The organism is Streptomyces sp. bgisy130 (genome assembly GCF_057708345.1).
Genome location: NZ_JBYISA010000002.1, coordinates 452,688 through 510,358, shown reverse-complemented (window position 1 = coordinate 510,358; position 57,671 = coordinate 452,688). Strand labels below are relative to the sequence as shown.

The 57,671-nt window shown below is 71.8% G+C and carries 33 protein-coding genes (2 of these 33 cut by a window edge); 20 read left to right on the top strand and 13 right to left on the bottom strand.

Annotation, left to right across the window (positions count from 1 at the left end):
- The 4 genes in view from paaD to paaA are tightly spaced (each overlapping or abutting the next) and all read right to left on the bottom strand, a layout consistent with a single transcriptional unit that may run on beyond the window.
- On the bottom strand, positions 1 to 334 hold the 5' portion of the coding sequence (gene paaD / locus AC3EUV_RS04935; protein ID WP_432142206.1) for a 1,2-phenylacetyl-CoA epoxidase subunit PaaD. Its footprint begins 167 nt before the window's first position; the window shows 334 of its 501 coding nt (coding positions 1-334); the start codon lies at positions 332 to 334; its stop codon lies beyond the left edge, outside the window.
- Positions 328 to 1,092: a 1,2-phenylacetyl-CoA epoxidase subunit PaaC gene (gene paaC / locus AC3EUV_RS04930; protein ID WP_432142205.1), complete on the bottom strand. Its 765-nt coding sequence runs from the start codon at positions 1,090 to 1,092 to the stop codon at positions 328 to 330. The genes paaD and paaC overlap by 7 nt, the downstream gene beginning before the upstream one ends.
- A complete protein-coding gene (gene paaB / locus AC3EUV_RS04925) occupies positions 1,082 to 1,384 on the bottom strand; it encodes a 1,2-phenylacetyl-CoA epoxidase subunit PaaB (RefSeq protein WP_432142204.1) in 303 nt (100 codons plus the stop codon). Before paaB ends, paaC begins: the two co-directional genes overlap by 11 nt.
- A complete protein-coding gene (paaA, locus tag AC3EUV_RS04920; protein WP_432142203.1) occupies positions 1,381 to 2,379 on the bottom strand; it encodes a 1,2-phenylacetyl-CoA epoxidase subunit PaaA in 999 nt (332 codons plus the stop codon). The genes paaB and paaA overlap by 4 nt, the downstream gene beginning before the upstream one ends.
- Before the next feature lie 247 nt (positions 2,380 to 2,626).
- Between paaA and AC3EUV_RS04915 the strand changes: the two genes are divergently transcribed.
- Genes AC3EUV_RS04915 through AC3EUV_RS04905 form a run of 3 tightly spaced genes read left to right on the top strand, consistent with a single transcriptional unit; the run spans position 2,627 to position 5,062 of the window.
- On the top strand, positions 2,627 to 2,872 hold the full coding sequence (locus AC3EUV_RS04915) for an acyl carrier protein (RefSeq protein ID WP_432142202.1): 246 nt from the start codon (positions 2,627 to 2,629) through the stop codon (positions 2,870 to 2,872).
- The gene (locus AC3EUV_RS04910) at positions 2,872 to 4,347 is read left to right on the top strand and encodes a class I adenylate-forming enzyme family protein (protein WP_435602244.1); all 1,476 of its coding nucleotides are present in this window, start codon (positions 2,872 to 2,874) and stop codon (positions 4,345 to 4,347) included. The genes AC3EUV_RS04915 and AC3EUV_RS04910 overlap by 1 nt, the downstream gene beginning before the upstream one ends.
- Positions 4,348 to 4,357: 10 nt before the next feature.
- A complete protein-coding gene (locus AC3EUV_RS04905) occupies positions 4,358 to 5,062 on the top strand; it encodes a 4'-phosphopantetheinyl transferase superfamily protein (protein ID WP_435602243.1) in 705 nt (234 codons plus the stop codon).
- Positions 5,063 to 5,105: 43 nt separating this feature from the next.
- Here AC3EUV_RS04905 and AC3EUV_RS04900 read toward each other — a convergent pair whose 3' ends face one another.
- Genes AC3EUV_RS04900 through AC3EUV_RS04890 form a run of 3 tightly spaced genes read right to left on the bottom strand, consistent with a single transcriptional unit; the run spans position 5,106 to position 22,001 of the window.
- The gene (locus tag AC3EUV_RS04900) at positions 5,106 to 5,903 is read right to left on the bottom strand and encodes a thioesterase II family protein (protein WP_435602242.1); all 798 of its coding nucleotides are present in this window, start codon (positions 5,901 to 5,903) and stop codon (positions 5,106 to 5,108) included.
- Positions 5,900 to 9,763, bottom strand: coding sequence for a type I polyketide synthase (locus tag AC3EUV_RS04895; protein ID WP_435602241.1), 3,864 nt, complete (start codon positions 9,761 to 9,763; stop codon positions 5,900 to 5,902). Before AC3EUV_RS04895 ends, AC3EUV_RS04900 begins: the two co-directional genes overlap by 4 nt.
- Positions 9,756 to 22,001, bottom strand: a complete 12,246-nt coding sequence (locus tag AC3EUV_RS04890) for an amino acid adenylation domain-containing protein (protein ID WP_435602240.1) — start codon at positions 21,999 to 22,001, stop codon at positions 9,756 to 9,758. Before AC3EUV_RS04890 ends, AC3EUV_RS04895 begins: the two co-directional genes overlap by 8 nt.
- 526 nt (positions 22,002 to 22,527) lie before the next feature.
- On the opposite strand from AC3EUV_RS04890, the gene AC3EUV_RS04885 reads away from it, so the two are divergent.
- Positions 22,528 to 23,055, top strand: coding sequence for an RNA polymerase sigma factor (locus AC3EUV_RS04885; protein ID WP_432142196.1), 528 nt, complete (start codon positions 22,528 to 22,530; stop codon positions 23,053 to 23,055).
- A 318-nt stretch (positions 23,056 to 23,373) separates the two neighbouring features.
- Here AC3EUV_RS04885 and AC3EUV_RS04880 read toward each other — a convergent pair whose 3' ends face one another.
- Complete coding sequence (locus AC3EUV_RS04880; protein ID WP_432142195.1) at positions 23,374 to 25,044, bottom strand: carbamoyltransferase N-terminal domain-containing protein; 1,671 nt, start codon at positions 25,042 to 25,044, stop codon at positions 23,374 to 23,376.
- Between the two features lie 527 nt (positions 25,045 to 25,571).
- Entirely contained in the window at positions 25,572 to 28,946 is a 3,375-nt protein-coding gene (locus AC3EUV_RS04875; protein ID WP_435602239.1) for a pyruvate carboxylase, read from the bottom strand.
- 226 nt (positions 28,947 to 29,172) lie between these two features.
- Between AC3EUV_RS04875 and AC3EUV_RS04870 the strand changes: the two genes are divergently transcribed.
- Together AC3EUV_RS04870 and AC3EUV_RS04865 are read left to right on the top strand one after the other, a co-directional pair.
- A complete protein-coding gene (locus tag AC3EUV_RS04870) occupies positions 29,173 to 29,343 on the top strand; it encodes a low molecular weight phosphatase family protein (protein WP_432142193.1) in 171 nt (56 codons plus the stop codon).
- Positions 29,340 to 29,723 carry a VOC family protein gene (locus tag AC3EUV_RS04865; protein ID WP_432142192.1) on the top strand — a complete coding sequence of 128 codons (384 nt, stop codon included), beginning with the start codon at positions 29,340 to 29,342 and terminating at the stop codon, positions 29,721 to 29,723. The genes AC3EUV_RS04870 and AC3EUV_RS04865 overlap by 4 nt, the downstream gene beginning before the upstream one ends.
- Before the next feature lie 31 nt (positions 29,724 to 29,754).
- Here the strand turns inward: AC3EUV_RS04865 and AC3EUV_RS04860 are convergent, their stop codons facing one another.
- On the bottom strand, positions 29,755 to 29,895 hold the full coding sequence (locus tag AC3EUV_RS04860) for a hypothetical protein (RefSeq protein WP_435602238.1): 141 nt from the start codon (positions 29,893 to 29,895) through the stop codon (positions 29,755 to 29,757).
- Between AC3EUV_RS04860 and AC3EUV_RS04855 the strand changes: the two genes are divergently transcribed.
- From AC3EUV_RS04855 to AC3EUV_RS04830, 6 genes are all read left to right on the top strand, one after another.
- Entirely contained in the window at positions 29,888 to 31,183 is a 1,296-nt protein-coding gene (locus tag AC3EUV_RS04855) for a sugar ABC transporter substrate-binding protein (protein ID WP_435602237.1), read from the top strand. The two genes, AC3EUV_RS04860 and AC3EUV_RS04855, sit on opposite strands and share 8 nt — an antisense overlap.
- A gap of 97 nt (positions 31,184 to 31,280) precedes the next feature.
- A complete protein-coding gene (locus AC3EUV_RS04850; RefSeq protein ID WP_435602278.1) occupies positions 31,281 to 32,213 on the top strand; it encodes a carbohydrate ABC transporter permease in 933 nt (310 codons plus the stop codon).
- The gene (locus tag AC3EUV_RS04845; RefSeq protein ID WP_435602236.1) at positions 32,210 to 33,094 is read left to right on the top strand and encodes a carbohydrate ABC transporter permease; all 885 of its coding nucleotides are present in this window, start codon (positions 32,210 to 32,212) and stop codon (positions 33,092 to 33,094) included. The genes AC3EUV_RS04850 and AC3EUV_RS04845 overlap by 4 nt, the downstream gene beginning before the upstream one ends.
- 74 nt (positions 33,095 to 33,168) lie before the next feature.
- Positions 33,169 to 35,241 carry a glycoside hydrolase family 31 protein gene (locus AC3EUV_RS04840; RefSeq protein ID WP_435602235.1) on the top strand — a complete coding sequence of 691 codons (2,073 nt, stop codon included), beginning with the start codon at positions 33,169 to 33,171 and terminating at the stop codon, positions 35,239 to 35,241.
- Positions 35,242 to 35,400: 159 nt separating this feature from the next.
- Positions 35,401 to 37,764, top strand: a complete 2,364-nt coding sequence (locus AC3EUV_RS04835) for an ATP-binding SpoIIE family protein phosphatase (RefSeq protein ID WP_435602234.1) — start codon at positions 35,401 to 35,403, stop codon at positions 37,762 to 37,764.
- The gene (locus tag AC3EUV_RS04830; RefSeq protein WP_435602233.1) at positions 37,761 to 38,738 is read left to right on the top strand and encodes a LacI family DNA-binding transcriptional regulator; all 978 of its coding nucleotides are present in this window, start codon (positions 37,761 to 37,763) and stop codon (positions 38,736 to 38,738) included. The genes AC3EUV_RS04835 and AC3EUV_RS04830 overlap by 4 nt, the downstream gene beginning before the upstream one ends.
- 27 nt (positions 38,739 to 38,765) lie before the next feature.
- Here AC3EUV_RS04830 and AC3EUV_RS04825 read toward each other — a convergent pair whose 3' ends face one another.
- Positions 38,766 to 42,050 carry a DEAD/DEAH box helicase gene (locus tag AC3EUV_RS04825; RefSeq protein ID WP_435602232.1) on the bottom strand — a complete coding sequence of 1,095 codons (3,285 nt, stop codon included), beginning with the start codon at positions 42,048 to 42,050 and terminating at the stop codon, positions 38,766 to 38,768.
- Between the two features lie 164 nt (positions 42,051 to 42,214).
- Between AC3EUV_RS04825 and AC3EUV_RS04820 the strand changes: the two genes are divergently transcribed.
- The 3 genes from AC3EUV_RS04820 to AC3EUV_RS04810 are packed head-to-tail and all read left to right on the top strand — an operon-like array spanning position 42,215 to position 47,028.
- Positions 42,215 to 42,703: a hypothetical protein gene (locus AC3EUV_RS04820; protein ID WP_432142184.1), complete on the top strand. Its 489-nt coding sequence runs from the start codon at positions 42,215 to 42,217 to the stop codon at positions 42,701 to 42,703.
- The gene (locus AC3EUV_RS04815) at positions 42,700 to 45,822 is read left to right on the top strand and encodes a tetratricopeptide repeat protein (protein ID WP_435602231.1); all 3,123 of its coding nucleotides are present in this window, start codon (positions 42,700 to 42,702) and stop codon (positions 45,820 to 45,822) included. The genes AC3EUV_RS04820 and AC3EUV_RS04815 overlap by 4 nt, the downstream gene beginning before the upstream one ends.
- A gap of 24 nt (positions 45,823 to 45,846) precedes the next feature.
- Positions 45,847 to 47,028: an acyl-CoA dehydrogenase family protein gene (locus AC3EUV_RS04810; protein WP_432142182.1), complete on the top strand. Its 1,182-nt coding sequence runs from the start codon at positions 45,847 to 45,849 to the stop codon at positions 47,026 to 47,028.
- Positions 47,029 to 47,099: 71 nt separating this feature from the next.
- On the opposite strand, the gene AC3EUV_RS04805 is transcribed toward AC3EUV_RS04810, so the two are convergent.
- Positions 47,100 to 48,080 (bottom strand): AraC family transcriptional regulator, encoded by a 981-nt coding sequence (locus tag AC3EUV_RS04805; protein WP_432142181.1) that lies wholly within the window; start codon positions 48,078 to 48,080, stop codon positions 47,100 to 47,102.
- A gap of 544 nt (positions 48,081 to 48,624) precedes the next feature.
- Between AC3EUV_RS04805 and AC3EUV_RS04800 the strand changes: the two genes are divergently transcribed.
- Together AC3EUV_RS04800 and AC3EUV_RS04795 are read left to right on the top strand one after the other, a co-directional pair.
- Positions 48,625 to 49,845 (top strand): styrene monooxygenase/indole monooxygenase family protein, encoded by a 1,221-nt coding sequence (locus AC3EUV_RS04800; protein WP_432142180.1) that lies wholly within the window; start codon positions 48,625 to 48,627, stop codon positions 49,843 to 49,845.
- A 78-nt stretch (positions 49,846 to 49,923) separates the two neighbouring features.
- Entirely contained in the window at positions 49,924 to 51,648 is a 1,725-nt protein-coding gene (locus AC3EUV_RS04795) for a flavin reductase (protein ID WP_432142179.1), read from the top strand.
- Positions 51,649 to 51,775: 127 nt separating this feature from the next.
- Here the strand turns inward: AC3EUV_RS04795 and AC3EUV_RS04790 are convergent, their stop codons facing one another.
- Positions 51,776 to 52,084, bottom strand: a complete 309-nt coding sequence (locus AC3EUV_RS04790; protein ID WP_435602230.1) for a hypothetical protein — start codon at positions 52,082 to 52,084, stop codon at positions 51,776 to 51,778.
- Positions 52,085 to 52,278: 194 nt separating this feature from the next.
- Here AC3EUV_RS04790 and AC3EUV_RS04785 point away from each other — a divergent pair, with 194 nt between their 5' ends.
- The 3 genes from AC3EUV_RS04785 to AC3EUV_RS04775 all read left to right on the top strand — a co-directional run.
- The gene (locus tag AC3EUV_RS04785; RefSeq protein WP_432142177.1) at positions 52,279 to 52,404 is read left to right on the top strand and encodes a hypothetical protein; all 126 of its coding nucleotides are present in this window, start codon (positions 52,279 to 52,281) and stop codon (positions 52,402 to 52,404) included.
- A gap of 97 nt (positions 52,405 to 52,501) precedes the next feature.
- Positions 52,502 to 56,323 (top strand): Pls/PosA family non-ribosomal peptide synthetase, encoded by a 3,822-nt coding sequence (locus AC3EUV_RS04780; RefSeq protein WP_435602277.1) that lies wholly within the window; start codon positions 52,502 to 52,504, stop codon positions 56,321 to 56,323.
- A gap of 55 nt (positions 56,324 to 56,378) precedes the next feature.
- Positions 56,379 to 57,671, top strand: partial view of a M1 family metallopeptidase gene (locus AC3EUV_RS04775; RefSeq protein WP_432142176.1) — the 5' portion only. The gene runs 105 nt beyond the window's last position; 1,293 of the gene's 1,398 nt are visible here — the first part of the coding sequence; it begins with the start codon at positions 56,379 to 56,381; its stop codon lies beyond the right edge, outside the window.

Here is a 57,671-nt window from a genome sequence, read left to right as displayed (position 1 = left end):
CCGGTGGCGCGATGCCGTGCTCGGCGAGCTTGCGCCGGCCTTCGGCACTGATCCAGTCCGTGGTCCAGGCCGGCGAGAGCACCTGCCGCACCCGTCCTCCGGGGTGGCCGCACTCGGCCAGCACGTCCTGGATGCCCGCCACGATGGCCGGCATGGCCGGACAGCCCAGGTACGTCGGCGTCACGATGACCTCCACCGCGCCGTCCGTGGCCGTCTCCACCGCGCGGACGACCCCGAGATCGGCAAGGGTGACCATGGGCAGCTCGGGATCGGGCACGGCGCCCACCCGTGCACGGATCTCCTCGGTGTCCGACACCGGGGCCGCGCTCACCACGTGCCCCCGGGGTACTGGTGGTAGACCGACCGGAACTCGGCGAGCAACGGACCGAGTGCCTCGGTGTGCAGCCCGGACCGGCCGCCGGTCGCCCGCCAGGACGGGGACGGCAGGTCCAGACCCGCCTCGGTCAGGACGGCCGCCATGTCCTTCTCCCACGGCTCCCGCAGCCGCGCCGGGTCGACGCCCAGCCCGTTGGCCGCCAGTCGTCGCGTCAGCTCGTCCGGCTCGAACAGCTCGGCTGCGTACGGTCGGACGAGCGCGACACCTGCCTGTATGCGCCGGCGGCTCTCCGCCGTGCCGCGGCCCAGCAGCACCGTCCACCGGGCGGCGTGCAGGCGGTGGTACTCGACCTCCTTGGCGGCCCGTGCGGCGAATCCCGCCAGCTCCGTGTCGTGGGAGTGCGTCAGCTCGGCGTAGAGCAGTCCGGTGTAGACCGCGTACACCAGTTGCCGGGCGATGGTCATCCCGAAGTCGCCGTTGGGCAGCTCCAGCAGGAGTGCGTTGCGGAACGCCCGCTCGGGTCTGCGGTAGGCGAGGTCGTCGTCGCTGCGCCCGCTGCCGTCGAGCCGGCCGCTGTGGGCGAGCAGGACCCGGGCGTGGCCGAGCAGGTCCAGGGCGATGTTGGACAGCGCCAGGTCCTCCTCGATGGTCGGCGCGTGCGTCACCCAGGCACACAGCCGCTGGCACAGGACCAGCGCGTCGTCCCCCAGCCGCAGCGCGTACGCGGCGACATCCGCGTCGAGGTCAACCGTCATGGTCCTCCCCCTCGTTGAGCGGCACGTAGTACTCGGGGTAGCGGTACGGCTTGCCGGACGCGCCCGCGAAGAGCGGGTCCTTCTCGTCCGGCGAGGAGGCGCGCACCGCGTCGGAGCGCACCACCCAGAGGGACACCGGCTCGCCCCGGCGGGTGTACAGGTCCCGGGCATTGGCCAGTGCCATGTCGGCGTCGGCGCCGTGCACCGATCCGACGTGCTGGTGGGCCAGTCCGCGCCGGGGCCGGAGGAACACCTCCCACGGGGTCCGCAGGTGTGCGGGCCGCTCGCTCATGACGTCTCCTCCTCTTCACGGTGGGCCGCGGAGTACGCCGCATAGGCGTCGACGGCCTCGCGCACCCATGCGCCGTTCTCGTGCGCCGCCACGCGATGGGCCAGCCGTTGCCGGGCGCAGGCCGAATCGTCGGCGAGCACGTCCCGGAACTGCTGCCAGTCGACCGGGCTGAAGTCGTGGTGGCCGCGTTCCTCGTTCCAGCGGATCGCCGGGTCGGGCAGCGTCACCCCGAGCCGCTCGGCCTGCGGCACACAGTTGTCGACGAAGCGCTGCCGCAGCTCGTCGTTGGTGTGCTGCTTGATGCCCCAGGCCATCGAGCGGCGGCTGACGGCCGCGCCCATGGCGGCGGTGCGGGCATCCGCTCCGCCCGCGACGGTGTCGGGCGGGCCGAACATCAGCGCCACCGCCGGCAGCCACCAGCGGTTGACCGCGTCCTGGGCCATCTCCTTCTGCTCCGGTGTCCCTCGGCACAGCGACCACAACACGTCGTAGCCCTGCCGGACGTGGAACGCCTCCTCCTGGCACACCCGTCGCATGGCCCGCGCGTACGGGCCGTAGGAGGTATGGCACAGCGGGGCCTGGTTGACCACCGCGGCGCCGTCCGTCAGCCATGCGATGGCTCCGGTGTCCGCCCAGGTCAGGGCGGGGTGGTTGAAGGTGGCCGCGTAGCGCTGGTGACCGCGGTGCAGGGCGTCCAGGAGGTCCGCCCGGTCGGCGCCCAGCGTCTCGGCGGCCGCGTAGAGGTACAGCCCGTGGCCGGCTTCGTCCTGCACCTTCGCCAGGAGGCTCGCCTTGCGGTGCAGCGAGGGCGCGCGGGTGAGCCAGGCGCCCTCCGGCTGCATGCCGATGATCTCGGAGTGGGAGTGCTGGGCGATCTGGCGCAGCAGCATGCGGCGGTAGCCGTCGGGCATCCAGTCGCGTGGCTCGATCTGCCGGCCGGCGGCCAGGAGCGCTTCGAAGTGCGCATGGAGGTCGTCCTCACCCGTCCCGTGCACCCTGCCTCCTTCGTCGGTGGTGACGGGTCTTCCCCGCCCTTCCGTCCGATGGCCCAGCACGTCGGCGACGAGGTTCCGGGGGGATGGACGGGGGTGGGGGAAGACCTGCTTCACCTGCTCAGGAGTGCGGAGCCCGGGTCATCTATCCCTGGGCGGTGGGTGACGAAGGCCACGTGGGCCGGACGGAGTGCCGGCCGGCCGCCACGCCTCTTCTCACGGCAAGGAACCCGCCAAAGAAGGGCAACGCATGCATACCGTACGGGAGATGCTGGTCGAGCTGACCGGCACTCGGGAGTTCGCCGACGCCCTCGGCGAGGACACCGACCTCAGTGCCAGCGGCATCGACTCGGGAGACCTGGTGCGCCTGGTCCTGCTCATCGAGCAGCACACCGGGGTGGAGGTCACGGGTGCGGACATGGAGGGGCTGACCACCCTCGGCGACTACGAGCGCTTCGTCGCCGAGCGCGGCGGCGCCTCCCCCGGCGGCTCGTGATGTGGCTCACCCAGCTCCTGGAGCGCAACGGGCAGTGCTTCCCGCAGCGCACGGCGCTGGTGGACGAGCACCGCTCGGTCACCTGGGCCGGGTTGCGGGACCGGACCGTGGACCTGGCGCACGGTCTGGCCGCGCGCGGCATCGGACGCGGCGACCGGGTGGCGGTGCTCTCGCTGGACCGCATCGAGGTCTTGGAGACGTACTTCGCGCTGGCTCGCCTGGGGGCGCTCTTCGTGCCCCTGAACCACAGCCTGACCGCCGCCGAGGTGACGGGCATCGTGGAGCGCACCGGTCCGGTCGCGGTGATCGGTGAGGCGGCGCTGCTGGACCGCCACCCCGATCTGCCGGTGCGCCTCCGTCTCGCCCTGGACGGCGCCGAGTTCGCCGCCCTCGGCGCGGAGTGCGCGGGCACCGAAGCGCTGCCGGACGTCCCGGACGACGCGCTCGCGGCGATCCTGCACACCTCGGCGACCACCGGCCGGGCCAAGGGCGTCACCGTCGACCACGCCTCGTTCCGGGCCATCGCCCTCGGCTGGCTCGCCGTGGCCCGGCCCGACGACGCGATGGTGCTGGTCAACTGCTGTCCGCTCTACCACGGCAGCATGGTGGTGTCGCTGACCTATATGGCCGCGGGCGCCACCGTGGTGTTGCTGCCGGGGTTCACGCCGCAGAGCGCGTGCGCGGCGATCGAGGCCCACCGGGCCACCCACATCTGGCTCGTACCGCAGATGCTGCGCTTCCTCCTCCGTACGAAGGGCTTCGAGCGCGCTGATCTGTCCTCCCTGCGCGAGGTCCTCTACGGGGCCTCGCCGATGCCCGTCGATGTCTACGCCGAGGCCGCCCGCCGGCTCGGCTGCGGTTTCCGCCAGGTCTACGGCATGACCGAGGTCGGCGGCCCGTTCGTCACCCTCGGGCCGGAGGAACACCCGGCACCGGAGGGCATGGCCGAGCGGCTCCCGAGCGGACGCGTCATCCCCGGGATGTCCGTCCGCGCCCTCGACCGGCACGGCCGGGAGGTGGAACCGGGCGCCATCGGCGAGATCTGTGTCCGCGGGCCCGGTGTGATGCGCGGCTACTGGGACGACGAGGCGGCCACCGCCGAGATCACGGTCGACGGCTGGACCCGCACCGGCGACCTCGGCTTCCTCGACCCCGGCGGCCGGATTCACCTCGTCGACCGCAGCAAGGATCTGATCATCCGCGCCGGGCAGAACGTCTACCCGACCGAGATCGAACGGGCCCTCACCACCCACCCCGCGGTGCACGACGCCGCCGTCATCGGCCTCCCCGACGACGACTACGGCCAGGTTCCGCTCGCCTTCGTCGTGGCCGACGAAGGCGTCGGCACCGCGGAGTTGATGCGGTACGCCGCCGAGCGGCTCGCCCCCTACAAGCGGCCCCGGCGCATCACCTTCATCGACCGGGTGCCGAGGAACGGGGCCGGGAAAGTGCTCAAGAAGCTGCTCCGGGAGTAGGGCACCGGAGATGACCGTCGTGTCCGCCGAGGACCGGGCGCGGGCCGGGCGCCAGCTGCGCGCGCTCGGCCCGCTCCTCGCCGCGTCCGGACTCGCCCTGGGCACCGCCCTCGCCGGGGAGAGCGCGGCCCGGCCGGCGGGGCCCGGGGAGGCCCGGCTCGCGGCCGCGATGCCGCCCGTGCGCCGGCGCGACTTCCTCGCCGGGCGGTGTGCCGCGCGTCGTGCACTCGCCGCCGCCGGGCTGCCCGTTGGGGAGATCCCGCGCGACGGCCGCCGGCCGGTGCTGCCTGACGGCCACCCCGGGTCGATCAGTCACTCCGGTGGCCTGGCGGTGGCCGTCGTCGCCGCCCGGCAGCACTCTCACGCGCTCGGCTGCGACCTGGAACTGCGTGGTCTGCCACCGGAAGCCGCCCGTCTGGTGCTGAGGCCGGACGAACGCCGCCGGGTGATGGACGGCGCCGCCTCCGCGGAGGGGGCCGCGTACCGCGTACTGGCGGCGTTCTCGGCCAAGGAGGCGGCGTTCAAGGCATGTGCCGTGCTGCTGCCCGCGTCTGACGCACCCGCCTCCCTGCTCGACCTCACCGTCCGGCGGGTGCCGGGCGGCTTCCTCGCCCGGCCGGCCGGCGTGCCCGGCTGTCCGCCGCTGGAGGTGCGGGTGCATCCGGTCGGCCCCGGGGTCTTCAGCTGGGCAGCCGTGCGGGCCCGCCCCACGTAGGAGCGGTGCTTGTGGGGGGCGGGGCCCGACAACCGGTCGGCGGCTACACGGGACGGGCGTCCGCGAGGTCCGTGACGATCTGCCGGACCACCTCCGTCACCGCCTTCTGGAAGTAGAAGTGGCCGCCGGGGAAGAGCCGCGGCCCGAGCCAGCGCGTCGTCCACCGCTCCCAGCCGGCCAGCAACTTCACACTCACGGCCGGGTCGCCCGCCCCGCCGTACACCGAGAGCGGCACCGGAAGCGGCGGCAGCCCGGTGTCCGGCTGCCAGTGCTCGGCGGCCGCGAAGTCGTTCCGCAGCAGCGGCTCGGCCATCCCCCACATCGACGGCTCGTCCAGCACCTCGCGCGGTGTCCCGCCGATCCGCGCCAGCTCCTCCTTGAGCGCGTCGTCGGGCAGATGGCTGCGGTGCTGGACGGCCTCCGGGCCGGCGTGCGGCGGCCGCACCGCGGAGATGCCCAGCCAGCGCGGGAGGGCCCGCCCCTCCACCTGGAGCAGGCGGGTCAGCTCGTAGGCGGCCATCGCGCCCAGACTGTGCCCGAAGATGCCGAACGGCCGGTCCGACAAGGGCTCGACGGCGTCCGCCGCCCACCGCACCAGACCGCCGACGTCCGGGTGCGGCGGCAGCCGGTGGAGCCGGCCGCGCCCCGGCGCCTCGATCAGGCACAGCTCCCAGTCGGCCGGGAGATGCCCGGCCCACTCGCGGTAGGCGAGGTGGGAGCCCCCGGCGTGGTGGAGCAGGAACAGCCGCATCGCCGGCGCCTCCACCGGCCGCGGCCGGACGACGGCGCCGTCCGGCCGTATGGCGGACACGGGCGCGCCGGGCGAGTGGGATGGGGTCATGGATCGACGTCCTTCGCTGGTGTCAGGCCCGGTTCGGTCATCTCCCGCAGCCGGGCGTCGAGTTCGGCAGCCACGGTCGAGAGTGCCTCGCCGCTGAGCACACCGTTGTGGTCACAGGGCAGGGCGTGGTCCTCCACCGTGCCCCGGACGAACGGCTTCCACCGCGTGGCGGGCGCCGCTTCCCCGGGGGCGTGGCTCTCGACGGCGGTGAAGGACAGCAGATCGCCCCCGACCGTACCCGGCGCATGGCCGGACAGCAGCCCGACGTTGTGCAGCATGACGTCCGCTATCCGGCTCACGGCCGCCTCGTCGAGCCCGGAGAGCACGCTGCCCGAGCCGCGCAGCGCGCGCAGCACCGAAGCCCGGTCCCCGGGGGGCTCCTCCGGTCCGGCCGTCACGCCGGCGTCGGCCAGCAGTGCCCGCAGGAGGAACGCGTCGGCCTCCTCGGCGGTGGGCAGTTCGACGCTCTCGTCCGGGGCGAGCGGGAAGGCGTCCAGCGTGGCCAGCAGCCCGACCTGTTCCCCGTCCCGTTCCAGCCGCTCGGCCGCGGCGTGTGCGACCAGTCCGCCGAACGACCAGCCGAGCAGTGCGTACGGCCCGGACGGCTGGACGGTGCGGATCATCCGGACGTAGTCGTCGGCCATCTCCCCGACCGTCCCCGGCATGGCGTCCGGCTCGGTGAGCCCCCGGCTCTGGATGCCGTAGACCGGGAAGCGTGCGCCGATGCCCGGGAGAAGCTTGGCGTAGGGCCAGGCGATGCCGCCCGCGGGGTGGATGCAGAACAGCGGGATGCCGCCCTGTTCCCCGCTCGGGGCCGGGCGCAGCGGCACCACGACGTCGAGTGCGTTCGAGGGTGCGCCGCTGTCGAGGTGCTCGGCCAGTCCGGCGATCGTGGGGTGCTCGACGAGGAGGGCGACGCCCACGGGGGTGCCCCGTGCGGCGCCGATGCGACTGACCAGCTGGAGCGCCAGCAGTGAATCGCCCCGCAGGTCGAAGAAGTTGTCGTGGACGCCGATGTCCCCGATGCCCAGCACGTGCTGCCAGTGGTGGAGGATGTCCCGTTCGAGGTCGGTGCGGGGTGGCTCGTACGGGGTGTCCAGGGCGGGGCGCCGGGCGCGCGGTGCGGCCGCGGAGGGCTGCGCCGAGGCGGTCTCCCCGTCGGGGCCGAGCGGGGATGCGGCGGCCTCCGGGGCGTCCGTGACCGGTCGGGTGGTCCGGCCCACCGCCCGCTCGATCCAGTGCCGGGTCCGCTCGAAGGGGTACCCCGGCAGCGGAACCCGGCGCCGGCCGGCCGGCTGCTGCGTCGTGACGGGCACGCCGGCCGCCCACAACTGTCCGATCCCGTCCAGCAGGGTGCCGACTTCCGAGCGGGTGGCACGGGCGTGCCGCATCATCGGGACGACGGTCGCCCGCTCCCCCAGCTCGGCCCGCGCGTGCCGGGTCAGGCCGTGGCCGGGGCCGGCCTCGGCGAAGGTGCGGTGGCCGGCGCGGGCCAGCTCGCTCAGCCCGTCCGCGAACCGGGCCGTGTGCCGCATGTGCGTGACCCAGTACCCGGGGTCGGTGGCCTGCTCCGCCGTGATCCACGTGCCGGTGACATTGGAGAGGTAGGGGATGCGGGGCGGGTGCAGGCTCACCCGGGCGACCGCCGCCGCGAATTCCGGCAGCACCGGGTCGAGCAGCCGCGAGTGGGCGGCAAGGCTCAGCCGGATCCGGGAGCACCCCACACCGTCCGCCGTCAGCCGCCGCTCCAGTGCGTCGATGGCCTCCTCGGGGCCGGAAACCGTGCATGACGTACGGGAGTTGACGGTGGCGAGATCCACGCCGGTGCCGTCCAGGTACGGCAGCAGTTCCGCTTCCGCCTGCCACACCCCGAGCGTCGCCCCGCCGGCCCGCCGGGCCAGCTGCTCCCGCCGGTGCACCAGGCGCAGCATGTCGTCGAACGACATCACGCCCGCCAGGTACGCGGCGGTGTACTCGCCGAGCGAGTGGCCCAGCAGCGCGGCCGGCGTGACCCCGTGGGAGGCCAGCAGCCGCACCACCGCGCACTCGACGGCCACCAGCGAGGCGAACTCCGCCGGCTCGGGCGGCCGCAGCCCGCCATAGAGCGCCTCGGTCAGCGGATGGCCGAGGACCGGGCGCAGCGCGTCCGCGGCACGGTCCATCTCGGCGCGGAAGACGGGCCGGGTCCGGTAGAGCTCGGCGCCCATCTCCGGGTATTGGGCGCCGCCGCCGGGCAGCAGGAACACCGGCTGATGCGCGTCGCGGGCCGCCGCGGCGGGGGTGCCGGTCGCCTCCCGCAGCTGCCGGGCCGCGTCCTCGGCGGTGCGGCCGGCCACCGCCCGGCGGTGGGCGAACACCCGGCGGCCGGTGTCGAGGGTGTGCGCGACGTCCCCGAGCGGCAGTGCCGGGTGGGTATCGAGGTGATCGGCCAACTGCACGCAGATGGCGTCGAGTTGGGATGGGGTGCGGGCGGATACGCGCAGCAGCTCGTGATCGCTGGGCACGGCATCCTGCGTTGCGTCGGCCGGCTCGGGCCGGGGCGGCTCCTCGACGATCAGATGCGCGTTGGTACCGCCCACGCCGAAGGAGCTCACGCCCGCCCGCAGCGGGGAACCGTCCGACGACCGCCACGGCATCGCCGCGCCGCTCACCCGGAAGGGGGTGGCGGCGAAGTCGATGGCCGGGTTGGGCCGGGTGAACCCCACGGTCGCGGGAACCACACCGTGCTCCATGGCGAGCAGCACCTTGATCAGGCCGGTGACACCGGCCGCCGCGTCCGTGTGCCCGACGTTGGACTTCACCGACCCCAGCAGACAGAACCCCGTGCGGTCCGTGCTCTCCCGGAAGGCCCGGGTCAGGGCGGCGACCTCGATCGGGTCGCCGACCGGGGTGCCGGTGCCGTGCGCCTCGACATAGCTGATGCTGTCGGCCGGCACCTCGGCCGCGAGCTGGGCGGCGAGGATGGCCTCGGTCTGTCCCTCCGGGCTCGGGGCGGTGAAACCCGGCTTGCGCCGGCCGTCGTTGTTGATCGCCGACCCCTTGATCACGCCCCAGATGCGGTCGCCGTCCTCCAGCGCGTCCTCCAGCCGGCGCAGCACGACCGCGGCCACACCGTCGCCGCGGATGGTGCCGCGCGCCTCCGCGGCGAAGGCCCGGGTGCGGCCGTCGGGCGACAGCACCCCCTGCTCCACGTACCGGTAGCCCCGCGCGGCCGACGGATTGAGCGCCGAGCCGCCCGCAAGCGCCGTGTCACAGCGGTAGTTGAGCAGGTCCTGGCAGGCGAGGTGCACGGCGACCAGCGAACTGGAGCAGGCCGTCTGCACCGACAGGCTGGGCCCGGTCAGATCCAGCTCGTACGAGACGCGGGTGGCGAACGAGTCCGGCAGGTTGGCCGACTTGGCGGCCAGCAGGTGCAGCGAGCCCGGCTCGCCCGCGTACCGGGGGTGGATGTGGCTCAGGTAGTACTCGCTCTGGCTCGTGCCCGCGTACACCCCGATCTGGCCGCCGGAGCGCGCCGGGTCGTATCCCGCGTGCTCCAGCGCGTGGTGGCAGACCTCCAGGAAGAGCCGCTGCTGCGGATCGAGCAGCTGGGACTCCGCCGGGGAGTAGCCGAAGAACTCCCCGTCGAAGCGGTCGATACCGTCGATAGTGGAGGCCATCTTGACCAGGCTCGGATCGTCGAGGTCCGCGGCGGTACCGCCGGCGGCCAGCATGTCCGTGGCGGGAATGGGCTTGGCCGACTCGTGCCCGTCCAGCAGGTTCTGCCAGAACTGGCCGATGTCCGCGGCGTCCGCCCACCGCCCGGTCATGCCGACCACGGCGATGCCGAGGTCGTCGCTGTCGTCCTGGTACTCATCCATTGTGTCGGTCCTTTCGGGCGGCGGCCCGGCTGCGCGCACGGGCCTGCCGCTGGCGGCGGGCCCGCTCGGCACCCGCGGCGGAGTCGGGCGCCGGGCCGGCTCCCCTGCTGAGGTGACGGGCCATGGCGGCCGGCGTCGGGTGGGTGAACAGGTCCGCGAGCTGGAGGTCGATCCCGAGCCGCTGCCGGGCCACGGAACGGACGGTGACCAGCAGGATCGAGTGGCCGCCGAGGTCGAAGAAGCTGTCGTCCGGGCCGGCGTCCGGGCGCTCCAGCACCTCGGCCCAGATCGCGGTCAGATCCTTCGTCAGCCGGGCTTCCGCTCCAGTGGTCACCGAGGAGGCCGCCGGTGCGGCGTGCTCCTCGGGCGAGACGGTGGTGACCACACACGGCACCGGTGTGCCGAAGGCGTCCGGCAGGGTGGTGCCGGCCGGTGCGCCGTCCGGGGCGGTCGCGCCGCCGGTGACGGTCACCGTGGCGGTGAGCCGTTCCAGGGGCAGCGCCAATCCCGTCGTGTGGGCACGCACCCACGGGGCGGTGGAATCCAGCCCGATGAGTACGGACGGCAGATCGTGGCCGAGCGCCGGGCCGAGGGAGGCGAGGGCGTCCCCGGACGGCAGTACGCGGTAGCCGCGGGCCTCGGTCAGCTCCCGCAGGGCGAAGCCGCGGCTCATGCCCGTCTCCTGCCACATGCTCCACGCCAGGCTGACGCCGCGCAGGCCCAGCGCGCGCTGCCGTACGGCCAGTGTGTCCAGCGCGGCGTTGGCCGCCGCGTAGGCGCCCATCGCGGCGCCGCCGAAGAAACCGTTGACGGAGGAGAAGGAGACGAACGGCAGGCCCTGCCGGTGCCGCAGCGCGTGCGTCAGGTGATGGGCGCCGGTCACCTTGGCGTGCCAGACGCTCCGCCAGCGCTCCGGTGCCGCCTCGGCGGCGGGGAACTCGGCGCTCTCCCCGGCCAGATGCCACACCGCGTCCGGCTCCCCGGACTCCCACAGCAGGCGGCTCACCTCGTCCGCGTCGCCGATGTCGGCCGCCACGTACCGCACATCGCCCAGGGCCTCCAGGGCGCGCAGGGCCTCGGCACGGGGGTGGTCCCCGGCCCGGGAGCGGCCCACCAGCGTGAGCCGGACGCCGTGCCGGGTGAGGAGGTGGCGGGCGAGCTCGACACCGATCCCGCCGAGGCCGCCGGTGATCAGATGGTGACCGTCCGGGATCTCCGCCGACCCGTCGGGAGCGGGCTGCGCGGGGAGCTCGGTGAGCCGCAGGACGAGGCGGTGTCCCGCCTCGGTGAGGGCCACGTGCGGCTCGGCGCAGGGGGCGAGCAGTTCGGTGTGGAGCCGCTCGGCCAGGGCCTCTTCGGCGCCGGCCGGGTCGCCGTGCACCTCGACGAAGCGGCCGGTGAGGTCCGGAGTCTCCTGGAGCGCGCTCTTGAGCAGCGCTGCCGCGGCGGCGCTCTCCGGGCCCGTGGTGCCGACGACGGTGAGGGCGGCGCACCGGCCGCCGGGGGTGGCCAGGGCGCCGAGCAACCCGGCGAGGGCGATCAGCCGTCCGGGCGCCGGAGGCTCGCTGCCGGTGGCGTCGTCATACGCGGCGAGCGCGGTCAGATCGACGACATGGGCGGGTGCGTCCGGATGCGGGAGCGACCCGGCGGGCTCCGCGTCGACGACGGTGCTGTGGCCACCGTGCGCGTCGACCAGCCGGGCCAGGGCGTCGGCCAGTGTCCGCCGTCCCCCCGCCAGCACGACCACCCGCGCACTGCACCAGTCCGTGGCGGCCGGCGGCGCCTGGGCGGGCTGCCAGTCAGGGCGGTGGAACCAGTGGGGCACGGTCCGCTCGGTGGCCGGCGGCAGATCCGTCTCGCGCGCCGTGGGGGCGGCCGGAGCGGTGACGGCGGTGCGCACGAGGGCGGGCCGCGGGGCCGGGGCCGGTTCGGCGGTCACCGTGGCCGTGCCGACGGACGGGTCGTCGAGCAGGTGGTCGCGCCAGGCGGCCCGCACCCCGTCGTCGAGCACGGGCAGGGCGCCGAGCAGCTCGGTGTCCACCGCGCCGTCCGCGGTGCGCGGCAGCGCGGAGACCAGCACCACGTGCAGCGGCAACTGCCGGTCGGGCAGCGCACGTTGTGCGACCTCGGCCACCCGGGCAGCCTCCAGGGGGCGTTCCGGCACCGCGTGGACGACCAGACGGGGCAGCCCCGCCGCGTCATCACGCCGGGTCACGACGCACTCGCGCACGCCCGGCACGGCGAGGACGGCCGCGGGCACGGCGGTGACGTCGGCGGCGTCCGAGGCGTCGTGGCTCGCGGCCGCCGGACCGCCGGGGCCGCCGTCGAGCGCCGACAGCCGGCGTGCGGGGTCCTGGGCCGCCGCGTCCAGCACCCGGTGGACCGACTCGGCGAGCCGCTCGGCGGTGCCGGTGTCGAAGAGGTCGGTGCTGTACTCCACGGCGAGTTCCAGGCCGTCGGGGGAGCCGTCCGCCGCCCGGCGCTCGGAGACGTTGAACGCGAGGTCGAACTTGGCCACGTCCACATGCATCCGCTCCCACTCGGAGACCGTGCCGCCCAGCTCGACGTCGGTGGACGCGGCGTCGTGCAGCCCCAGGGACACCTGGAAGAGGGGGTGCCGGGCCAGGTGCCGGGGCGGGTTGATCCGCTCGACGAGCTGCTCGAACGGCAGGTCCTGATGGGCGTGGGCGGCCGAGGTGGCCTCCCGCACCCGGTGCAGCAGCTCGGTGAAGGCCGGATCGCCGGAGGTGTCGGTGCGCAGCACGAGGGTGTTGACGAAGAATCCGACCAGGGGGTCCAGCTCGGGAACCGGCCGGCCGGCCATGACGGTGCCGAGCGGTATGTCCTCGCCGGCCCCGGAGCGGGTCAGTGCGGCGGCCAGTGCGGCTTGGACGACCATGAACAGCGTGGCGTGGTGGCGCTGGGCCAGCTCGGCCAGCCGGCGGTGCAGCTCCGCGTCGCAGGTGCGGTGGACCAGCCGCCCCTGACGGCTCGGCGTCGTGGGACGGGGCCGGTCGTAGGGTAGGGACAGTTCGTCCGGCAGGCCGGCGAGCCGCCCTTCCCAGTAGGCGAGTTGCCCGGCCGCCCGGCTCCCGGGGTCGTCCGCGTCGCCCAGGAGCTCGCGCTGCCACAGCGCGTAGTCGGCGTACTGGACGGGCAGTTCGGCCCACTCCGGGGGGCGCCCCTCGGCGCGGGCCGCGTAGGCGGTGGAGAGATCCGTGGCCAGTGGGGCCAGGGACCCGCCGTCGGACGCGATGTGATGCAGCACCAGCAGCAGCACGCTGGTGTCGTCCGGCAGGTGGAACAGGTGGGCGCGCAGCGGTGGATCGGTCTCCAGCGTGAAGCCCAGCCGGGCCGCCGAGCGGAGGTGCTCGTCGAGCAGCCGCTGAGGTATCTCGGCCACGAACAGGTCCGGCTCGGCCTCGTCGGCGTTCAGCACCCGCTGGGCGGGCGTGCCGGCGCGTTCCGGGAACAGGGTGCGCAGCGCCTCGTGGCGGGCCACGACATCGGTCAGGGCCTGCCGCAGCACCCGGCCGTCGAGCCGGTTCGGGAAGCGCGCGACGACCGGGATGTTGTAGGTGGGGCCGGGGCCTTCCAGCCGGTCGATGAACCACAGACGGGTCTGGGCGAGCGAGAGCGGCAGCGGCTCGGGCCGGGCCCGGCGGGTCAGCGGAGGGTGGCCCGGCTCCGGGGCGCCGGCCTCGGCGAGTTCGGCGATGCTGGGCCGGGCGAACAGCTCGGCGACGGTGAACTCCCGCCCCACGGCCGTGCGGATCCTGCCGACCAGCCGGGTGGCGAGCAGCGAATGCCCGCCGAGCGCGAAGAAGTTGTCGTGCCGGCCGACGCGGTCGGTCCCCAGGACGTCGCACCACACCGCGGCGAGCGCCTTCTCCAGCGGGGTGGCCGGCTCGTCGCCCTCGGCGCCGTCGGACGGGGCCGCCGGGCCGTCCGCGCCCGGCAGCTCGTCGACGTGCTGTACCCGGCACGGCACGGGGGTGCCGAACGCGTCCGTCTCCCTGAGGTCCGCGGCGGACTGCGGGGCAGTGCCGGTGACATGGCCGACGAGTTCCTGAAGCGGTACGGCGGGCGCGTCGGTCCGGCTGCGGACCCAGGGAGCCGCCGGGTCGAGGCCGACCAGGACATGACCCGGGGTGTGCAAAGCGACGGCCAGCGAGCGCACCCCCTCGGGCCGGCTGATCAGCCGGAAACCTCGGGCCCGGGTCAGCTCCTTGAGGGCGTAGCCCTCGCTGGCGCCGAGCTCGTCCCACATGCTCCAGGCGACGCTGTGGGCGCGCAGCCCCAGGGCGCGCTGGTGTGCGGTGAGGGCGTCGAGGTAGGCGTTGGCGGCCGCGTAGGCGGCGGCCATGCTGCCGCCGAAGAAGCCGTTGACGGAGGAGAAGGAGACGAAGAGCGTGCCCGGCCGGTCGCGCAGCGCGTCGGTGAGGACCGCCGCTCCGGCTGCCTTGGCGGCCAGCACGGCTTGCCAGTGCGCCGCGTCGGCCTCGGCCAGCGGGCGTTCGGCGAAGTGTGCGGCCAGGTGCAGCACCCCGTCGACCGGGCCGCGGTCGGCCTCCGCGTCGGCGAGGAGGCGGCGCACCGCCTCGGGGTCGGTGACATCAGCGGTCAGGTACCGCACGTCGCCGAGCGCCGCCAGCGCGTCGAAGGCGGCGGCCTTCTCCGGGGCGTCCGCGAGCGGGGTGCGGCCGGTGAGGGTGAGCCGGACGCGGTGGCGGGTCAGCAGCGTGCGGGCCAGCTCCGTGCCGACCCCGCCCAGGCCACCCGTCAGCAGATAGTGACCGCCCTCGCGGAAGACGGGCGCGGCGTCGGTGCCGGCCTCCGGTGCGGGCAGCGGGGCGAGACGGCTGATGAGGCGGGCGCCGTCGCGCAGGGCGACCAGTACTTCGCCGCCCGGGGCGGAGATCTCGTCGTGGAGCGCCGCCGCGGTCTCGTCCGGGCCGTGGTCGAAGAGGGCGGCGTCCCGCACGTCGGTCCACCGGCCGGTGAGCCAGGGCAGTTCCTGCACCGCGCTCTTGAGCACGGCCACCGCCGCGGCGCGCTCCGGCAGCACCTCCTCGCCCGGCAGGGCCGCACAGCTGCCGGTGGCGACCACATCGAGGGTGACGGGCCGTTCGTCGGCGGCGAGCGCGGTGATCAGGGCGGCGAGTCGGCGGGCCGCCGCACCGGCCCCGGCCGGGTCGAGCGAGACCGTCCGCGGTTCGGCCTCGGTGAGGTCGACGACGCGGGTGACCGGCGCGCCCACCGAACCCAGCAGGTCCGTCCATGCCTCCGCTTCGGTCCATGACGCGGACTGCTCCGGGACGACGACGCTGCTCGTCCCGCCGGCGGCGGTGATCCGCGCGGCCAGCCGGTCGGCCGGCGCGCGCCGCGGGCCGGTCAGGATCAGGGTGTGCTCCGCGGTGCTGCGCGGGTCGGCCGCGTGGAAGCGCTCGGCGCGCCGCCAGACGGGCCGGTGGAACCAGTCCGGCACGGTGCGCTCGTTGCCGAGCAGCAGATCCGTGCGGCGCAGCACGTCGGCGTACTCACCGTCCTCGAACCGCCGGCGCAGCAGCGTGCGCTGGATCTTGCCGATCTCCGTCTTGGGGACGTCCCGTGCCGTCACCGGCAGGACGACCGCGGGGGTGACACCGAACTCACGCGCCACCCTGCCGGTGAGCGCGGTCACGGCGCTCCGGGTGTCCGCCTCGGGGGACAGCACACAGAAGACGGCGAGCTCATCGGTGGTGGCGGCGGCCGAGGTCCGTACCGCGACGGCAGCGGTGAACGACCGCTCCACACCGGTGATTTCCTCGACCGTCGCCTCGATCTCCTGGCTGGAGTGGTTGACGCCGTTGACGATGATGACGTCTTTCGCCCGGCCGGTGAGCGTGACCGCACCGTGCCGCAGAAAGGCGAGGTCACCGGTGTCGAACCAGCCGCCGGCCCGGAACGCCTCGGCGTTGTGGTGCGGCGCCCGGTGGTAGCCGTCGGTCACGACCGCGCCGCGCACCTGCATCCGGCCCACCCGGCCCTCGGGGAGCAGATTCCCGTCCTCGTCCACGACCCGGACGGCGAAGCCGGGGTGCGGGCGGCCACAGCTGACGTGGGGGTCGTCGTCGCTGCTGTTGCCCAGGGTCAGTACGCCGTCGGTCTCGCCCGAACTGGTCTCGGACATGCCCCACACCGCGTGCATGGCGTCGTCCGGCAGCCCGAACGGCTGGAGCGCGGCCAGGAAGCGGCGGGCCGTGCGGGCCACGACGGCCTCCCCGCCGTTGATGGCCAGCCGCAGGCAGGACAGGTCCCAGTCCGGCTCCGGCTCGGCGGCGAGCCGGTCGGCGACCAGCCCGTAGGCGAAGTTGGGTGCCCAGGTGCTGGCGGCACGGTGCCGGTCGATGGCGTCGAGCCAGCGCAGCGGGTCCTCCAGCACCCAGGTGGTGGGGGCGAGCACCTGGCGGGCCCCGAGCACCACGTCCCGCAGATGGAACATCACCACCCCGCCGACGTGATCCAGCGGCATCCAGTTGAAGGAGGGGTCGGCGGCGGTCAGCCCGTGCTGCTGCACGGCCGAGGCGATGTGCGCGAGCACATTGCGGTGGCGCAGTTCGACGGCCTTGGGCCGGCCCGTGCTGCCGGAGGTGAGCAGAAGCAGCACCAGGTCGTCGGGGGTGGCCGGGTGCCAGTCGTGGTCCTGCGGGCTGCTGAGGAGCGCGTCGATGGCGGCAACCCCGGTCGGCTCGTCACCGTGCCGGCCGAGCGCGGCCGCGATGCCGTCCCGGGCGGTGGCCGGCGCCAGCACCCATGGCTGCTCCAGCGCCGTCCAGGCGTCCGTCAGGCGGGTGAGCTGGGTGCTCTCCCGCTCGTAGCCGCCGGGCGGGGCGGCGAGCGGCACGGCCGACAGACCGCCGAGCACACAGGCCCAGAAGCCGGTCACGAACTGCCGGGTGTCCGGCAGCTGGAGGAGCACGGCGTCACCGGGCCGGGCCCCGGCCGCGCGCAGTCCGTGCAGCACCCGGGAGGCGTCCTCGGCGAGATCGGCGTAGGGCTGCCGCTCCTCGTCTCCGTCGGGGCGGATGTGCACCAGCTCGCCACCGGACTCCGCGGCGGCGCGCAGCGCCTCCCCCAGCGTGCGGAAGGCGGATCCGGTGAGGGGCGGCCCCTCACTCAGCGAGGGCCGGGACTCCCCCGCCGTCTCCGGCTCCCCGACCGCCTCCGACCGGACGGCGCTCTCGTCCGGTGCGCCGGATGCGGTGCCGAGGCCGCCGATGTGGAGGCGGCCGGGGGCGGCGGGTTCGACGGGGCGTACGGCGACCGCCGCGCCGGTCACCCCGGGCTCCGCGCGCAGCCGCTTCTCCCAGGCGGTGGCCGGCCCGGCGTCCAGGACCGGCAGGGCGGACAGCGCTTCGGCGTCCACCGCCCCCTCGGCGGTACGCGGCAGCGCCGAGACGAGGACGATGCGCAACGGCGGTGATTCCGGCGGGAGTTGGGCCCGTCCGGCGACGGCGAGCCGGGCCGGGTCGACGGGGGCGTCCGGCACCACATGGGCGACCGGCCCGGGTATGCCGGTGCGTGCGGTGCGCACCGAGACCAGGCATTCGTGCACGCCGTCCTGCGCCAGCAGCGCCCGCTCGCAGGCGGCCAGGCTTCCGTCGAGGGCGCGTGCGGCGTCCCCGGCCGGCAGCAGCCGGGACAGTGCGCGGGCGGGGTCGGCGGCCGCGCTCACCAGGACCCGGCGCAGCCGCTCGACCAGGGCGTCGACCGTGGCCCGTGCGAACAACTCGGTGCCGAACTCCACGGAACCCGTCATTCCGGCGGCCTCGCCCGCCGGGCCGTACCGCTCGGTGAGCGACAGCGTGAGGTCGAACCGGGAGACCCCGACGTCCATGGGCTCCAGCCGCGCCGTGGCCCCCGCCATGTCCAGCCGTGCCTGCCCCGCGTTCTGTAGCACCAGCATGACCTGGAACAGGGGGTGACGGCCCACCACGCGGGGCGGGTTGAGCCGGTCGACGAGCCAGTCGAAGGGCACGTCCTGCCGGTCGTGCGCGGCGAGGCCGGTGTCCCGCACCCGGTCCAGCAGCGCGGTGAAGGACGGATCGCCGGAGGTGTCGGTGCGCAGTACCAGGGTGTTGCTGAAGAAGCCGACGAGGTGGTCCAGGGCGGTGTCGTCCCGGCCGGCGACGGCCGTGCCCAGCGGGATGTCGGTGCCCGCTCCGGACAGCGTGAGGGTGGCGGCGAGCGCGGCGTGCAGCGTCATGAAGACCGTGGCCCGGTGTGCGGCGGCGAGCTCGGTCAGCGCGCGGTGCACCTCGGCGTCGAAGTCCAGCGGCACCGCGTCGCCCGTGTACCGGTGGGTGCGCTCCCGGAGCCGGTCGTACGGCAGGTCGAGCCGGTCGGGCAGCGACTCCAGGGTCCGTTCCCAGGAGGCGAGTTGCCGGCCGGCGCGGCTGTGGGTGTCGGCGGGCTCGCCGAGCAGTGCGCGCTGCCAGAGGGTGTAGTCGGCGTACTGCACGGGCAGCGGCGGCCGGCCGGGGGCGCGACCCGCCACCCGCGCCGTGTACGCCGCCGCCAGGTCCTCGGCCAGCGGCACCAGCGACCAGCCGTCGGCCGCGATGTGGTGCAGCACCAGCAGCAGCACGGTGCGGCCGTCGTCGACGCGGAACAGGTGGCAGCGCAGCGGCAGTTCGGTGCCGAGGTCGAATCCGGCGCGGGCCGCCGCCCGCACCCGGGAGTCCAGCTCGCCGGCCGGCACGTCCGCGATCTCGGGTACGGGCCGGGTGCGCGGGTCGTCGGGGCCGAGAACGAGCTGCCGGGGGTCGCCCTCGGCATCCGGGAAGAGGGTGCGCAGCGCCTCATGACGCGCGCAGACATCGGCGAGGGCGGCACGCAGCGCGTCCACGTCGAGGGCGGTGTCGAGGGTGAGGACGCACGGGATGTGGTAGGTCGGGCCGGTTCCCTCCAGCCGGTTGAGGAACCAGATGCGGGCCTGCGCGGGCGAGAGCGGCAGGTGCTCCGGCCGCGCGGCCGGCAGCAGCGGCGGCCGCTCCGCGCCGTCGGCACCCGTGCCGTCGGACAGCGTGGCGACGATCCCGGCGAGGGCGCCGGGTCGCGGCGCGTCGAAGACCGCCGTCATGGTGATCTCCACGCCGAGGTCCGCCCGTATCCGCGTCAGCAGCCGGGTGGCCAGCAGCGAATGTCCGCCGAGATCGAAGAAGTCGTCGTCGACGCCGACCGTCCCCTCGGACAGCCGCAGCACCTCCTCGAAGAGCCGGCAGAGCCGTTCCTCGGCCGCGGTGGCGGCGCCCCGGCCGCTCGCGACGGCGGCGAAGTCGGGCGCGGGCAGCGCCTTGACGTCCAGCTTGCCGTTGTAGGTCAGCGGCAGGGCCGGCAGCAGCACACACGCGCTCGGCACCATGTGCGCGGGGAGCCGGGCCGCCAGGTGGCCGCGCAGCTCCGGCGGTTGGGGAGCGCGGCCGGTCTCGGGCACGGCGTAGGCGACGAGGGTACGGTCACCGTCGGCACCGTCGCGGGCCACCACGGCGGCCTGCGCCACGTCCGGGTGGTCCACCAGGACCGCCTCGATCTCCCCGGGCTCGATGCGGAAGCCGCGGATCTTCACCTGCTGGTCGGCCCGGCCGGCGTACTCCAGCGTGCCGTCCGGCAGCCGGCGGGCCAGGTCGCCGGTGCGGTACATCCGCTCGCCCGGCGCGCCGAACGGGTCGTCCAGGAACCGTTCCGCGGTCAGCCCCGGCCGCCCGAGGTACCCCCGGGCCACGCCGGGGCCCGCCACGTACATCTCGCCCACCCAGCCGGGCGGTACCGGCTGCCCGCAGTGGTCGAGGACGTACACCCGCAGGTCAGGGAGTGCCGAGCCGATGAGGCCGGGCGCCCGCTCCTGCTCGACGAGGGAGCAGGTCACGCGGTGGTGGGTGACGTGCACGGTCGTCTCGGTGATGCCGTACATGTTGACCAGCACCGGCGCCTCGTCGCCGTACCGCTCGACCCAGCCGCGCAGCTGCGCCGGCTCCAGCGCCTCGCCGCCGAACACGACGTACCGCAGGCCGAGCGGCGGGTGGGCCGCCCCGCGCCGGTGGCACTCACCGTCCGCCCGGGCCAGCTGCTGGAAGGCGGAGGGCGTCTGGTTGAGGACGGTGACGCGCTCGTCCCGCAGCAGCTGGAGGAAGTCGGCCGGCGAGCGGGTGACCTCCTTGGGGACGACGACGAGCCGGCCGCCGTGCAGCAGGGGTCCCCAGATCTCCCAGACGGAGAAGTCGAAGGCGTAGGAATGGAAGAGGGTCCACACGTCCTCGGGGCCGAAGTCGAAGTGTGCGGCGGAGGTCTCGAAGAGCCGGACGACGTTGGAGTGCGGGACGACCACGCCCTTGGGGCGGCCCGTGGAACCCGAGGTGTGGATGATGTACGCGGTGTCGCCCGGGGTGAGCGGCGCGGTGCGCTCGGCGTCGGTGAGGTCGCCGGCGGGGAGGCCGGCGAGGGCCGTCTCCAGGGCGGGGTCGCCGAGCAGCACGGTGGCAACGCCCGTCCCGGGCAGGCCGGGCGCGGTCGGTGTGTCGGTGACGAGCAGGGTGGGCGCCGCGTCGTCGGCGATCGTCCGGAGGCGCTCCGCCGGGTAGCCGGGGTCGAGCGGCAGGTAGGCGGCGCCCGACTTGAGTACGGCGAGCAGCGCGGTGATCAGTTCGGCCGACCGGGGCAGGGCCAGGGCCACGATGCCGCCCGGCCCGGCCCCGCGCTCGACGAGGAGGCGGGCCAGCCGGTTGGCGCGGGCATTGAGCTGCGCGTAGCTCAGCGCGGTGTCCTCGAAGGTGACGGCGGTGGCGCCGGGGCTGCGGGCGGCCTGTGCCTCGAAGCGGGCCGGCAGGGTGGCGTCCGGCGCGGGCGGGGTGCTGACGGCAGGGGCGTACGAGGGTTCCTCGCCGGAGCGCAGCAGGCTCGTACCGGCGAGGGTCAGCTCCGCGTCGGCTCCCGCGAACTGGTCCAGCAGCAGCAGGAACCGTGCGTGGTGATCGGCGAGCTGCTCCTCGCTGTAGAGCGCGGGGTTGGCGGCGAACGCGAGATGCAGGCCGCTGCCGCCGGATGCGGGTCGCACGGTGAGGGACAGATCCTCGACCGGACCGCCCGACAGATGGTGGAAGGTGGCCGGGTGGCCGGCGAAGCGCGGCTCGTTGTCGAAGGGCATCAGATTGACGACCGGCCCGTACAGCCGCCGGCCACGGCCCAGGAGCTTGAGGTCGCGGCGCAGGTCCTCGCCACGGTAGCGCGCGTACCTGCGCACCGTGCGGACCTCGGCGGCGGTCGTCCGCACGAGGGTGGCGAGGGTGGTGCCGGCGTCCAGGGTCAGGTGCAGCGGCAGGATGTTGGAGACGACGCCCGGGGTGCGCAGGGCGGCGGAGCCGAAACGGTTCATGGCGGGCAGGCCCAGGACGACGTCGGCGCTGCCGGTGACCCGGTGGACATAGCCGGCGGCCGCCGCGAGGAGCAGGTCGCCCCGGGTGACGCCCAGACGGGTGGCGGCCGCCGAAAGGCGCTCGGCCGCGTCGGCGGTCAGTGCGGTGGCGCGGCGCAGGGCCGTGGGCGAGGGCGGGGCAGTCGCGTCGGTGAGGCCCACGGCTTCGGGGGCATCGGCACAGCGCTCCGCCCAGAAGTCCCGGTCGCGTGCGAGGTTCCCGGAGGCACCGTAGCCGTGCTCCTCGTCGAGCAGCCGGGCCAAGGGCGCGAATCCGCGCTCCGGTTGCCTCCCGGCGGCCAGCGCGGTGTACACCTCGGCCACCCGACGGACGACGAGGGAGTAGCCGTAGCCGTCCAGGAGGATGTGGTGCGCCCTCTGGTACCAGAAGAACCGGTCGGGGGCGGCCGTGAACAGCGCCTCGGTGAAGAGCGGGCCTTCGGTGAGCTCGACGGGCGTGGCGAGGTCGGCGCGCATCCATGCCTCGGCGGCCGCGCGCGGATCCGGCTCGCCGCTGACGTCGACACGGTGCAGCGGCCAGTCGCCCACGGCCGCGTGGCGGACGCGGGGACCCTCGGTGGTGTCGAGGAAGCGCAGCCCGAACGTCTCGGCCTCGGCGATCGTCCACCGCAGCGCGGTTTCGAAGAGTTCGGTGTCGACGGAGCCATGAATCTCCACGTACTCACCGGTGTTGTAGGCCGCGTTCGCGGGGTCGAGCCTCTGGGCGAACCAGATGCCTTCCTGCGCGCCCGACAGGGGGCGGACGGTGTCGTCGTGAGCTGACATGGCACCAACCCTCAGTAGTAGTGCGAGTTCAGACGGAATGCCGCCCTGCGAGAGCTGTCGCGCGCGGCGTCCGACGGATGCACTGCGGCCCGGCTCGACGGGCGAAGTTCAGCGGTACGCAGACGCCGGGAACCACAAAGCGCAATAGGGAAGCGCTTTTACGGGGAACGGCATCTCAGGCACCTTCAATGCGGCGCCCAACCCCCGCCTTAACCCTGCCGGAAGGTAACTGGGCCAGTCAAGTTAAACAATAGAGCTCCCGGCCACTTATAAGGCACTCACACGACCTGGGTTACTCTGACTTCCGCCTGCGGGGGTGCGTCCAAGCGGCGCATCAGGCGTTTTTGAATGTACGTCATCAATAAATCCGGCCTCGATGTGTGCGCCGTCCACCGCGTATGCATCAACTCGTCAACAACAACGGTTTTCCGGCTGCCCAGTGGCATCCGAGCGGTGCGGATATCTGATTCCGAAGCCTTGGATACACAGGCGTGACCAGCCGGCCAACTCCAGGAGTTCCGATTCCGTGAGTACCGTGAACAACCCGTCCACCCTGGCCGTCACGGCACTTCTCCCCCGTGCCCAGGCCGGGGACGGCGGGGCCATGGACGAACTCCTCCGCCACATCGCGCCGTTCGTCGGGCGGCTGTGCAGGGCGGTGGCCCGACGGCACAGTTGCGACGCCGCGCAGGAAGCACTGCTCGCCATCTACCGCGGTATCGGCGGGCTGCGCGAGCCCGCCGCCTTCTACGGCTGGGTCCGGGCGGTCACCGTGCGGGAAGCGGTACGCACCTCGAAGCGGCTGAGCCAGGGAACCGCAGATGAACTTCCCGAAATAGCGCAGGACAGCAACCCGTTGACTTTTGTTCATATCTCTGACGTGCTGGATCAGCTGTCGGACCAGCACCGCCAGATCCTCGTCCTGCGCGCCGTCTACGGCCTCAGCGAGAAGGAGATGGCGATCGCGCTGTCCGTACCCGTCGGCACCGTCCGTTCCCGTCTGCACCGGGCTCGCGGAACATTCTCCGCCGCCTGGCACGAGATGTCCGCCTGAAACGCAGCACGCGCACCGCACACGCAATTTACCGGTTTCAGGAAACGGTCGGGCCCCCTCGCGGGCAGCACAACATGCCCACGAGGGGGTGAGGATTCCTGTCCGGAGCGAGGGTAATTTCCTCGCCGGGCTTTTCTTCAATTTCCGGCCGCTGCTCCTTTCCGCCGCACGGCTTTATCTCCGGCGGTGGCGCATTCCGGGATCCCGACGCACGCCCCTGCGCTGTGACCGCATGCGGGCGCCGGATTCCCGGTCACGGCGGCCTCGGCCCCGCAGCCCACCCCTCGGCACATTCACGCGGTCACAGCACCGGGTGTGTCATGCCGGCTGGTAGAGCCGGTCTTCGGACCAGATGGCGGTCACTCCTCCCCATGCGGCGGCCGAGGCCACGTCGGGGAAGAACCCATGGCCCTTGTGGTTGGCGCTGGTGTTGCACAGCAGCGGGATGCCGGACAGGGCCTCGTAGGCGGTCAGCAGCCGGTGGATGAACGGCGATTCCCCGGCACTGACGGTCTGTAGGCGCGCGGTGCCGTCCAGATGCACGACCGCGGGGACCTTGTCCGCCCAGCCGGGCCGGGTGTCGTGGTCGAACAGCATGTGCGGGTCGGGGGTGCCCGGCAAGAACAGCTCACCCGCCCGGTGTTCGAGGCACACGGGGGCAACGGGCCGGTAGTCCTCCCGGTCCTTGATGCGGTTGAGGTGTTCCTTCATCCGGGGGTCGACGGCCGGCGCGAGGATGCTGCGGTGTCCCAGCGCCCGCGGTCCCAGCTCGGCCCGCCCGGTGAGCACCACGACGGGTTGACCGCTCTCGTGCAGCACCCGCGCGAGACCGTCCACATCGCACGGCCGGGAGGTCCAGCCGGGCGGGTCGCTCTCGGCCGGCAGCAGGCGCGGGCCCTGGTAGACCTGCCAGTCGAGGACGGGCCGTCCGCTGCTCCGGGTCCATTCCAGAACGGCGGCACCCAGGGCGGCCCCGGAGTCATTGGGGAAGGGAGGCACCCACACCTCCTCGAACAGTCCCGAGGAGCGCATGCGGCTGTTCCACTTGATGTTCAGCCCACAGCCGCCACCCACACACAGCCGGGGCGGCAGGCCACGATCCGTCATCAGCTCGGTCAGGGCGGCAAGGAGACGGCGGCCGAGATACCCCTGGAAACCGGCGATCAGGTCGGCATCGCCGAACCCGGTCCCCTGGCGGGCGACATGGTCCGTCAGCGCACGCGCGAGGTAGTCACCCATGGTGTACGACAGCTTCCTGCCGTCCAGCAACTCGGTGATGATGGAGTCGAGTTCGGGGTGGTCCTCGCCGAGCGCCGCGTACGCCATGGCCTTTCCCGCCACGTCCAGGTTGCGGGGCATGGACTGCCGCATGGGCCCGGCCTTCGCGGCGGCGGCCTGGAACGGCGGCAGTGCGGCGCAGAAGTCCGCAAAGATGCTGCCGTAGAGCGGGAACAGTTCGCCCACCCGCGTCACGTGGAGCGGCTCGGGCCGTACGTGGTAGAGGACCGGTGTCATGCCGCCGTCCCACACCAGCACCAGTGCATCCTGGCCCTGCCGGGCGAACGGGCTGGTGGCGTAGGCGCCCATCAGATGCTGAGCACTGTGGTGGTAGCCGGCGTACTCCTGCCCCTGGGCGTCGGCCCACGGCAGGCCGGTGAAGGTGTGACGGGCCAGGACCTCGGCAGCGGGCTCTTCGAGGTAAGGGGCGACGGGCAGTTCGACCTCGCGGCCGTGGTGGGTCACGCGAAGAGTGGGGTGCTGCGGGTCCTGGCGCAGGCGGGGGAACCAGCCGTCGATCACGAACCGGTCGATGTCCTCCGTCCGGACTCCCTCCCGGGACAGCACCTCTTCCGCCATCTCCAGGCGGTCGAGCGGCTGGAACCGCTTGTTGTTGTGCAGTTTCTCCATCTCCACCGAGGTCAGAAGCCTGCCGTCCTCGATAAGGGCCAGGCCTCCGTCGTGCGTCAATTTCAGACCGCATATCAGCATGTGTGTCAGCTCTCGTTCTACGACGGGCGGTGGTGCAGCGGGATGAGGGGCGGGGCCCTGACGCACAGTCCGTTGGGGCACCCTGCCGTTGCCCACCACAGGCATCCGCACAGTCGCCGATCGCGTCATAAGGCCGCCATACGCCGGATGTGACGATCCTTCAACGTAAGGCCTGCATAGGCACCTCCTCCTGCTTTCCCCGCGAACCATGCGATCTGCTGATTCATGGGGAAAGAGGAGCCTGCCGCGCCGCACACTCCCCGCCCCATGCGTGATCTCGATCACGGGAGTTGGCGCCCGGATCAGCTCTGCGCCCGCACGAAAGCCGCGAGGGCCTCGCGGTTCGCAGTCACCAACGAACCCACGAGACCCTCGCGTCATCTTGTACCGGAGGACCTTGCAGATGACATCCGACTCGACGTCAGGGAAACTGCGCGGCCCATCGGCGAATGCACTCGACGTCCACATCTGCTTCCCGGGAAGGGAGCACCTGACGACTCATATTCTTCGCCGTAGCGGAAGGCGCTTCACCCGATGTCGACGAGGAGATCGCCCCCCTCCACCTGCTGGATCTGATTGATCGCCAGCCTGGCCACCCGCCCGGCCTTCGGGGCGGTGATCGCGGCTTCCATCTTCATCGCCTCGATGGTGGCCACGGTGGTGCCGGCCGCCACCTCGTCGCCCTCGGCCACCGCGAGCGTCACCACTCCCGCGAACGGCGCGGCGACATGGCCCGGGTTGGTCCGGTCGGCCTTCTCCGTCACCGGTACGTCGGCGGCCGCTGCGGCATCGCGTACCTGGATCGGCCGCAGCTGGCCGTTCAGGGTGGACACCACGGTGCGCATACCGCGTTCATCGGCCTCTCCGACGGCTTCCAGCTCGATCAGGAGCCGTACCCCCGGTTCGAGATCGACCGCGTACTCCGTTCCGGAACGCAGTCCGTAGAAAAAGTCCTTGCTGTCCAGCACGCTGGTGTCGCCGTAAGCCTGACGGTGTGTCTCGAAGTCGCGGGCCGGCCCGGGGAACAGCAGCCGGTTGAGCGTCGCGCGCCGGTCCTGCTCCAGTCCGCTCCGGTCGTCCGCGGTCAGTTCCTGCACGGGCCTGGGTTCGGCACGGCCCTCCAGCGCCTTGGCGCGGAACGGCTCCGGCCACCCGCCGGGCGGGTTGCCCAACTCGCCGCGGAGGAAGCCGATGACGGAATCGGGGATGTCGAACTCGTTGGGCGCGGCCTCGAAGTCCGCCGGCTTCACCCCGGCGCCCACCAGGTGCAGGGCCAGGTCCCCGACCACCTTGGACGACGGGGTCACCTTCACCAGGCGGCCGAGAATCCGGTCGGCGGCGGCGTACATCGCCTCGATGTCCTCGAAGCGGTCGCCCAGGCCGAGCGCGACCGCCTGCGTGCGCAGGTTGGACAGCTGCCCGCCGGGGATCTCGTGGTGGTACACGCGGCCGGTCGGCGAGGCCAGGCCCGCCTCGAACGGCGCGTAGATCCTGCGGACGCTCTCCCAGTACGGCTCCAGGTCCCCGACCGCCTTCAGATCCAGCCCGGAGGGCCGTGCGGAGTGGTCGGTCGCGGCCACGATCGCCGACAGCGAAGGCTGTGAGGTGGTGCCGGCCATGGACGCGACCGCGCCGTCCACCGCGTCCGCGCCGGCCCGGATCGCGGCGAGGTAGGTGGCCAGCTGGCCGCCCGCGGTGTCATGGGTGTGCAGGTGCACCGGCAGATCGAACTCGCGGCGCAGGGCCGATACGAGCGTCTCGGCGGCCGGGGCGCGGAGCAGCCCCGCCATGTCCTTGATGGCCAGGACATGGGCGCCGGCGGCCACGATCTGCTCGGCCAGACGGAGGTAGTAGTCCAGGGTGTAGAGCCGCTCGGACGGATCGGACAGGTCGGAGGTGTAGCACAGGGCGACCTCGGCCACGGCCGTTCCGGTCTCCCGTACGGCGTCGATGGCGGGCCGCATCTGGCCGACGTCGTTGAGCGCGTCGAAGATCCGGAAGATGTCGATCCCGGTGGCCGCGGCCTCCTGGACGAAGGCGTCGGTCACCTCGGTCGGGTACGGCGTGTAGCCCACGGTGTTGCGGCCCCGGAGCAGCATCTGGAGGCAGATGTTCGGCACGGCTTCACGGAGTGCGGCCAGGCGCTCCCAGGGGTCCTCGGCGAGGAAGCGGAGGGCGACGTCGTAGGTGGCACCGCCCCAGCACTCCAGGGACAGCAGTTGCGGCAGCGTCCGCGCCACCACCGGGGCGACGGCGAGCATGTCCCTGGTACGGACCCGGGTGGCGAGCAGTGACTGGTGGGCGTCCCGGAAGGTGGTGTCGGTGACGCCGATCGCCGGTGACTCGCGCAGCCACCGGGCGAACCCTTCCGGGCCGTGCTCGGCGAGCCGCTGCCGGGAGCCGGCGGGCGGTTCGGTGGCCGGCAGGGGTGGCAGTTTGGTGCTCGGATCGATCAGGTGGGGCCGTGCGCCGTGCGGCTTGTTCACCGTGACGTCCGCGAGGTAGGTGAGCAGCTTTGTGCCGCGGTCGGCGGAGTGGCGCGCGGTGAGCAGGTGCGGGCGCTCTTCGATGAAGGAGGTGGTGACCCGGCCGGCCCGGAAGTCCGGGTCGTCGAGCACGGCTTGCAGGAACGGGATGTTCGTGGCCACGCCGCGGATGCGGAACTCGGCCACCGCGCGCCGGGCCCGGCCGATGGCGGTGCTGAAGTCCCGGCCGCGGCAGCTGAGCTTGACCAGCATCGAGTCGAAGTGCGCGCTGATCTCCGTGCCGGCGTGTGTGGTGCCGCCGTCCAGCCGGATTCCCGAGCCGCCCGGCGACCGGTAGGCGCTGATCCGGCCGGTGTCCGGGCGGAAGCCGTTGGCGGGGTCCTCGGTGGTGATACGGCATTGCAGCGCGGCGCCGTGCAGGACGACCTTGTCCTGTGTGAGGCCGAGATCGGCGAGTGTCTCCCCCGCGGCGATCCGCAGCTGCGCCTGCACGAGGTCGACGTCGGTGACCTCCTCGGTCACCGTGTGCTCGACCTGGATGCGCGGGTTCATCTCGATGAAGACGTGGTTCCCGTCGCGGTCGAGCAGGAACTCCACGGTGCCCGCGTTGCGGTAGCCGATCTCCCGGGCGAAGCGCACGGCGTCGGCACAGATCCGCTCGCGCAGCGCCGGGTCGAGGTTCGGGGCGGGCGCGAGTTCGATCACCTTCTGGTGCCGGCGCTGGAGCGAGCAGTCGCGCTCGAAGAGGTGGATGACCTCGCCCTGCCCGTCGGCGAGGATCTGCACCTCGATGTGGCGGGGGTCGACGACGGCCTTCTCCAGGAAGACGGTGGGGTCGCCGAACGCGGACGCGGCCTCGCGGGCCGCCGCCTCGATGGACTCGCGCAGCACGCCGGGGTCCTCGACGCGGCGCATTCCGCGTCCTCCGCCGCCGGCGACCGCCTTGACGAACACCGGGAAACCGATGTCCTCGGCGGCACGGACCAGTTCGTCCACGTCGCTGGAGGGCTCCGAGGAACCGAGCACCGGTACGCCGGCGGCGCGCGCGGCAGCCACCGCGCGCGCCTTGTTCCCGGTCAGTTCGAGCGTGCCCGCGCTCGGTCCGACGAACGTGATGCCCGCCTCCTCGCAGGCCCGCGCGAGGTCGGGGTTCTCGGACAGGAACCCGTAGCCCGGGTACACCGCGTCCGCGCCCGCCCGGCGCGCGGCACGGACGATCTCCTCCACGGAGAGGTAGGCACGCACCGGGTGCCCCGGCTCGCCGATCTCATACGCCTCGTCGGCCTTCAGCCGGTGCAGTGAGTTGCGGTCCTCGTGCGGGAAGACGGCAACGGTTTTCGCGCCCAGCTCATAGCCGGCGCGGAAAGCGCGAATCGCGATCTCACCACGGTTGGCGACCAATACCTTGCGGAACATTTCGACCCCTTCAGCCTGCCGTGAGGGACACCATGGTGTACGCCACGGGCAGATCGGACTCCGGACCCGCAGTGACTTGTTACCGGACCGCGCCTGATCATTCAGTTGGCCGACGTCAAGATCCGGATTCTCGCTCCGAACCAGCGCTGGGTCAGCCGAACGCCAGGCGGGTCATCATGGTGCGGCTGTCCCGCAATCCGCCGGCCCAGCATGCCAAGGTGTTCGAGTGAACAAGCGGCGACTGATCCACTGGAGCATCCGCGGCCCGGCTGCCGCCAGGGGCAGCGACCAGGCAGGCCACCCCGCCTTCAGACACACCACGACGGAGATCGAGGCCCGCATCCGTCACCTGCTGCCCGTCCTCGCCCGCACCACGAACCGGGAGATCCAACCGTGAGCACACCCGACGAGCTCGCCAGCGTCCGCTACATCGTCGACGACGTGGCCGCCGCGGTCCACTTCTACACCACCCACCTCGGCTTCACGCTGCACACCAACCCCGCGCCCGCCTTCGCCGACGTGATCCGCGGACCGTTGCGGCTGCTGCTGTCCGGGCCGGCCAGCTCCGGCGCCCGGGCCACGCCCGATGACGCCACCGCACCGGGCCGCAACCGCATCCATCTCCTTGTCGACGACCTCGACACCGAGATCGACCAACTGCGCGCCGCCGGGCTGTCCTTCCGCAGCGACGTCGTCGCGGGCCCTGGTGGACGCCAGATCCTGCTCGCCGACCCGGCCGGCAACCTCATCGAACTGTTCGAACCTGCCCCGCGCTGAGCTGTTTCCTAGGGCCGCCGGGCACCTCACATCAGAGCGCGAGGCCGACACGGTCGCGGTGGTAGGCGAGGGCGGCGCTGTATTTTCTGTCGAAGCGGTTCGCGAGCCGGTTGTCGAAGGGTTCGGCAATGGGGTCGAGTGCCCGTCTGCCCGGGAGGCAAGCGGTGAACATCAGCGAAATCGCCGAGCGGGCAGGCATGTCTCGCAGCACGGTTCCCTACGTGCTCACTAAATGCCGTCACACCCGGTCAATCGTGACTTTGGCGACGACCGTCACCGCAGCCGGCCTGCTGCTGAATGCCTGCGGCGGTAATGGCTCGCCGCCCAGGCCCACCGAAAGCGGCAAGATCACTCTGACCGAAATGGACTATTATAGTGCTGAACCCGGGCGGAGTGCCCTGGCCAAGCAGCTCACTCGGTGCGGCAAGCCGGCGGGGGTCACCATCAAGCGGCAGATTGTGCCGGACCTGCGCACCAAAGTGCTCCAGTTGGCGAACAGTCGGGCGCTGCCGGACCTGATTCTCCTGGACAATCCTGACCTACAGCAGCTCGCCGCCACGGGGGCGCTCGCCGACCTCGGCGCGGCCGGCGTGAAGACCGACGGAATGTATCCGAACATCGTCGCCGCGGGTAAATACCGGGGTAAGCAGTACGGTGTGGCGCCCGGTGTGAACCAGTTGGCGCTCTACTACAACACGTCGATGCTGGAGAAGGCGGGCATCAAACCGCCTGCCACGTGGGATGAGTTGCGCATCACGGCCAAGAAGCTCACTCAGGGCGACAAGGTGCACGGAATCGGCTTTGCCCTGCCGGCCACGGAAGAAGGCAGTTTCCAGTTCGAGTCCTTCTTCTTCAGCGCCGGCGCTTCCCTGAAGAAGCTCGATTCGCCGGAGGCGGTGTCGGCGCTGAGCCTCCTGAAGGACCTGGTCGCCTCCGGTTCTGCGCCCAAGGACGTGCTCAGCTGGAATCAGATGAATGTCGGGGAGCAATTCGCAAACGGTTCGCTGGCTATGATGATCAATGGTCCCTGGCAGCTGCCCCTGTTGCGAAAGGCAGGCATGAAGGATTTTGGTATCGCGCCGGTGCCCGCCCCGGCCGGGGGTACCTCCTCCGGTGCGCTCGGCGGTGAGGTGTGGGCGGCCGGCAGCAGGGGGGACAAGTCTCGCAAGGCAGCCGAGGTCATCAAGTGCCTGGTGTCGAAGCGAAACAGCCTGGAGTGGGCCAAGCTCACCAATTACGTGCCGTCCGACCCGGAGGTGGCCAAGGAATTCAGTGCTGCCGTGCCCGCGATGAAGACATTCGTGGAGACCATCGGAAGCGCCAAGAGCCGCACGGCGGAAGTCGGGCCGGACTATCCGAAGTACTCGCAGGCGATGTGGACCGCAGTGCAGGCAGCATTGTCAGGGAGCAAGTCGCCCAGAGCGGCGCTGACTGACGCGCAGAAGCAGGCGACGCAATGAGCACCGAGCCGCTGACCCGCGGGTGGTACACGTCGACGGCCGCCCTCCCGGAAAGGTAGCCGTGGTTCCGGCAGCGCCCAAGAACTCGGCGGCGGACGTGGGCGGCAAAAGGCCGCCGCCGGACCGCTCCGTGGCTCCGGCGGCTCGCGGCAGACGGCTCGGGATCGGGTTCATCGTGCCGGTCGTCGTATTCGTCGCGGTGTTCTACCTCTATCCTCTGGCCCGCAATGTGGTGCTGTCCTTCCAGGACTACGACATCAATTCCCTTTACAGCGGAAACGCCCCGTTCATCGGCCTCGGCAACTACCGCCGACTGCTGAGCACCCCCGCCTTTGCCACTTCCGTCGTCAACACCGTGGTTTTCGTCGCGGGCTCGCTCTTCTTCCAGTTCACGATCGGCCTGGGGCTCGCGGAGTTCTTTCGCCACTCGTTTCCGCTCAGCCCGCTCTTGCGGTCGCTCCTGCTGATCCCTTGGCTCTTGCCCCTGGTCGTCGCCGGCACGTTATTCCGGTGGCTGCTCGACACCAGCAACGGCGTCGTCAACCAGATCCTGCTCACCCTCCATCTGGTCCAGGAGCCGGTGCCGTGGCTCAACACCCCCACCACCGCGATGGCTTCTGTCCTGATCTGCAACATCTGGATCGGTGTGCCGTTCAACATGGTGATCCTCCACAGCGGGCTGCTGGCTATCCCGACGGAGCTCTACGAAGCGGCTTCCCTGGACGGCGCCGGCCACTGGCAGCAGTTCCGCTACGTCACGCTGCCCCAGATCAGACCCGTGATCGGCATCGTGGTGACGCTCGGCCTGATCTACACGCTCAAGGTCTTCGACGTGATCTGGGTGATGACCAAGGGCGGCCCGGCGAACGCCACCCAAACCATCACCACCTACGCCTACCAGCTGTCCTTCGGCGGGCTGTCGGAGTTCGGTCTCGGCGCGGCCGCGGGTGATCTGCTCATCGTCGCAGCCGCCGTCTTCGCCCTGCTGTACCTGCGCGCGCTGCGCGCTGATCCTGGAGCCCGCGCATGACCGCCGCCCGCGCTGCTCGCGGTCGGCCCGCCACGGTCCGTGGCGGACGGAGCCGGGCAGCCGTACCCACCTGGGCGAAATCCGCGTTCGGTGTCGCCGTCGTCGCCATCATGCTGTTCCCGCTGTACTGGATGGTGAACGCGTCCTTCCAGACCAATCAGCAGTTGGCCCGGCCCGCACCGCACTGGCTGCCCCTGGGCGGCACACTCAGCGGCTACCGGGACGCGCTGTCCCAGCAAGGCGGCCATCTGCTGGCATCCCTGATCATCGCCGCGGGCGCCACGGTCCTGACGCTGGCCCTGGCCGCGCCGGCGGCCTATGCGCTGGCGCAGCTGCGCTCCCCCGGCGGCAGGACGCTCCTGACCGTGCTGCTGGTCGTCCAACTCGTGCCCGGCATCGTCATGGCCAACGCCCTGTACCAAATCTTCGCCTCCGTGCAGATCCTCAACTCGGCCCTGGCGTTGATCCTGGCCGACGCCACGCTTGCGGTCCCCTTCGCCGTGCTCATCCTGCGGGCCTTTATGACCGCCATCCCCCGATCCCTGCTGGAGGCAGCGGCATTGGACGGTGCGGGCGCGGTACGCATCTTCTGGCAGATCGTGCTTCCCATATCCCGCAACGCGCTGATCACCGCCGGCCTTTTCACGTTCCTCTTCGCATGGGGCGACTTCCTGTTCGCCACCACGCTCAATCTCAACACCACTACGTGGAAGCCGATCACGCTGGGTCTGTACGACTACATCGGCGCCGGCACCAACATCACCACCTGGAACGCGGTAATGGCCACCGCCGTCATCGCTTGCCTGCCCGCCGCGCTGCTTCTGACCGTTGCCCAGCGGCACATCGCTGCCGGACTCACCAATGAAGCGGTCAGAGACTGACCGCGCCGTAAACCGCCGCTCGCGCCCCTGCACCGCCACTGACCCGTACCACAGCCCTGCCAGCAAGGAGCAGCATGTCTCCGCCCGACGGCACAAGGCCCGCGCCCTCCGCCTCTATCTCCACCTCCGACGCAGCCGGGACCAGCTCGCGGCCTCCCGCCTCCTCCCATCCGGCCGTCTGCCTCGAGTTCGGTGACGCCGAGCACGTACTGCGGGTGGAGCCCTGGGGAGCCGACAGTGTCCGGGTGCGCTCGGCCCGGCATCGTGTGCGCGACGACCTGCCGGGAGCCTTGAGTGTGCCCCCTGCCGCCGCGGCCGCAGAGTTGAGCGTCGGTCCGCACGGCAGCCGGATCCTCACTGTCGGGCGGCTGCGGGTGGAGCTGTCTCCCCAGGGCCATCTGCGTTTCGCGCGCACGCAGGGCGGAACCGAGCTGCTGCGGGAGTCCGTCGGTCACTTCGCCTGGCCCGGTCCCCGCCAGTTCACACCGGTCGGCGAGGGCCGCTATGAGCTGGAACAGCGCTTCGCCACCTATGACGGTGAACAGTTCTTCGGGCTGGGCCAGCACTCCCACGGGCGCCTCGACCACAAGCACATGGTGATCGACCTGGTGCAGCGCAACGGGGAGGTCACCATTCCCTTCACCCTCTCCTCCCGAGGCTACGGTCTGCTGTGGAACCTGCCCGCCGTCGGGCGTGTGGAGTTGGCCGCCCAGCAGACCCGATGGGTCGCCGACGCCGCCGATCAGATCGACTACTGGATCACCACCCATCCGACTCCCGCCGGCATCATGGCCAACTATGCCGATGCCACCGGACATGCTCCCGTGCTGCCGGAATGGGCCCTGGGCCTGTGGCAGTCCCGCCTGCGTTACCGGACACAGGAGGAACTGCTGGGTGTCGCTCGCGAATACCGGCGCCGGGGCCTTCCGCTGTCGGTCATCGCCGTGGACTTCTTCCACTGGCCGCATCTGGGCGACTGGCGCTTCGATGCCGCCGACTGGCCCGACCCGGCCGGCATGGTGGCGGAATTGGCGAGCATGGGCGTACGGCCGATGGTGTCCGTGTGGCCGTCCGTCAGCGTCGTGAGCGAGAACTACCCGCACATGCGGGATGAACGGCTGCTGCTGGGAACGGAGCACGGCCAGCCGTTCCAGCACGTCTTCCCCGACAGTCAGGCCGACGACAAGTCCCTGCCCGTGGTGTTCTACGACCCCACCGACGAGCGGGCTCGTGACTACATCTGGAGCCGTATCAAGCGCAACTACTACGATCTCGGCTTCCGGCTGTGGTGGCTGGACGCCTGCGAACCGGAGATGTACCCCGAACAATTCGGCAACCTGCGTTACGCGGCGGGGCCCGGCCGGGCGGTGGCCAACTTGTATCCGCGCGAGCACGTGCGCGGATTCTTCGAGCACATGCGGGCCGAGGGCGAAGACGTCCCGGTCAGCCTGGTGCGGTCCGCCTGGTCCGGCAGCCAGGCCTACGGGGCGGCTCTGTGGTCGGGTGACATCCCGGCCACCTTCGAGGCACTCGCGGCGCAGGTGCGCGCCGGTCTGAACGCGGGCCTGAGCGGCATTCCGTGGTGGACCACCGACATCGGCGGTTTCCACGGCGGCGACCCGGACGACCCCGATTACCGGGAGTTGCTCATCCGCTGGTTCCAGTTCGCCGTCTTCTGCCCGCTGCTGCGGATGCACGGCCACCGCGAACCGCGGGACGCCCTCGCTGCCGGCCGGACCGGGGGACCCAACGAGCTGTGGTCCTACGGGCAGGATGCCTACCGGATCCTGACCCGGCAGCTGCGGCTACGCGAGGACCTTCGTGCGTATCTTCACCGTCAGATGGTCTCCGCGGCCGACTGTGGTGCACCGGTCATCCGGCCGCTGTTCTTCGGCTTTCCCGACGACCCGGCCGCGTGGACGGTCGAGGACCAGTTCCTGTGCGGCCCGGACCTGCTGATCTCCCCGGTGACCCGACTCGGCGAACGGCATCGCCAGGTCTACCTGCCGGCCGGTGCCGACTGGAGGGCCGCCGCCACAGGAACTGTCCAGGAAGGCGGCCAGACCACCACAGCTGACGCTCCTCTGGAATGCATCCCCGTCTTCGTACGTCACGGGTCCACCCTGGATGTGAGGTTTCCAAGCTGAACAAGGATCTGCCTTGATCCCTGAGCGTCAGTGCAGCTTGTTCGATTCTTTTCGCGCAGGCACTATGGAACTGTGAGTAATGACGCCCGGGTGAATTGAGTCAGAATGGCCACTTCCGTGGGGGAAACTGGTCACTCTGGGTGGCCTCACGATGTCCCCATGGCCATCATCAGCGTGGGGGGCATGGTCACAGGGTGGAGTGCTGGGGCCCGGAAACTGCTGGGCTATCGCCCCCCGGAGATCGTCGGACACCCCGTCTCGGACCTCCTGATCAACGGGGAGTACCCCGAGGTGGCCGGGGCCTGCCTGGCCGACGCCCGGGAGTGGAGCGGCACAGCGGCAGTCCGCCACCGGGATGGCCACCGCGTCGATCTGCCCCTGCGCCTTCATCCCACATTCCGTGACGACGGAACGACCCAGGCGTTCGTCGTGACCGCCACTGCGGGGACGGGCGAGGCGGAGTCCGACCGACGGATGGTGGAGTGGGCGTTCGCCCAGTCCTCCATTGCGCTCTCCACCTACAGCACCACGTCACGCTCATGGCAGTGGAACGCCGTCGCTGTCGAATCCAGGCAGGGGCAGGCGGGTGAGGCGGGCAGCTGGCCCTACTCGGACCTGCTGGGCGGCGGCCGCTTCGACGAGGGGTTTTTGCGATGTGTCCGCCGGGTCGCCGAGGAGGCCAGGCCAAGCCGCTATGAGCACCTTGCCCCAGCTGCGCCGTCCGCTCACCGGCGTGCCTGGACCATCGAGATGTGGCCCGTCCGGAGCCCCGACACCGGTCGGGTGGCCGGTGTCGGGGCTGCGGCGTTCGACAGTACCGAGCAGGTTGCCGCACGGCAGCGCCTGGCCTTGCTGAACGAAGCGGGCAGCCGTTTCGGAGCCACCCTGAATGTGAGGCGCACGGTTCAGGAACTCGCCCACCTGGCCGTTCCGCGGTTCGCCGACTCCGTCACCGTGGACCTGCTGGACTCCGTGACCCGCGGGAAGGAACCGCCGCCCGGTCCGGCCGACGCCACCGTGGCGTTGCGTCGGGTCGCGCAGCAGACCGCCGACGGGGTTCCCGAAGCCGACACCGAGATCGGCGAGGTCGACACCTATCCTCCGCACTCACCCCCCGCACACGCCCTGACGAGCGGTCGAACAGTGCTGTGCGGAACAGACGACCCCGACTTCACCCGTTGGATCGCGGCCGGCGTGGGGGGATCGGGTGCCGCGGCGGAGCACGGATTCCACTCGGTCATGGCTACCCCTCTGCGAGCGCGGGGCTTGACTCTCGGGGTCGTGGTCTTCGCCCGCGCAGCAGGCTCGAACCCCTACGCGCAGGACGATCTGCTCCTCGCCGAGGAGCTCGCAAGCCGGGCGGCCGGCAGTGTGGACAACGCGGGTCGTGTCTCCCGGGAACGCGCCAATGCCCTGACCTTCCAGCGCAGTTTGCTGCCCCGTCACTTCCCCAAGCAGGCGGCCGTCGAGGTGGCGCACCGCTATCTGCCGATCGGCAGGGGCGCCGAAGTGGGCGGCGACTGGTTCGACGTGGTCCCGCTGTCGGGCACTCGCGTAGCCCTGGTCGTCGGCGATGTGGTCGGCCACGGCATCCATGCCTCGGCCGCCATGGGCCGACTGCGTACAGCGGTGCGCACGCTCGCCGGAGTCGACCTGCCCCCGGACGAACTGCTCACCCACCTTGACGAACTGGTCACCCACCTGACCTCGGACAGCGACGACCGGAACGAGCCCGACCCCGGTCAGATCGGCGCTACGTGCCTCTACGCGGTCTACGACCCGGTATCCCGCATCTGCACCATGGCCAGCGCAGGCCATGTCCCACCCGTCGTGCTCTTCCCCGACGGCACGGCCCGGGTGGTCCAACTCACCCCGGGGCCGATTCTGGGAGTCGGCGGCCTGCCCTTCGAGCCCACCGAGCTGGAACTTCCCGAAGGAAGCCTGCTCTCCCTCTACACCGACGGCCTGATAGAAGCCCGCGGCCACGATCTCGGTGTCGGCCTCGAACGACTCTGCGGAGCCCTGGCTTCCGCCGAACCCTCGCTGAACGTCACCTGCGACATCATCCTCAGAGCCCTGCTGCCCGAGAGCCCCGCCGACGACGTGGCTCTGCTCCTGGCGCGCACCCGTGCCCTGCACACCGATCAGGTCGCCGCCTGGTCGCTGCCGTCAGATCCCGCCATCGTGGCCGATGCCCGTGCGCAGGCCTCCCGTCAGCTGGCGACCTGGGGGCTCAGCGACGCAGCGTCCATCACCGAGTTGGTGGTGAGCGAACTGGTCACCAACGCCATCCGCTACGGGGACGCCCCCATCGGGCTGCGGCTGATCCGGGACCGGACCCTGATCTGCGAGGTCTCCGACGCCAGCAGTACCTCCCCGCATCTACGCCGTGCCCGCACCTACGACGAAGGGGGACGAGGACTGCACATGGTGACCCAGCTGACCCAGGGCTGGGGAACCCGCCAGACCCCCACCGGCAAGACCATCTGGGCCGAACAACGTCTCCCGGCCGGCGGACCATGACGGAGCACTCGGTCAACCTGGCGACAGGACACGGCGTCCGGACCCAAAGTGGTGCTGCGGCCCGCGACCTGACACATACGCTCGCACTGCTCTACCCGCCGTCCGGCGCCAACCGGGACTACCCGCCGGTGCAGCTCGCCTTCGTCGGCGGGGTGGCGGAAACCGCCACCAGATACGGCTATGACCTGCTGCTCACGCCCTGTAAGTCGGGGAAGGACCCCGCATTCCGGCGGATGGTCGGTGAACGGCGCGTGGACGGAGTGATCGTGATGGAGGTCCGCCGGGAGGACGACCGCATCCAGCATCTGACGGAAGCGGCCTTCCCCTTCGTCGCCATCGGCCGGAACAGCGGAACCGACGGGGTCGGCTGGGTTGACCTCGACTTCGCCGGCCTGGCAAACGGATGCGTTCGGCACCTGGCCGAACTGGGCCACCACAGGATCGCCTTCGTCAACAAGTCGGAGCAGATCGTCAACAGCGGGTACGGGTACGCGCTGCTCGGGAGCGAGGGCTACACCCAGGCGATGCAGGAGATGGGACTGACCGCGCGTGCGTACCCCAGCCGCGACGATGTCGGCGCCGGGGAGGACGTCGTGGAACGGATCTTGCAGGACGATCCGGCCACCACGTCCCTGGTCGTCATGAACGAAGCCGCCCTGGAGGGCATCTACCGCGGGCTGACCCGGCACGGCCGCAGCGTACCGCGCGACTTCTCGGTCGTCGGCGTGGCGGCCAGCCGCTGGGCGGAACAGGTGACCCCGCCGCTGACCGCGGCTGAGATACCGGCCAAGGAGATGAGCCGGATCGGCGTCGACCTGATGGTGGAGCGGCTCACCTCACCTGCCTCGGCACCCCGGCATGTCCTGCTGAAACCGCTGATCACGCTGCGCGCCAGCACCGGTCCCTGCCGGCCGGTTCTCGATTCGGAGCCGGAGCTGGAGCTGGAGGCGGAATTCCCTGACCTGGACTTCTGACCCTCCGGCCGCCCGGCTGCGCCTCCCTCAGGCCAAGCCGCTGTACGCGGCCAACCAGCCCGTGGCCACGTGGTCGCTCCGCGTGAAGACGACCGCGCCACGGTGGCCGCCCTCCGGGTCGTCCGGTGCCGGGCGCGGGTAGGGGAATTCGACCGGGGCGCGCTCGGCCGGGTGAAACTCCACCGACGTACCGTCCCACAGCCGGACGGTCGCGCCACCCGGGCAGCCGTGGACCAGGACACCGTCCTGGCCCGGGGTCAGGATCGCGCCCGTCGTGCGCTCCGCGAGGAGTTGCCGGTAGCGCTGGGTGGGCAGGGCGCAGCCGTTGGGTGGCGTGGTGCCCGGCCAGTCGGGGGCGCCTATGCCGCGCTTGCGGGCGGCGCGCCACATCTGCGGCACGAGCCGGCCGGCGAGCGGCGCGGTGGCCATCTGCTCGCAGATCCACAACAGACGCCCGGCGCCGCGGCGCGGGCCGAGTTCCCGCCAGCGGATCCGGGCGGCCAGGTCGGCTGCGACGACGGCGGCCCAGGGGTGCACCGTGCCGAGCGGGCCCTGCGCGCCGAGCCAGGCCAGGTAGCGCTGGGACTCCTCGTAGATCCCGGTGAGGCTCTCGGCGGGAATGCCGAGGACGTACGGGGAGCGGTTGCGGAACACTTTGGGGCTGTTCGCGACCAGGAGCAGCACCGCCCGCGCCAGGTCCCCGGCGACAACCGGTTCGTCTGCCGGCCGTGCCGGGGCGCCATCCGCCTCCGGGTCCGGGTCCGGGGGGTTCAGGTGGCCGCCGTTGCGCAGCACCCGCAGCAGCACGGCGCGGGCCCGGTCGGTGAACTGCGCCTGCTCCAGGTTCGGCAGGTGCGCGGCAAGCAGCTTGGCGAGCAACTGCTCGGCCGCGTCCGGGTCTTGGGGCACGGGGACGGCGCGCAGCGCGTCGGACAGCTCGTCGGCGAGGTCCGTGGCGAGCATGAAGCGGCTGGTGAGGGTGCCGAGCTCGGTGGCCACAAGGGTGTCGTCGTGCTCAAGGCCGGGGCTGCGGCGCAGGTAGCGGGCTTCGGTGAGGAAGTCGATGGCGTCGTACAGCGGGTCGAAGCTCTCGTTGCCCTGGTGGTAGGAGAGGGTGCGGGTCCACCAGTTCTCGGCCTCGCGGAGCGTGCGCACGCGGCCCTGCACCGCCTCGGCCAGCAGGTGGTCGGGCAGGCGTTCGCGGATGCGGGAGCGCACGGTGTAGCCGGCGGCCAGACGGGCCTGCCACTCGGGCCGGTCGGTGCCGTCGGTGAGGAGGAAGGCCCAGCCCTCGCGCTCCCCGGCGCCGACGCGCCCGGCACGGCCGAACATCTGCTGGACCATGGAGACTTCGACGCGGCTCATGCCGATCTCGGTGTCACGTACCACGACGGCGCGGGCGGGCAGGTTGACCCCGGCCGCCACGGTGGACGTCGCGACCAGGGCGTTTGCCTCGCGGTTCCGGAACGCCTGTTCAGCCTCGCGCTTGTAGGGCCAGTCCCGGTAGTGGATGCGCACGCCCGTCAGCGAGCAGAGCCGCTCGACGGCTTCCGGGTCGTCCTTGTCGACGCCCTTGGTGCGGGCCCCGCGCTCCTCGGCGAGGGCGAGCGCGGTCATGCGCACGCCGCGCTTGCTGCCGCAGAACACCAGGGCGCTGCCGCCCTCGTCGGCGATGGTGCGGACCTGGCGGACGGCGGCACGGGTGCGGGCAGCAGCCCTGGCGCCCCGGTCGCTGTTGGTGGACGCGGCGGGGACCGGTATCTGCCAGATCAACCGGGTGGGCCGCCAAGTGGTGCGCACAAGGCGGGCGCCGAGCCAGTCGGCGACCTCGTCGGCATTGGCGACCGTTGCGGACAGGCCGACGACGCGCACCTGCCCGGTGTCCTCTCCGACGCGAGCAAGCAGGGCCTCCAGGACGGGGCCGCGGCCGGGGTCGCCGAGCAGGTGGACCTCGTCGACGACCAGGCAGCCGACGTCGGCAAGGGCGTCGCGCAGCGAGCCGGTGCGGCAGATGGCCTCGAACTTCTCGGTGGTGGCGACCCAGATGTCGGCCTTGCGGATCAGCTCGGCGTCGACGGCGTACTCGCCGGTGAGACGCACCACGCTGAGTCCGTTGCTGCGCCACAGGTCGAGTTCATGGTCAAGTTCATCGGTCAGGGAGCGCTGCGGCACGAGCCAGGCGGCCTTGCGGCCCTGCGCGTTGGCCTTGAGAGCGGCGACCATGCCGATCGGGGTCTTGCCCGCACCGGTCGGGGCGACAACCAGGACGTTCCCGTCGTCCGCGAGGATGGCCGGGACGGCGTCGGCCTGCGCCGGATTGAACGTCGGGTACTTCAGGAACCGCGACCAACCCGACGGCACCAGATCTGCCACCGGGACGTAGGCGCCGTCGGCGTCCTCGGGCAGCTCCTCCAGGGCGTCCCACTGGAGCGCGAACGCGTCACGGGCGGCATGGGCGCCGGGACCGGCGACCGGGGCGGCAGGCAGCGGCCCCTGGCGGACCGGCCACGCGACGAGGCCGGTGCGGTCGCCCAAGTCGCTGACGGTGCCGACAACTTCTGACTCCTGCCAGTGCCGTGCACAGCGGTACGGAATGTCCTCGTCGGTCAGGTACGCGCGCAGAGCGTCGAATTCCGGGCCGTCCGGCATGATGACGCGGATGTCCTCGGCCGCGTCGATGGCCGCGAGGTGTGGCCGCCAGTGCGGATCGGTCACCTTGCACCAGTAAAGGAGCCGCAGTTCAGGATCGGTCGGCAACGGCAGGTCGGCGGGCCAACTGGGCCCGGGAGAGCCCAGGTTGGAGGCGATGATGCGCGCGGAGCCGGGCGCAGGTCGGAGGGTTACGCCGGGAGAGGTATGGATCGGCGAGACGGTCAGGCCGCTGGGCGCGTCACCTGTGGGGCACGGGCCGAGCAGCATCTCCCAGGCATCGTCGGCATCGCTGCCGGGCTTCGGGGTCGCGCCGGGAGCGGCTGCGGGGGCCGTTGCCCGCCCGCTGTGGCCCATGAGTTTGTCGTAGGTCTTCACGCCGAGATCCGCGAGGGCATAGGCAGCGGGGCAACGCGGGCAGACGACGGCGACGTAGCGATAGACGCGCCCCCGGGACTCGTACGGTCTGCGCAGAGAGTGCAGTTCGCCACCGCAGGCGGGGCAGCTGCGCGGTACCTTCTCCTCGTAGCTCCAGCCCGGCTCCTCGAATCGGGCCGGCAGCGGATCGGTCAGGCGAACCCCCCATCGCGTCCGGACCAGGTCCGGCACGGAATCCCCCGACGCGGCCGCTCCGTCCTGCTTTCCCCCATCAGCCGTGCGCATGAACCAACTCTGACACAGGAGCCACCGTAGAGCGAGTGATCGCTCACCCGTTGTGAGAACGGCCAGCACAACCCCCGGATTCCGGCTGGATATTCTACGGTCGTCGGTGCGGGCGCGGCGCATGGAGTGACGCAACGTCAACGGTGCCCGCAGAGGGAGGAATTGTGCTCGACGAACTCGTGATGGCCGGCGGTACGGCAGTGGTCGGAGCCATGGCCACCGACTCCTGGATGCTCGCCCGCACCCGCGTCGCGGAGCTGTTCCGGCGCCGTGGCGGCGTGGAACGGCAGCAGGCGATCGAGGGCCAACTCGACAGCAACGCCCAACTCGTGGCGGAGGCCGAAGACGGCGACCAGGTGCGGCAGACGCTCCTTCCGCTGTGGCAGCTCGAGCTGCGCTCGCTGCTGCGGCGCGACCCGGCTGCGGCCGAGGAGCTGCGGGCCCTGATCGAGGAGGTTCGGCCCACCGGGAACAGCGAGTCGAAGTGGGTGCAGGACGTCGTCGTACGGGACAACGCAAAGGCGTTCCTGGTACAGGGCGGAAACATCGTCAACCACCACCACGGCACCGAGTCAGCTCCGGGCCGTACCGCCGAACCGCCGCAGGGGGAAAGGAAGGTTGAGGGCGAAGGTACCGCCGGGTCCACTCGGTGACAGCAGCTGACGAGGGCACCCAGACGGGCCGCCGAGCCGCCACTGGCGGCGGTGGCGCACCGCTGCCCGGCCCCACCGCAGCGGCGACCGTCCACCAGGCGATCCGTGTGGAGAGCGGCTTCGGGTACGGCGTCGTAGGCGCCGACCTGCACGTCTTCCCGGATCGTGGGCCCGTCTACCTGCTCGGCGAGCACCGCAGCGCGGCCCCCGCGCCGGACGACACCTGGCTGCTTCACCAGCCCAGCAGGATGCTCAACGCCCGTTACCGGCTGGTCGACTTCACCGGCCGGGAGCGGGAGCGCGCCGAGCTCGCCGCCTGGCGGGACACCCCCGGGCCGCGGCTCTCGGCGACCTGGCTGCACGGCCCCGGCGGGCACGGAAAGAGCCGCCTCGCCGACGAGTTCGCCGCCGAGAGCGCCGCCGCGGGCTGGAAGGTCATCACGGCCACGCACGGCCCGGGAGCCGTCCTGGACGCGGGCCAGGAGAGCGGCCCGGACCTGCGCCCCGACGGGGCTCGTGGCCTGCTCCTCGTGGTCGACTACGCGGACCGCTGGCCTGTCTCGCACCTCACCTGGCTGTTCAGCAACCGGGTGCTCACCGGCTCCCTGCCGACCCGGCTGCTGCTGCTCGCCCGCTCGTCCACCGCCTGGCCCGCCGTGCGCTCCGCCCTGGAGGACGTCATGGCCGAGACGCGGGACCAGGAGCTGAGCCCGCTGGGCGCCCCCGGCGGCGACCCGCAGGCCCGGTCGGCCATGTTCGCCGCGGCCCGGGACTGCTTCGCTGCCCGGTACGGCGTGCCCGACCCGGCCGTGATCGCACAGCCGAAGGATCTGGAGCGCCCCGAGTTCGGGCTCGTCCTCGCAGTGCACATGGCCGCCCTGGTTGCCGTCGACGCCCACGTACGCGGCCAGCAGGCCCCGAACGACCTGGCCGGCCTCTCCGCGTACCTCCTGAACCGGGAGCGACGACACTGGACCCGGCTGTGGGAGAACCGCCTGGAGGGACTGGACTTCAGCACCGCGCCGAGCGACATGAACCGCGTCGTTTTCACGGCCGCCCTCACCGGGGCCGTGTCACCGGGGGACGGCAGTGCCCTGCTCACGGGGATCGGCCTGGAGCAGCCCTTGCGGCTGCTCACCGACCACGCCACTTGCTACCCGGCGACGGAGCCGGGCGCCGTCCTCGAACCGCTCTACCCGGACCGGCTCGCCGAGGACTTCCTCGCCCTCAGCCTCGACGGGCACCGCGTGACCGGCTATCCAGCCGCCCCCTGGGCCGCACCGACAGCGCGCACGCTCAGCGCCCGCGCCCCGGACGGTACGGTTCCGCCGTCGGTCACGCGCGGCCTGACGTTCCTGGCCGCCGCGGCGGCACCGGGTCGCTGGCCGCACCTCGCCGGGCACCTGGAGCAGATCCTGCGGCAGGACCCGTCGGTGGCGGTCGCCGCGGGCAGCGCGGCCCTCACGGCGCTCGCCGAGACCACCCTTCCGCCCTCCGTACTCGCCTCCGTGGAGACCTGCTTCCCGGAGTTCGGGCAGCCCGACCTGGACGCGGGCATCGCGACGTTCACTGCCCGGCTGGTCGCCGAACGCCTCCCCCACACCGCCGACCCCGCCGAGCGCGGCCGCCTGCACCAGGGCCTCGGCTTCCGGCTCGGCCGGGCGGGGCGGGCACAAGAGGCGCTGGCCGCGGACGAGGAGGGGGTGCGCTGCTTCCGGAAGGCGGCGGCTGCCGGTACGCACCCGGCTGGTTCTCGGTCTCCCTCCTCTTCCCGTGCCGCATTCGCCTCCACAACGCCGCACGTATCCCCGACCGCGACCCTGGCGACCGCGCTGCTGCACCTGTCCCAGCACGCCTTCGACGCCGACGCCCCCGACCGCGCACTGCACGCGGCCGAGGAGGCGGCCGCGCTCTTCCAGGACTTGGCCGTAGCGGACCCAGCGGCCCACGAGCCCGGCCTCGCCCTGGCCCTCGCGCAGGTGGGTCAGGGGCTGGCTGCGGCCGGATACCCCGACCGGGCGATGGCTCCCACGGAGCAAGCGGTCGGGATCTTCTGGCGTCTGACGGTGACCCAACCGGACCAGTACGAGACCGGCCTCGCGCTCGCCCTCAACAACCTCGGCATCTTCTCCTGGCAGCTGCGCCGCCTCCCGGACGCCGTGGCCGCGCAGGCGCGAGCCATCGAGTTCGCCCGGCGCGGCCTGGCGGCCGGCCCGCCCGCCGGGTCGCTCCTCGCCCGCGCGTTCGTACTCGACGAATCCGGGCTGGCGCAGTGCCTGGGCAACCTGTCCTTCCTGCTGTGGGCATCGCGGCGCAGGGAGGAGGCAGTCACCGCGCTGGAGGAGGCGGTCGCCACCGCCCGACGGCTGGCCGCGGTGGCGCCCGCCGCGCAGGAGCCCGTCCTGGCCGACCTCGCCTCGCGGCTCGCCACCTATCTGGGGAGGCTACAGCGGTGGCGGGAGGCCCTCACCCTGGCCGACGAGGCGGCCGGCATCACCGCACGGCTCGCGGCGGCCGACCCGGTCCGGTACGAGAGCGACCACGCGAAGGTCCTGCGCCAGTCGGCCCAGGCCCGGCTCGGCGCCGAGGGCAGCCTCGACGCCGCACGCCGGGACGCCGACCTGTCCGTAGCGATCTACCGGCGGCTGGCGGCCGAGGACCCGGAGTACCACCGGGCCCTCGAAGAGTCCGTGGAAACCCAGGAGTTGGTGCGGTCCGCGGGCAGCAACGGCCATACCACGCCGGCGACACGCTGGACCTCGGAGGAGCACTGGGTGAACCTCCTGAACCAGGACGAGGTCTGGCAGGACGTTCGGGACCGCCGCCACCGACTGGACGAGATGCCCCCGTCCTACTGCGGCAACGTCCTGCGCTTCATCCGTAAACAGGCCGACCCGCTCATCGAGTTGCTCGCCGACGGACTCGATGTGACGCCGGAGGCCCTCGGCCTGACCGACCGCGACGACGCGGCGTCCTGGCTGGACCGCCAGCCCCTGATCGTCGCCCTGACCCGGCGCGCCAGGGGCGAGTCGGCCCGGCCCGAAATCTGCCACTGCGGTTACCCGGTGGCCCCGAACTGGCACCACGACCACTGCTATCCGGGCATCGTCGTGGACTGAACTGATAGCGAGGAGAAACCCTCTATGGCGGTCTCGATCGGATTGCATGTCAGCCCGGAATTTCCCGCGATGCTGGAGCGAATTGACGCACTCGGCGGGGCGCTTGAGGCGGACGCGGACGCGGCCGAGAAACGCGGCAGACTCACCGAGGACACCGCGCGGGCATTGCTGGGTGCCGGGGTCGTGGGGGCCGCACTGCCGCAGAGCCTCGGCGGCTACGAGTTCTCCCCACGCCAATTGATGGCGACAGTCGAGCGGGTCAGCCACCACGATTCGTCGGCCGGTTGGACGATGATGGCGCTTCAATTGATGACCGGCACCACTGCGGCCTATCTCGATGCCGTTGCGGCGGCCGACTTGTTCCCGGATGTCGCGGGTGGGGACCACGCGTTATTGGCCGGGCACGGCACCCGGCCCGGCCGGGCCGTCCCGGTGGAGGGCGGCTATCTGGTGAGCGGCAGTTGGCAGTTCGCCTCCGGTATGGCGCACGCCACCCATATCCACAGTGCGATCCAGGTCGAGGGCACCGGGGAGCTGCGGGTGCTGGCGATGCCGAAGTCGCAGGTGGAACTCGTCGACAACTGGGATGTGCTCGGGCTGCGTGCGACGCACAGCATTGATTACCACTGCGCCGATGAGTTTGTCGCGGCGACGTACACGTATCTCGCCACGACGACGAACCCGGCCAACGGCGGCGCGATCTACCGCCTCGGATTGGTCAACATGTCCGCAATCGGACACACCGGTTGGGCGTTCGGTGTCGGGCGGCGCCTGCTCGATGAACTGAAGCTGGTCGCCGCGGCCAAATCCGGCACACGTAACGCCGCCGTCGACACCACGCAGTTCCACGCGGAGTACGCGACCGCCGAAGCCAGGCTTCGTTCGGCACGGGCGTGGGCGATGGAGGTATGGCGAGGTATCGAAGACACCCTGGATGCCGGTGAGTTGCTCAGTACCGAGCAGGACACGCTGCTCAGGCTGGCGCTCAATCACGCGACGTGGACCGTGCAGGAGGTGGGTCAGACGGTGCACCGATGGGCTGGGACGGCGGCGATCCGGCGCGGGCCGATCGACCGGTTTCTGCGTGGTCTCGGCACAGGTACCCAGCACATCACCTCAAGCCCCACGGTCCTACAGAACTGCGGGAAATGGCTCAGCGGCGCCCAACCCCAAGCGCACTGGGAATTTCTCGACTTGATGCCGTGACCACCAGGTCGGCGAGTGCGCACCGGCACGAAAGGGAGCCGGCGTTCACCCGGCTCCCACCGAATCTCGTCCTATGACCGCAAGGTCTCCGAAGGCGACTCCCCGAACTGTTGGCGGTACGCGAGGGAGAAACGGCCCGGGTGCAGGAAGCCCCAGCGGGAGGCGACGGCGGTGACGGTCGTGGCGCCCGGGTCGGAGGCCAGGAGTTCCCTGCGTACACGGTCCAGGCGGACCTCGCGCAGGTACGCGAGCGGTGTCGTATCGAGGTGCCGGCGGAAACCTTCCTGAAGGGCCCGTACGCCGACGCCGACGCATTCCGCGATCTCCGCGACCGTGAGCGGCTCGGCGGCGTGTCCCTCGATGACCTCCATGGCGCGGCGGACCGCGGGCGGTGCGACGCGCGGCTGCTCGCCCAGCAGCGCCGACGTGTAGTTGTGGGGCTGGGCCATCAACAGCTGAGTCATGAGGAGTGATTCAAGCTGTTTTGTGACGAGGGGCTGGCTTGTCATCCCACCAGGCCCCTCCGCCTCCCGGCGCATGAGGTCGACGATGTTGAGCCAGGACCGGGAGCCCGGTGTGGTGAGGTTCATGCCGAGCGAGAAGAAGATCGGGCGGCGCACGGCGCGGCCGAGCAAACTGCCCAGGTGCGATTCCAGCGACGATCGGTCGAACCACACGATCAGCTGCGGATTGCCGTCACCCCAGCGCATGTCCAACTTTCCGGTCGGAGAAGGGACAGAAGCGAGCTCCGGGGAGGAAATGATCTCCTCGCGGCCGCAGGTGATTTCGGCGTAACCGGCAAGCGGGATCTGGACGAGGAAAAAGCTCTCCAGATCGCCCGGTGTAATCCGGACTTCCGTTCCGTAATCGAGGTAATAGAGACCTGTCCGATCGAAGGGTACGCCGTGCAGCCGGGCGTCGAGCGTCGCCGAGCGCCGCACGATGCGCAGCTCATGCGGACAGAAGGCGCGGCCGACCTCGGCCCGCGCCTCCCAAATGTCCGCTGTATGGAACCGCTGGTGATTTGCGAGGGGGGACTTTTCAGCGGGCATATAAACCTCCACCGCCGAGATGCGCGATCGGGACAGCAACCCGCGTGATCCGGATAGCGGAGGTGATCTTGCCATACCAAGATTGACGCCTGACCGCCGCGCACCCGAGAGAATCCTGGGAATCAACAATGCAGGGAGTGCCGGGCCGGACTGCGCTCGTCAGAGGCGGAGTCACGCCCAGCGGACAGCCCGTCGCCTGCGCGCTGCGCTTATTACGCGTGACCGACGCGGCGAGGGCCGCCGAGGCCGCACCCCCGCACGTCGCGGCACCCTTGCCGCTGCTGCCCGGGCTCGCCGATTCGGCCGGGCCCCTCTAGCCGGCCGGGTTACCCGGGACCCCTCCCCCGGTCCTACGGGCGACCCGGCCTTCCGCGGCTGTCCGCCGGCCCCCTCAGGCGGGCAGCCGCATTCCACACAACCGCCGTCCACCGGTAGACGCCGCCATGTGCCGAAACGCTGCACAGCGCACGGCGCTGCAAGGCACTGCACGGCACCGCACGGCACCGCTCAAAATCCGCACGACCCAACCCCCGGAGATCCCCTCATGCACAAGATCACCATCGTCGGAGCCGGCCAGGCCGGCCTCCAGCTCGGCATCGGCCTGATCGACCACGGCTTTGACGTCACCCTCGTCTCCAACCGCACCGGAGACCAGATCCGCGAGGGCCGGGTCATGTCCAGCCAGGCCATGTTCGGCACCGCGCTGGCCCACGAGCGCAACCTCGGCCTCGACTTCTGGGGCGACGCCTGCCCGTCGATCGACGGTCTCGGTGTGAGCATCGCCGACGGCCAGGGCGGCCGGGCGCTCTCCTTCGACGCCCGCCTCGATGCCACCGCCCGCTCCATCGACCAGCGCGTCAAAATGCCCCTCTGGATGGGCGAGTTCGCGCGCCGCGGCGGCCGTCTGGAACTCTGCGAGGCCGGCATCGAGGACCTGGAGCGCTACGCCGCCGAGTCCGACCTGGTGATCGTCGCGGCCGGCAAGGGCGAGATCGCGGGGCTGTTCGAGCGGGACGCCAGGCGTTCCCCGTACGACGCTCCGCAGCGCGCGCTGGCCCTGGCGTACGTCACCGGCATGGCACCGCTGCCCGACCGCCCCGGCGTCAGCTTCAACGTCATCCCCGGTGTGGGTGAGTACTTCACCATGCCCAGCCTCACCACCAGCGGCCCCTGCGACATCATGTTCTTCGAGGGCATCCCGGGCGGCCCGCTCGACTGCTTCGACGGGCTCACCCCCCACCAGCAGCTGGCGAAGTTCCAGGAGCTGCTGCGGACGTACGTTCCGTGGGAGGCCGAGCGCTGCACCGATGTCACGCTCACCGACGGGAACGGCACCCTCGCGGGCCGCTTCGCGCCGACCGTCCGCAAGCCCGTCGCCACGCTGCCCTCCGGCGCGCAGGTGCTCGGCCTCGCCGACGTCGTCGTCCTCAACGACCCGATCACCGGCCAGGGGTCCAACAACGCCTCGAAGTGCGCGGCCTCCTACCTCGCCACCATCCTGGACCACGGCGAGCGCCCGTACGACGCCGCGTTCATGGAGCTGGCCTTCGGCCGCTTCTGGGACAACGCGCAGTCCGCCACGGCCTGGACCAACGCGATGCTCGGCGCCCCGCCGCAGCACGTCCTGGAGCTCTTCGGCGCGGCGAGCGCCAACTCCCGTATCGCCGCCCGCTTCGTCAACGGCTTCGACGACCCGCGCGACCTCTTCCACTGGTTCATGGACCCGGTCGCCGCAAAGAACTACCTGACCGAGGTCAGTTCCTAAAGCACTATCAGGAACAGTCGGCAACAACCTGACGGGCACGTCAGTGGTACGTACGTAACGAGAGCAGGACAGCAGGACATGAGAAGGATCGCGGTGGTCGGCGCCGGGCAGGCGGGTGCCCAACTCGCCCTGGGACTCCAGGCGCACGGCTATGACGTCACCCTGGTCACCGACCGCGACCCCGACGAGATTCGTCGCGGCCCGGTCATGTCCAGCCAGTGCATGTTCGACACCGCGCTCCAGAGCGAGCGCGAACTCGGCCTGCACCACTGGGAGGGCCAGGCCCCGGACATCTCCGGCATCGCGTTCTCTCTCATCGGTCCGCACGGCACTCCGGACGTCTCCTGGCGCGCGCCGCTGGAGGGCCCTGCCCACTCCGTCGACCAGCGGGTCAAGTGTGCCGCCTGGATCGAGCAGTTCGCGGACGGCGGCCGCGGCGAGATCGTGCGGCACGAGGCGGGCGTGAACGACCTCGAATGGTACGCCCGTACGCACGATCTCGTCGTGGTCTCCACGGGCAAGGGCGAGCTCAGCCAACTCTTCCCGCGCAACTCCGAACTCTCCCCGTACGACCGGCCGCGCCGCGCGCTTGCCCTGACGTACGTCACGGGAACGGCACCGCGGGAGGGGGAGGCCGCCATCCACTACCGCATGGTCCCCGGCATCGGCGAGTACTTCTCCTTCCCAGCCCTCACCACCACCGGCCCCTGCGACATCATGGTCTTCGAGGGCGTCCCCGGCGGCCCGATGGACTGCTGGGACGACATCCGCACGCCTGAGGGCCACCTCACCCGCTCACTGGAAATCCTCCACCGGTTCTTCCCCGACGAATACGAGCGCTACCGGCACGCCCGGCTCACCGACAGCGGCGGCGTATTGCGCGGCAGGATCACGCCGACCGTCCGGCACCCCGTCGCCCGCCTGACCTCCGGCCGGCACGTCCTCGGCATGGCCGACGCCGTCGTCCTCAACGACCCGATCACCGGCCAGGGGTCCAACAATGCGGCCCAGGCCGCGTCCCACTACCTCGACAGCATCCTCCGCCACGGCACCGCCGAATTCACCCCGCAATGGATGCAGCGCACCTTCGACAACTTCTGGCGCGGCTGGGCCCAATGGGCCGTCGGCTGGACCAACTCACTCCTGACGGAGCTGAGTCCGCACCACCGCGACATCCTGTCCGCGGCGGCCGAGATCCCCTCCGTCGCCGGCGCCCTCGCCGCTGGATTCGACGACCCGCGCACCCTCTACCGCTGGTGGTTCGAGGAGGCCGAGGCACACCGCTTCCTCGCCGAGAAGCGCGAACGGCACGCCGCCCGCTTCGACGGCCGCGAACTACGCCGCGCGCTGGGTCAGTACGCCACCGGCGTGACCGTGGTGACGGCCCGCGCCCCCGACGGCCGCAACGTCGGCATGACCGCGAACTCCTTCACCTCCGTCTCGATGGACCCGCCCCTCGTCCTGTGGTGCCCCGGCAAAAGCAGCCCGAGCCTCCCGGACTTCACCGACGCCTCGCACTTCGCCGTTCACGTACTGGCCGCCGACCAGCACCACCTCTCCCGCCAGTTCGCCACCCCGGCCGACGACAAATTCCGCGGCACCCCCACCACCCCCGGCATCGCCGGCACCCCCCTCCTGGACGGCGCGGTCGCCCGCTTCCAATGCCGCACCGTCCAACGCCTCGACGCCGGCGACCACATCATCTTCCTCGGCGAGGTCGAACAGTACGAGGCCGACGGCGGTACCCCTCTCGTGTTCCACTCGGGGTACTACCAGGTGGCGACGAAGCATCCAGATCTGTGAACGCGCATTGCCTATCGGCCGGGCACCCTCCGGCTCACGCAGGGACGCGGGGCTGAGCCGCACACAGGTGGATGCCAACTGGTGAAGCTCCTTCACGTCACACTTCGCGAGGCACGCCGGTTCATGATTACCGGGATGTGCCGCCGGGCAGCAGGGTGATCGTGGCATGCGCGGCGTCCGGGTCGCCGTCGTAGATGCACGTAAGCAGGCCGGCCTCGCTGAGTTGCGCCAAGGCAGCGGTGAGGCTCTCGGGGGACGTGCGCAGGGCGAGTGCGGCGGGGTGCACCGGGAGGCTGATGATGTGCGCCGTGGCGCGTCCCAGAGCAGGGGCGGCGGTGGCAAGATCCGCGAGGAAAGCGGCCAGCCCTCCCCCTTCGAGAGCCGAGTGGGCCTTCACCACCCATGGAGCCAGCCAGTCGTCGGCCAACGGCGTCACCGGTACCACTCCTTACTCAGCGGGGGATTGAGAGCAGCGTGGCCCGGATGACCGACGCGACGCACCGCGCGGGCGGCCGAATGGGTGACCGCCTTCGGTCCGCCGAGGAGAAGCGGCAGGTGACCGCAGAGGTAAAACAACCCTATTGCCCCTAATTCTCGCTGGGTATCGCGGGATGCCGGATATTCGCATGGATGGGTGAGGGAGCCCTGCGGACCGTGTACGTGGTCCGTTTCTGCCGGGGCGGAGCCGCGCGGCACGAGGTGCACGCCACCCGGTTCCTCGCCCCGGCCCTGGCGGTGAACGGGGACGAAGGATGAGGAACGCATGGTTGAGCTGGCGTCAGGGCGCATGGTCCGGGAGCAGATCCCCGTCGGTGCGCGCGCCGACGGCCCTCCCGCCGTGTTCGGCGGACGCATGGCTCCCGCCGCGCGGACGCTCGTGGATGTGCTGGACGCCACCGTCCTGATCCATCCGCACGAGCCGGCCCTGGACGACGGACGGACCTCGCTGAGCTACCAGGAGCTCGCCGGTGAGGTCGAGGAACTACGGCGTCGGCTGGCGTCGGCCGGGATCGGCGTGGGCGACCGCGTCGGGGTGCGGCTGCCGTCCGGCACCAATGACCTCTACGTCGGCATTCTGGCGGTGCTCGCCGCGGGTGCGGCGTATGTACCGGTGGACGCCGAGGACCCGGACGAGCGGGCGGACCTGGTGTTCGGTGAGGCGGCGGTGAGCGCCGTCCTGGAAGCCGGACGGCGTCTCACCATGACGGGCAGCCGCGCCACCGGCTCTCAGCGCCGCCCGAGTCCCGCGGATGACGCCTGGATCATCTTCACTTCCGGTTCCACCGGCAGTCCCAAGGGCGTCGCCGTCACCCACCGCAACGCGGCGGCCCTTGTCGACGCCGAGGCGGCGCTCTTCCTCCAGGAGGAGCCGATCGGCCCGGGTGACCGGGTGATGGCGGGTCTCTCGGTCGCCTTCGACGCCTCCTGCGAGGAGATGTGGCTCGCCTGGCGGCACGGCGCCGGTCTGGTACCCGCGACGCGTTCCCAGGTGCGTGACGGGGCCGGCCTCGGCCCGTGGCTCGCCGAGCAGGACATCACGGTCGTGTCCACGGTCCCCACGCTCGCCGCCTTGTGGCCGACCGAGGCCCTCAACGACGTACGGCTGCTGGTCTTCGGTGGCGAGCCGTGTCCGTCCGAACTGGTGGAGCGGCTGGTCACCGAGGGGCGGGAGGTCTGGAACACCTACGGTCCGACCGAGGCGACCGTGGTCACCTGTGCCTCGCTGCTGACCGGCGAAGGACCGGTCAGGATCGGCCTGCCGCTGGACGGCTGGGACCTGGCCGTGGTGGACCGGGCCGGTGAACCGGTCGCTATGGGCGGCAACGGCCAACTCGTCATCGGCGGGGCCGGACTGGCGCGTTACCTGGACCGCGACAAGGACGCGGAGAAATACGGCCCACTGGCGTCACTCGACTGGCCCCGGGCCTACCGCACCGGTGACCTCGTACGAGCCGAGCCCGACGGACTCATCTTCCTGGGACGCGACGACGAACAGATCAAGCTCGGCGGCCGGCGGATCGAGCTCGGCGAGGTGGACGCGGCCCTCCAGGCGCTGCCCGGCGTGAGCGGTGCCGCGGCCGCCCTCCGGACAGCACGCGGCGGCAACCCCCTGCTGGTCGGCTATGTGGTGACCCAGGACGGCTGGGACCGGACGCAGGCCGTCGAGCGGCTGCGCGCCCAGCTGCCCGCCGCCCTGGTGCCGCTGCTCGCCCCCGTCGACGCCCTGCCCACCCGTACCTCGGGCAAGGTGGACCGGGCCGCGCTGCCCTGGCCGCTGCCACGGACCGCAGGGCTCGATCCCGGCCTCCCGGGTTCGGCCCGGCAGCTCACCGGCACCGAAGCATGGCTGGCCGAGCAGTGGCGCGAGATCCTCGGTGTGCCGGTCACCGACGCCCGGGACGACTTCTTCGCGATCGGCGGCGGCAGCCTCGCCGCCGCCCAGCTCGCCACGCTGATCCGCGACCGCTACCCGGCCACCGCCGTCCGCGACATCTACCGGCAGCCCACCCTGCGCAAGTTGGCCCGGCTGCTGGAGCGTTCCGCGCGGGACGAACGCGAGGACACGCGCCGGGTGACGCCCGTCCCGGCCCGAGCCGGCCTCGTCCAACTGCTTCTGCTCCTGCCACTCTTCACCCTGGCCGGGCTGCGCTGGATGCTCGGGCTGCTGGCCCTGGGCAACGTCCTGGCGTGGTGTGGCAGCTATCCGTGGGCGCCGACCGCCTCGTGGTGGTGGGTGGCGGCCGGCGGCCTGCTGTTCTTCAGCCCGCCGGGCAGGCTGGCGATAGCAGCCGGTGGGGCACGGCTCCTGCTGCGGGGGCTGCGGCCGGGGAGCTACCCCCGCGGCGGCAACGTCCATCTGCGGCTGTGGACCGCCGAGCGGCTCGCGGAGCTGAGCGGGGCCGGCTGTCTGTCCGGCGCGTGGCTGGTGCGTTACGGCCGCGCGCTGGGCGCCCGTATCGGGCCGGAGGTCGATCTGCACTCGCTGCCGCCGGTCACCGGGATGCTCAAGCTGGGCCGGGGGTGTGCCGTCGAACCGGAGGTGGATCTGTCCGGCTACTGGCTGGACGGGGACCGGCTGGAGGTCGGTCCGGTGAAGGTCGGCTCGGGCGCGGTGGTCGGTGTCCGCAGCACGCTCTTCCCCGGCGCCCGGGTGGGCAAGCGGGCCCAGGTCGCTCCCGGTTCCGTCGTCACCGCCCGGGTGCCGACCGGCCAGAGCTGGGGCGGTGCGCCCGCCGTCAAACTGGGCAAGGCCGAACGGCGGTGGCCCAAGCGGCGTCCCCCGCACCGGGCCGGGTGGGCCGCGCTCTACGGAATGAGCGGCCCGGGGCTCGGGCTGCTGTGGCTGCCGGCCGCGATCCCGGCGCTGGCGGTGGCGGGCTGCTTCGTCCACACCGGGGACGGCCTCGGCGACGCCGTACGCGGGGCGCTGATCGCGCTCGTGCCCGCCACCCTGGCCTTCGGGCTGGCGTACGCCGCCCTGCTGATCGTCGCCGTCCGGCTGCTGAGCCGTGGTCTGCGCCCCGGCTGGCATCCGCTGCACGGCCGGACCGGCTGGCGGGCCTGGACCGTCAGCCAGCTCATGGACCAGGCCCGTGACCTGCTCTTTCCGCTCTACGCCGGCCTCATCACTCCCGTCTGGCTGCGCGCGCTGGGAATGACGGTCGGCAGGCGCGTCGAGGTCTCCACCGTGCTGGCGCTGCCGAGCCTCACCACGGTGCGCGACGGAGCCTTCCTGGCCGATGACACCCTGGTCGCCCCGTACGAACTCGGGGGCGGCTGGCTGCGGATCGGCGCGGCCGAGATCGGCGAACGGGCCTTTCTCGGCAACTCCGGCATGACCGCACCGGGCCGTGCCGTCCCGGAGCGAGCTCTGGTCGGGGTGCTGTCCGCTGCTCCGGAGAAGGCGAAGAAGGGCAGCTCGTACCTGGGTATGCCGCCCATGCGTCTGCCGCGCTCGACCGACATCGGGGACCGTCGCCTGACCTACGAGCCGCCGGCCCGGCTGTTCTGGGCCCGAGGACTGGTCGAAGGGTGCCGGCTGCTGCCGGTGCTGGTCTCCGCCGCCTTCGGCCTGATGGCGGTGGCCGCGCTGGCCCACCTGACCGCACACCGCTCACCAGTGGTGGCGGCGCTGTTGTCCGGCCTGGTGCTGCTGGCCGCGGGGATCGTCGCCTGTGGGGTGTCGATCGCTGCCAAGTGGCTGCTGGCGGGCCGGTTCCGCCCGGCGGAACACCCGCTCTGGAGTGGTTTCGTCTGGCGTACGGAGCTCGCCGACACGTTCGTCGAGGTGCTGGCCGTGCCGTGGCTGATCGGCACGGTACCGGGCACCCCGCTGATGAACCTCTGGCTGCGGGCTCTGGGAGCCACCGTCGGCCGGGGTGTGTGGTGCGAAACCTACTGGCTGCCGGAAGCCGACCTGGTCACCCTGGAAGACGGGGTGAGCGTCAACCGGGGATGTGTGGTGCAGACCCATCTCTTTCACGACCGCATCATCCGGATGAACACCGTGACGCTCCGCGAGGGCGCCACACTCGGCCCCGGCGGCATCGTGCTGCCCGGCAGCACCCTCGGGGCACGCAGCACGCTCGGCCCGGCGTCGTTGGCCATGGGCGCGGAAACCGTCCCGGACGACACCCGGTGGCTGGGCAACCCGATCGCGGCCTGGCGAGAATGAGGCACAGTGCGACGATGCGCCGTCAGCCCATTGGTGCAGGGAGGGAGTGAGACTGTTGAATCCCCAGCAGGCTTCCGCTCCCGGTACGGACCCGTATTTCCCGGATCACGGGGATGCCCGCTACCGGGTCCACCGCTACGAGCTCGACCTGGACTACCGGCCGGTGTCCAATCGGCTCAGCGGCTCGGCCCGGCTCAGCGGGCAGGCAGGCCCCGCGCCACTGGAGGAGATCGCACTCGACCTGGCCCCCTTCAGGATTCAGCGGGTGCTGCTGGACGGCCGGACCGTTCGCTACACCCACCGGTCGGGCAAGCTGCGGATCCGCCCGGCGAAGGCGCTCGCCCCGGGCACCGCGTTCACCGTCGAGGTGCGCTACACCGGCAACCCCCAGCCGATGCCGAGCCCGTGGGGCGGCCTGGGCTGGGAGGAGCTGACCGACGGCGCGCTGGTGGCCAGCCAGCCGGTCGGTGCCCCGTCCTGGTACCCCTGCAACGACCGGCCGGCCGACAAGGCGTCGTACCGGCTGGCGATCACCACACCGTCCCCGTATACCGCGGTCGCCGGCGGCCGACTGCTCACCCGCACCACCCGGGCCAGCAGCACCACCTGGGTGTACGAGCAACCCGCCCCCACCTCCACCTACCTGGTGACCGTCTCCCTCGGCAAGTACACGGCCGTGCCGCTCACCGACCCGGATCCCGCGGACGGACGGCGCCCGGCGGTGCCGCAGACCGCCTACCTGCCCACGCGGCTGCTGCCCGAGTTCACCCAGGACTTCGCCCGGCAGAACCGCATGATGCAGTTCTTCGAGGAGACCTTCGGGCCGTATCCCTTCGGGGAGTACACGGTCGTCATCGCCGACGAGGAACTCGACGTCCCGGTGGAGGCCCAGGCCATGGCCACCTTCGGCGCCAACCACCTCGACGGCGCACGCACCTGGGAACGCCTGATCGCCCACGAACTGGCCCACCAGTGGTTCGGCAACAGCGTCTCGGTCGCCGACTGGCAGCACATCTGGCTCAACGAAGGCTTCGCCAAGTACGCGGAGTGGCTGTGGTCGGAACACGCCGGAGGCCGAACGGCGGCCACCCACGCCGCCGCCGCGCACCAGCTGCTGGCCGGTCTCCCACAGGACCTGCTACTGGGCGACCCGGGCCGGCAGCTGATGTTCGACGACCGGCTCTACGAGCGGGGCGGGCTGACGGTCCATGCGCTGCGCTGCGCCCTCGGCGACGACGCCTTCTTCCGCATGCTCAGGGACTGGACCCGCATCCATCGCCACGGCGCCGTGAGCACCGCCGACTTCACCGCACACGCCCAGCGGTACGCAGCCGCCCCCCTCGACGAA

Coding starts and splice junctions, on each gene's coding strand:
- AC3EUV_RS04800 (WP_432142180.1), top strand. CDS start 48,625: ATGCACAAGATCACCATCGTCGGAGCCGGCCAGGCCGGCCTCCAGCTC.
- paaB (WP_432142204.1), bottom strand. CDS start 1,384: ATGAGCGAGCGGCCCGCACACCTGCGGACCCCGTGGGAGGTGTTCCTC.
- AC3EUV_RS04835 (WP_435602234.1), top strand. CDS start 35,401: ATGGCCATCATCAGCGTGGGGGGCATGGTCACAGGGTGGAGTGCTGGG.
- AC3EUV_RS04880 (WP_432142195.1), bottom strand. CDS start 25,044: ATGCTGATATGCGGTCTGAAATTGACGCACGACGGAGGCCTGGCCCTT.
- AC3EUV_RS04890 (WP_435602240.1), bottom strand. CDS start 22,001: ATGTCAGCTCACGACGACACCGTCCGCCCCCTGTCGGGCGCGCAGGAA.
- AC3EUV_RS04900 (WP_435602242.1), bottom strand. CDS start 5,903: ATGACCCCATCCCACTCGCCCGGCGCGCCCGTGTCCGCCATACGGCCG.
- AC3EUV_RS04795 (WP_432142179.1), top strand. CDS start 49,924: ATGAGAAGGATCGCGGTGGTCGGCGCCGGGCAGGCGGGTGCCCAACTC.
- AC3EUV_RS04805 (WP_432142181.1), bottom strand. CDS start 48,080: ATGCCCGCTGAAAAGTCCCCCCTCGCAAATCACCAGCGGTTCCATACA.
- AC3EUV_RS04810 (WP_432142182.1), top strand. CDS start 45,847: ATGGCGGTCTCGATCGGATTGCATGTCAGCCCGGAATTTCCCGCGATG.
- AC3EUV_RS04845 (WP_435602236.1), top strand. CDS start 32,210: ATGACCGCCGCCCGCGCTGCTCGCGGTCGGCCCGCCACGGTCCGTGGC.
- paaC (WP_432142205.1), bottom strand. CDS start 1,092: ATGACGGTTGACCTCGACGCGGATGTCGCCGCGTACGCGCTGCGGCTG.
- AC3EUV_RS04785 (WP_432142177.1), top strand. CDS start 52,279: ATGGGTGAGGGAGCCCTGCGGACCGTGTACGTGGTCCGTTTCTGCCGG.
- AC3EUV_RS04825 (WP_435602232.1), bottom strand. CDS start 42,050: ATGCGCACGGCTGATGGGGGAAAGCAGGACGGAGCGGCCGCGTCGGGG.
- AC3EUV_RS04860 (WP_435602238.1), bottom strand. CDS start 29,895: ATGTTCACCGCTTGCCTCCCGGGCAGACGGGCACTCGACCCCATTGCC.
- AC3EUV_RS04915 (WP_432142202.1), top strand. CDS start 2,627: ATGCATACCGTACGGGAGATGCTGGTCGAGCTGACCGGCACTCGGGAG.
- AC3EUV_RS04840 (WP_435602235.1), top strand. CDS start 33,169: ATGTCTCCGCCCGACGGCACAAGGCCCGCGCCCTCCGCCTCTATCTCC.
- AC3EUV_RS04830 (WP_435602233.1), top strand. CDS start 37,761: ATGACGGAGCACTCGGTCAACCTGGCGACAGGACACGGCGTCCGGACC.
- AC3EUV_RS04875 (WP_435602239.1), bottom strand. CDS start 28,946: ATGTTCCGCAAGGTATTGGTCGCCAACCGTGGTGAGATCGCGATTCGC.
- AC3EUV_RS04895 (WP_435602241.1), bottom strand. CDS start 9,763: ATGGATGAGTACCAGGACGACAGCGACGACCTCGGCATCGCCGTGGTC.
- AC3EUV_RS04905 (WP_435602243.1), top strand. CDS start 4,358: ATGACCGTCGTGTCCGCCGAGGACCGGGCGCGGGCCGGGCGCCAGCTG.
- AC3EUV_RS04910 (WP_435602244.1), top strand. CDS start 2,872: ATGTGGCTCACCCAGCTCCTGGAGCGCAACGGGCAGTGCTTCCCGCAG.
- AC3EUV_RS04780 (WP_435602277.1), top strand. CDS start 52,502: ATGGCTCCCGCCGCGCGGACGCTCGTGGATGTGCTGGACGCCACCGTC.